The organism is Kordia algicida OT-1, assembly GCF_000154725.1.
Classification (GTDB): Bacteria; Bacteroidota; Bacteroidia; order Flavobacteriales; family Flavobacteriaceae; genus Kordia; species Kordia algicida.
This window is the reverse complement of the sequence record NZ_DS544873.1, coordinates 2,172,862-2,230,532: the sequence shown is the minus strand read 5'-3', so window position 1 is coordinate 2,230,532 and position 57,671 is coordinate 2,172,862. Positions and strand designations below refer to the sequence as shown.

At 34.0% G+C, this 57,671-nt stretch carries 60 protein-coding genes; 32 read left to right on the top strand and 28 right to left on the bottom strand.

Features of this window, described 5'->3' with window-relative positions; translation table 11 throughout:
* Positions 1-108 precede the first annotated feature (108 nt).
* Positions 109-1,182 carry a DUF3810 domain-containing protein gene (locus KAOT1_RS09555; RefSeq protein ID WP_007094584.1) on the bottom strand — a complete coding sequence of 358 codons (1,074 nt, stop codon included), beginning with the start codon at positions 1,180-1,182 and terminating at the stop codon, positions 109-111.
* A 195-nt stretch (positions 1,183-1,377) separates the two neighbouring features.
* Between KAOT1_RS09555 and KAOT1_RS09550 the strand changes: the two genes are divergently transcribed.
* Positions 1,378-2,841 carry an aminoacyl-histidine dipeptidase gene (locus KAOT1_RS09550; RefSeq protein ID WP_007094583.1) on the top strand — a complete coding sequence of 488 codons (1,464 nt, stop codon included), beginning with the start codon at positions 1,378-1,380 and terminating at the stop codon, positions 2,839-2,841.
* 181 nt (positions 2,842-3,022) lie between these two features.
* On the opposite strand, the gene KAOT1_RS09545 is transcribed toward KAOT1_RS09550, so the two are convergent.
* The 5 genes from KAOT1_RS09545 to KAOT1_RS09525 all read right to left on the bottom strand — a co-directional run bounded on the left by KAOT1_RS09545 (position 3,023) and on the right by KAOT1_RS09525 (position 6,692).
* The gene (locus KAOT1_RS09545; protein ID WP_007094582.1) at positions 3,023-3,235 is read right to left on the bottom strand and encodes a hypothetical protein; all 213 of its coding nucleotides are present in this window, start codon (positions 3,233-3,235) and stop codon (positions 3,023-3,025) included.
* 160 nt (positions 3,236-3,395) lie between these two features.
* On the bottom strand, positions 3,396-3,614 hold the full coding sequence (locus KAOT1_RS09540) for a hypothetical protein (protein WP_007094581.1): 219 nt from the start codon (positions 3,612-3,614) through the stop codon (positions 3,396-3,398).
* Positions 3,615-3,889: 275 nt separating this feature from the next.
* Complete coding sequence (locus tag KAOT1_RS09535) at positions 3,890-5,107, bottom strand: peptidylprolyl isomerase (RefSeq protein ID WP_007094580.1); 1,218 nt, start codon at positions 5,105-5,107, stop codon at positions 3,890-3,892.
* 1 nt (position 5,108) lies between these two features.
* Entirely contained in the window at positions 5,109-5,675 is a 567-nt protein-coding gene (gene gldI, locus KAOT1_RS09530; RefSeq protein WP_007094579.1) for a gliding motility-associated peptidyl-prolyl isomerase GldI, read from the bottom strand.
* A 3-nt stretch (positions 5,676-5,678) separates the two neighbouring features.
* Positions 5,679-6,692, bottom strand: a complete 1,014-nt coding sequence (locus tag KAOT1_RS09525) for a DHH family phosphoesterase (protein ID WP_007094578.1) — start codon at positions 6,690-6,692, stop codon at positions 5,679-5,681.
* Positions 6,693-6,876: 184 nt separating this feature from the next.
* On the opposite strand from KAOT1_RS09525, the gene KAOT1_RS09520 reads away from it, so the two are divergent.
* The gene (locus KAOT1_RS09520) at positions 6,877-7,296 is read left to right on the top strand and encodes a nucleoside-diphosphate kinase (protein ID WP_007094577.1); all 420 of its coding nucleotides are present in this window, start codon (positions 6,877-6,879) and stop codon (positions 7,294-7,296) included.
* A 165-nt stretch (positions 7,297-7,461) separates the two neighbouring features.
* On the opposite strand, the gene KAOT1_RS09515 is transcribed toward KAOT1_RS09520, so the two are convergent.
* From KAOT1_RS09515 to recF, 4 genes are all read right to left on the bottom strand, one after another.
* Positions 7,462-8,727, bottom strand: a complete 1,266-nt coding sequence (locus KAOT1_RS09515) for a S8 family serine peptidase (protein ID WP_007094576.1) — start codon at positions 8,725-8,727, stop codon at positions 7,462-7,464.
* Positions 8,728-9,067: 340 nt separating this feature from the next.
* Positions 9,068-10,165 carry a hypothetical protein gene (locus KAOT1_RS09505; RefSeq protein ID WP_007094575.1) on the bottom strand — a complete coding sequence of 366 codons (1,098 nt, stop codon included), beginning with the start codon at positions 10,163-10,165 and terminating at the stop codon, positions 9,068-9,070.
* Between the two features lie 31 nt (positions 10,166-10,196).
* On the bottom strand, positions 10,197-10,493 hold the full coding sequence (locus KAOT1_RS09500) for a DUF721 domain-containing protein (protein ID WP_007094574.1): 297 nt from the start codon (positions 10,491-10,493) through the stop codon (positions 10,197-10,199).
* A gap of 5 nt (positions 10,494-10,498) precedes the next feature.
* Complete coding sequence (recF, locus tag KAOT1_RS09495) at positions 10,499-11,578, bottom strand: DNA replication/repair protein RecF (RefSeq protein WP_040559451.1); 1,080 nt, start codon at positions 11,576-11,578, stop codon at positions 10,499-10,501.
* A gap of 111 nt (positions 11,579-11,689) precedes the next feature.
* Here recF and KAOT1_RS09490 point away from each other — a divergent pair, with 111 nt between their 5' ends.
* Positions 11,690-12,505, top strand: coding sequence for a tetratricopeptide repeat protein (locus KAOT1_RS09490; RefSeq protein WP_040559450.1), 816 nt, complete (start codon positions 11,690-11,692; stop codon positions 12,503-12,505).
* 3 nt (positions 12,506-12,508) lie between these two features.
* Complete coding sequence (ribH, locus tag KAOT1_RS09485) at positions 12,509-12,994, top strand: 6,7-dimethyl-8-ribityllumazine synthase (RefSeq protein WP_007094571.1); 486 nt, start codon at positions 12,509-12,511, stop codon at positions 12,992-12,994.
* Positions 12,995-13,025: 31 nt separating this feature from the next.
* Here ribH and KAOT1_RS09480 read toward each other — a convergent pair whose 3' ends face one another.
* The 3 genes from KAOT1_RS09480 to KAOT1_RS09470 are packed head-to-tail and all read right to left on the bottom strand — an operon-like array spanning position 13,026 to position 15,261.
* Positions 13,026-13,580: an RsmD family RNA methyltransferase gene (locus KAOT1_RS09480; protein WP_007094570.1), complete on the bottom strand. Its 555-nt coding sequence runs from the start codon at positions 13,578-13,580 to the stop codon at positions 13,026-13,028.
* Complete coding sequence (locus KAOT1_RS09475) at positions 13,581-14,417, bottom strand: DUF3822 family protein (protein ID WP_007094569.1); 837 nt, start codon at positions 14,415-14,417, stop codon at positions 13,581-13,583.
* Positions 14,395-15,261 (bottom strand): hypothetical protein, encoded by an 867-nt coding sequence (locus tag KAOT1_RS09470; protein WP_007094568.1) that lies wholly within the window; start codon positions 15,259-15,261, stop codon positions 14,395-14,397. Before KAOT1_RS09470 ends, KAOT1_RS09475 begins: the two co-directional genes overlap by 23 nt.
* 190 nt (positions 15,262-15,451) lie before the next feature.
* On the opposite strand from KAOT1_RS09470, the gene KAOT1_RS09465 reads away from it, so the two are divergent.
* The 6 genes from KAOT1_RS09465 to KAOT1_RS09440 all read left to right on the top strand — a co-directional run bounded on the left by KAOT1_RS09465 (position 15,452) and on the right by KAOT1_RS09440 (position 20,456).
* Positions 15,452-16,879 (top strand): ATP-dependent DNA helicase, encoded by a 1,428-nt coding sequence (locus KAOT1_RS09465; RefSeq protein ID WP_007094567.1) that lies wholly within the window; start codon positions 15,452-15,454, stop codon positions 16,877-16,879.
* A gap of 132 nt (positions 16,880-17,011) precedes the next feature.
* On the top strand, positions 17,012-17,224 hold the full coding sequence (locus KAOT1_RS09460; RefSeq protein WP_007094566.1) for a hypothetical protein: 213 nt from the start codon (positions 17,012-17,014) through the stop codon (positions 17,222-17,224).
* 73 nt (positions 17,225-17,297) lie between these two features.
* Complete coding sequence (kdsB, locus tag KAOT1_RS09455) at positions 17,298-18,011, top strand: 3-deoxy-manno-octulosonate cytidylyltransferase (RefSeq protein WP_007094565.1); 714 nt, start codon at positions 17,298-17,300, stop codon at positions 18,009-18,011.
* Positions 18,011-18,703: an HAD family hydrolase gene (locus KAOT1_RS09450; protein ID WP_007094564.1), complete on the top strand. Its 693-nt coding sequence runs from the start codon at positions 18,011-18,013 to the stop codon at positions 18,701-18,703. The genes kdsB and KAOT1_RS09450 overlap by 1 nt, the downstream gene beginning before the upstream one ends.
* Positions 18,703-19,326 carry a CatA-like O-acetyltransferase gene (locus KAOT1_RS09445; protein ID WP_007094563.1) on the top strand — a complete coding sequence of 208 codons (624 nt, stop codon included), beginning with the start codon at positions 18,703-18,705 and terminating at the stop codon, positions 19,324-19,326. Before KAOT1_RS09450 ends, KAOT1_RS09445 begins: the two co-directional genes overlap by 1 nt.
* A gap of 47 nt (positions 19,327-19,373) precedes the next feature.
* Entirely contained in the window at positions 19,374-20,456 is a 1,083-nt protein-coding gene (locus KAOT1_RS09440; protein WP_040559447.1) for an iron-containing alcohol dehydrogenase family protein, read from the top strand.
* 359 nt (positions 20,457-20,815) lie between these two features.
* Here KAOT1_RS09440 and KAOT1_RS09430 read toward each other — a convergent pair whose 3' ends face one another.
* The 3 genes from KAOT1_RS09430 to KAOT1_RS23680 form a co-directional block, all read right to left on the bottom strand.
* Positions 20,816-21,196: a VOC family protein gene (locus KAOT1_RS09430; RefSeq protein WP_007094560.1), complete on the bottom strand. Its 381-nt coding sequence runs from the start codon at positions 21,194-21,196 to the stop codon at positions 20,816-20,818.
* A gap of 1 nt (position 21,197) precedes the next feature.
* Positions 21,198-21,716, bottom strand: a complete 519-nt coding sequence (locus KAOT1_RS23685) for an MFS transporter (RefSeq protein ID WP_007094559.1) — start codon at positions 21,714-21,716, stop codon at positions 21,198-21,200.
* A gap of 79 nt (positions 21,717-21,795) precedes the next feature.
* A complete protein-coding gene (locus KAOT1_RS23680) occupies positions 21,796-22,410 on the bottom strand; it encodes an MFS transporter (protein ID WP_007094558.1) in 615 nt (204 codons plus the stop codon).
* A gap of 327 nt (positions 22,411-22,737) precedes the next feature.
* Here KAOT1_RS23680 and KAOT1_RS09420 point away from each other — a divergent pair, with 327 nt between their 5' ends.
* Positions 22,738-23,343 (top strand): DUF1684 domain-containing protein, encoded by a 606-nt coding sequence (locus KAOT1_RS09420; RefSeq protein ID WP_040559446.1) that lies wholly within the window; start codon positions 22,738-22,740, stop codon positions 23,341-23,343.
* Positions 23,344-23,365: 22 nt separating this feature from the next.
* On the opposite strand, the gene crcB is transcribed toward KAOT1_RS09420, so the two are convergent.
* Together crcB and KAOT1_RS21975 are read right to left on the bottom strand one after the other, a co-directional pair.
* Positions 23,366-23,737 carry a fluoride efflux transporter CrcB gene (crcB, locus tag KAOT1_RS09415; protein WP_007094556.1) on the bottom strand — a complete coding sequence of 124 codons (372 nt, stop codon included), beginning with the start codon at positions 23,735-23,737 and terminating at the stop codon, positions 23,366-23,368.
* A gap of 83 nt (positions 23,738-23,820) precedes the next feature.
* Positions 23,821-24,867 (bottom strand): SRPBCC family protein, encoded by a 1,047-nt coding sequence (locus KAOT1_RS21975; protein ID WP_007094555.1) that lies wholly within the window; start codon positions 24,865-24,867, stop codon positions 23,821-23,823.
* A gap of 235 nt (positions 24,868-25,102) precedes the next feature.
* Here KAOT1_RS21975 and KAOT1_RS09405 point away from each other — a divergent pair, with 235 nt between their 5' ends.
* Positions 25,103-27,163, top strand: coding sequence for a dipeptidyl-peptidase 3 family protein (locus KAOT1_RS09405; protein WP_007094554.1), 2,061 nt, complete (start codon positions 25,103-25,105; stop codon positions 27,161-27,163).
* A 115-nt stretch (positions 27,164-27,278) separates the two neighbouring features.
* On the opposite strand, the gene KAOT1_RS09400 is transcribed toward KAOT1_RS09405, so the two are convergent.
* Positions 27,279-27,515, bottom strand: coding sequence for a class I lanthipeptide (locus KAOT1_RS09400; protein ID WP_040559445.1), 237 nt, complete (start codon positions 27,513-27,515; stop codon positions 27,279-27,281).
* A 96-nt stretch (positions 27,516-27,611) separates the two neighbouring features.
* Here KAOT1_RS09400 and ade point away from each other — a divergent pair, with 96 nt between their 5' ends.
* Positions 27,612-29,231 (top strand): adenine deaminase, encoded by a 1,620-nt coding sequence (gene ade / locus KAOT1_RS09395; RefSeq protein WP_007094552.1) that lies wholly within the window; start codon positions 27,612-27,614, stop codon positions 29,229-29,231.
* Between the two features lie 42 nt (positions 29,232-29,273).
* On the opposite strand, the gene KAOT1_RS09390 is transcribed toward ade, so the two are convergent.
* The 5 genes from KAOT1_RS09390 to KAOT1_RS09370 all read right to left on the bottom strand — a co-directional run bounded on the left by KAOT1_RS09390 (position 29,274) and on the right by KAOT1_RS09370 (position 35,619).
* The gene (locus KAOT1_RS09390) at positions 29,274-31,592 is read right to left on the bottom strand and encodes a coiled-coil domain-containing protein (RefSeq protein ID WP_007094551.1); all 2,319 of its coding nucleotides are present in this window, start codon (positions 31,590-31,592) and stop codon (positions 29,274-29,276) included.
* A gap of 95 nt (positions 31,593-31,687) precedes the next feature.
* A complete protein-coding gene (locus tag KAOT1_RS09385) occupies positions 31,688-33,487 on the bottom strand; it encodes a tetratricopeptide repeat-containing sensor histidine kinase (RefSeq protein ID WP_007094550.1) in 1,800 nt (599 codons plus the stop codon).
* A 1-nt stretch (position 33,488) separates the two neighbouring features.
* Positions 33,489-33,911: a hypothetical protein gene (locus KAOT1_RS09380; protein WP_007094549.1), complete on the bottom strand. Its 423-nt coding sequence runs from the start codon at positions 33,909-33,911 to the stop codon at positions 33,489-33,491.
* A 3-nt stretch (positions 33,912-33,914) separates the two neighbouring features.
* The gene (locus KAOT1_RS09375) at positions 33,915-34,901 is read right to left on the bottom strand and encodes a trypsin-like serine protease (protein WP_007094548.1); all 987 of its coding nucleotides are present in this window, start codon (positions 34,899-34,901) and stop codon (positions 33,915-33,917) included.
* A 103-nt stretch (positions 34,902-35,004) separates the two neighbouring features.
* Positions 35,005-35,619 carry a response regulator gene (locus tag KAOT1_RS09370; RefSeq protein WP_007094547.1) on the bottom strand — a complete coding sequence of 205 codons (615 nt, stop codon included), beginning with the start codon at positions 35,617-35,619 and terminating at the stop codon, positions 35,005-35,007.
* A gap of 498 nt (positions 35,620-36,117) precedes the next feature.
* On the opposite strand from KAOT1_RS09370, the gene KAOT1_RS09360 reads away from it, so the two are divergent.
* The 6 genes from KAOT1_RS09360 (at position 36,118) to KAOT1_RS09335 (ending at position 42,576) form a co-directional block, all read left to right on the top strand.
* Positions 36,118-36,507, top strand: a complete 390-nt coding sequence (locus KAOT1_RS09360) for a pyrophosphohydrolase domain-containing protein (protein ID WP_007094545.1) — start codon at positions 36,118-36,120, stop codon at positions 36,505-36,507.
* Positions 36,508-36,656: 149 nt separating this feature from the next.
* Positions 36,657-37,670, top strand: a complete 1,014-nt coding sequence (locus KAOT1_RS09355; RefSeq protein ID WP_007094544.1) for a N(4)-(beta-N-acetylglucosaminyl)-L-asparaginase — start codon at positions 36,657-36,659, stop codon at positions 37,668-37,670.
* A 124-nt stretch (positions 37,671-37,794) separates the two neighbouring features.
* Entirely contained in the window at positions 37,795-39,117 is a 1,323-nt protein-coding gene (locus KAOT1_RS09350; RefSeq protein ID WP_007094542.1) for a sugar MFS transporter, read from the top strand.
* Between the two features lie 73 nt (positions 39,118-39,190).
* Positions 39,191-41,188, top strand: coding sequence for an NAD-dependent DNA ligase LigA (gene ligA / locus KAOT1_RS09345; protein WP_007094541.1), 1,998 nt, complete (start codon positions 39,191-39,193; stop codon positions 41,186-41,188).
* On the top strand, positions 41,189-41,890 hold the full coding sequence (locus tag KAOT1_RS09340) for a hypothetical protein (RefSeq protein ID WP_007094540.1): 702 nt from the start codon (positions 41,189-41,191) through the stop codon (positions 41,888-41,890). It abuts the gene before it with no gap.
* Positions 41,887-42,576, top strand: a complete 690-nt coding sequence (locus KAOT1_RS09335) for a hypothetical protein (protein ID WP_007094539.1) — start codon at positions 41,887-41,889, stop codon at positions 42,574-42,576. Before KAOT1_RS09340 ends, KAOT1_RS09335 begins: the two co-directional genes overlap by 4 nt.
* 9 nt (positions 42,577-42,585) lie before the next feature.
* Here the strand turns inward: KAOT1_RS09335 and KAOT1_RS09330 are convergent, their stop codons facing one another.
* A complete protein-coding gene (locus tag KAOT1_RS09330) occupies positions 42,586-42,984 on the bottom strand; it encodes a DoxX family membrane protein (protein ID WP_007094538.1) in 399 nt (132 codons plus the stop codon).
* Between the two features lie 117 nt (positions 42,985-43,101).
* Here KAOT1_RS09330 and KAOT1_RS09325 point away from each other — a divergent pair, with 117 nt between their 5' ends.
* Together KAOT1_RS09325 and KAOT1_RS09320 are read left to right on the top strand one after the other, a co-directional pair.
* On the top strand, positions 43,102-43,803 hold the full coding sequence (locus tag KAOT1_RS09325; protein WP_040559443.1) for a hypothetical protein: 702 nt from the start codon (positions 43,102-43,104) through the stop codon (positions 43,801-43,803).
* Between the two features lie 39 nt (positions 43,804-43,842).
* Positions 43,843-44,514, top strand: coding sequence for a hypothetical protein (locus KAOT1_RS09320; protein ID WP_007094536.1), 672 nt, complete (start codon positions 43,843-43,845; stop codon positions 44,512-44,514).
* A 53-nt stretch (positions 44,515-44,567) separates the two neighbouring features.
* Here the strand turns inward: KAOT1_RS09320 and KAOT1_RS09315 are convergent, their stop codons facing one another.
* Together KAOT1_RS09315 and KAOT1_RS09310 are read right to left on the bottom strand one after the other, a co-directional pair.
* Positions 44,568-45,485: a bifunctional metallophosphatase/5'-nucleotidase gene (locus KAOT1_RS09315; RefSeq protein WP_007094535.1), complete on the bottom strand. Its 918-nt coding sequence runs from the start codon at positions 45,483-45,485 to the stop codon at positions 44,568-44,570.
* An 86-nt stretch (positions 45,486-45,571) separates the two neighbouring features.
* A complete protein-coding gene (locus KAOT1_RS09310) occupies positions 45,572-46,321 on the bottom strand; it encodes a 5'-nucleotidase C-terminal domain-containing protein (RefSeq protein ID WP_007094534.1) in 750 nt (249 codons plus the stop codon).
* A 396-nt stretch (positions 46,322-46,717) separates the two neighbouring features.
* On the opposite strand from KAOT1_RS09310, the gene KAOT1_RS09305 reads away from it, so the two are divergent.
* The 3 genes from KAOT1_RS09305 to KAOT1_RS09295 are packed head-to-tail and all read left to right on the top strand — an operon-like array spanning position 46,718 to position 49,035.
* A complete protein-coding gene (locus KAOT1_RS09305) occupies positions 46,718-47,227 on the top strand; it encodes a DUF6913 domain-containing protein (RefSeq protein WP_007094533.1) in 510 nt (169 codons plus the stop codon).
* A gap of 2 nt (positions 47,228-47,229) precedes the next feature.
* Complete coding sequence (gene dapA, locus KAOT1_RS09300) at positions 47,230-48,111, top strand: 4-hydroxy-tetrahydrodipicolinate synthase (protein ID WP_007094532.1); 882 nt, start codon at positions 47,230-47,232, stop codon at positions 48,109-48,111.
* A gap of 6 nt (positions 48,112-48,117) precedes the next feature.
* Positions 48,118-49,035 carry an ion channel gene (locus KAOT1_RS09295; RefSeq protein ID WP_007094531.1) on the top strand — a complete coding sequence of 306 codons (918 nt, stop codon included), beginning with the start codon at positions 48,118-48,120 and terminating at the stop codon, positions 49,033-49,035.
* 27 nt (positions 49,036-49,062) lie between these two features.
* On the opposite strand, the gene KAOT1_RS09290 is transcribed toward KAOT1_RS09295, so the two are convergent.
* A complete protein-coding gene (locus tag KAOT1_RS09290) occupies positions 49,063-49,956 on the bottom strand; it encodes an IS982 family transposase (RefSeq protein ID WP_007093529.1) in 894 nt (297 codons plus the stop codon).
* A 410-nt stretch (positions 49,957-50,366) separates the two neighbouring features.
* On the opposite strand from KAOT1_RS09290, the gene KAOT1_RS09285 reads away from it, so the two are divergent.
* The 8 genes from KAOT1_RS09285 to KAOT1_RS23205 all read left to right on the top strand — a co-directional run.
* The gene (locus tag KAOT1_RS09285; RefSeq protein WP_007094530.1) at positions 50,367-51,161 is read left to right on the top strand and encodes an outer membrane protein assembly factor BamD; all 795 of its coding nucleotides are present in this window, start codon (positions 50,367-50,369) and stop codon (positions 51,159-51,161) included.
* 5 nt (positions 51,162-51,166) lie between these two features.
* A complete protein-coding gene (locus KAOT1_RS09280) occupies positions 51,167-51,493 on the top strand; it encodes a DNA-directed RNA polymerase subunit omega (protein ID WP_007094529.1) in 327 nt (108 codons plus the stop codon).
* 3 nt (positions 51,494-51,496) lie between these two features.
* Positions 51,497-52,708 (top strand): bifunctional phosphopantothenoylcysteine decarboxylase/phosphopantothenate--cysteine ligase CoaBC, encoded by a 1,212-nt coding sequence (gene coaBC, locus KAOT1_RS09275; RefSeq protein ID WP_007094528.1) that lies wholly within the window; start codon positions 51,497-51,499, stop codon positions 52,706-52,708.
* Positions 52,701-53,591 carry a type IX secretion system protein PorD gene (porD, locus tag KAOT1_RS09270; RefSeq protein ID WP_007094527.1) on the top strand — a complete coding sequence of 297 codons (891 nt, stop codon included), beginning with the start codon at positions 52,701-52,703 and terminating at the stop codon, positions 53,589-53,591. Before coaBC ends, porD begins: the two co-directional genes overlap by 8 nt.
* A gap of 69 nt (positions 53,592-53,660) precedes the next feature.
* Entirely contained in the window at positions 53,661-54,383 is a 723-nt protein-coding gene (locus KAOT1_RS23740; RefSeq protein WP_007094526.1) for an AAA family ATPase, read from the top strand.
* 63 nt (positions 54,384-54,446) lie between these two features.
* The gene (locus KAOT1_RS23735) at positions 54,447-55,313 is read left to right on the top strand and encodes a DNA repair protein RecN (protein ID WP_007094525.1); all 867 of its coding nucleotides are present in this window, start codon (positions 54,447-54,449) and stop codon (positions 55,311-55,313) included.
* A gap of 92 nt (positions 55,314-55,405) precedes the next feature.
* A complete protein-coding gene (locus KAOT1_RS09260; RefSeq protein ID WP_007094524.1) occupies positions 55,406-56,221 on the top strand; it encodes an enoyl-ACP reductase FabI in 816 nt (271 codons plus the stop codon).
* Between the two features lie 228 nt (positions 56,222-56,449).
* On the top strand, positions 56,450-57,671 hold a 1,222-nt coding region (locus tag KAOT1_RS23205; protein WP_007094523.1), incomplete at its 3' end, for an FG-GAP repeat domain-containing protein.

The following is a 57,671-nucleotide window of genomic DNA, read 5'->3' as shown; positions in this document are numbered from 1 at the left end:
TTTGTTTGCTGTTGAGACGAATCTGCGCAAGCGAAAACAACCAAACACAAAAGAAAAAGAAATACTTTATTCATAGTGTTTTAACGAAAAAAAGAAGGTTTTCGTGCGTTACGGAACAAGCGTATGTTTTTTGTCATAGTTTACCAGCAAGGAAACCACGTAACTGTAACTTAATATTCCACCAGATTGATTGTTTGCTTTTAAAAATTGATCGAATGTAAATTTGAACATCGGTTTTAGCGGATTTTTGTGTGATGTCCAAAATGCACGAACTTCATCGTAATTCTTCTGAATTCCTGAGTTTAAGGTGAGTTTTAAGCGTTCGTATTCGTCTTTGTCTCGGTTGTGTACTTCTTTTAAGCAATGCCACACCATAAAATTATAAGCGCCGTATTGAAAGTAAATGTCGTCGTTGTAAAACGCAGCCATACAACCGATGAAATTAGCTTCGTTTTCTGCTGAATATCCAATTTGATGTGCTTTTTCGTGACTTGCCGTAACAGGAAATTTATACACAGGAATTCTACCATTAATTTGTGCTTCGTTGGTAAAGGGATTGATATATCCACTAAAACCCATTGTGGTTAAAAATCCGCTATAAATAGAGGTTTTTAAGCTGCGATGTGAGAATTCAAATTGTGGTTGTTTTGCGCTAAAATTTTCATAACCATTCATGGTTTTTTCGAAAATCTCGCTGCTTTTATAAGGAACTTTTACTTTTATAGTATCGTTTTGTGTAATTTGATATTGAATGCTGTTTGCTTTCGCGATGGCTCTTTCGGTAAAATTGACCAATTCTTCGGTGGTGTATTTACGATCTAATTCAAGCGATTTATATAAAGGCAGTCGGTAATAATTCATTCCCCAAAGTAAGTGAAAAGCAAAATATGCAACTGTAATGGTAATGTATATATCAAGTAGAATTCGCTTGTATTCTTTACGAACCAAACGGTAATTTTTATAAATGTAACGAATGATTAAGATTCCTGCAATGGTATAAAAAATGTCTCCTATTGAAAACGGAATCCATCCAAAGACAATTCTAAAAAGTTTGGAAACATACGGATACAATCCGTTGCTGTAATACGTCTCAATAAATTCAGGGTAATTGCCAAGTATCTTGATAAGAATAAATTGTAAGGGAAAGGATAAGGCAATTAAAACTTTTGTTCTCTTGGTCATAAACAATACATTTGAACATCATTCGGGAAAATGATTTGTAGCTAATGTAAAAAAACTAAATCACTATTTCTAAAATGACGTCATATTTTTGTTAATTAGAAATAGATTGCAAGGTATTTCGCTAAAAAACAAGCAATTTTCAGAGCAAACATTTACCTTTGCAAAACAATTAATACAATCTACAAATAAAATAGCATGAGTCAAGAAATTAGAACTTTAGAACCTAAAAAACTTTGGAATAAATTCGCAGATCTAAATGCAGTACCAAGACCTTCAAAAAAAGAAGAACGCGTGATTGCTTTTATGAAGAAATTTGGAGAAGATTTAGGGTTGGAAACCTTCGTTGATGGAGTTGGAAACGTGATCGTGAAAAAACCTGCAACAGCTGGAATGGAAGACCGAAAAGCCATTGTGATGCAATCGCATTTAGATATGGTACACCAAAAGAATTCTGATACCGAATTTGACTTTGATACGCAAGGAATTGAAATGTTTGTAGATGGAGATTGGGTAAAAGCAAAAGGAACAACTTTAGGAGCCGATAACGGACTTGGGGTTGCGACAATTATGGCAGTGCTGGAAAGTGACGATATTGCACATCCAGCCATTGAAGCCTTATTTACTATTGATGAAGAAACCGGAATGACAGGCGCTATGGGATTGAAAGGCGGATTGTTGGAAGGTGAAATTTTGCTAAACCTTGATACGGAAGAAGATGATGAAATCGGAATTGGTTGTGCGGGAGGAATTGATGTTACTGCAACACGTTCGTATGTTGTGGAAGAAACTCCAGCAGCTAGTGTAGCGTACACAATTGAAATTAGCGGTTTGCAAGGCGGACACAGCGGAATGGATATTCACAAAGGATTTGGAAACGCAAATGTGTTGATGAATCGTTTGCTGTTTGATGGTTTTGAAAACTTCGGATTACGTATTGCTGAAATTAATGGTGGAAGTTTGCGTAACGCAATTCCTAGAGAAAGTGTCGCGACAGTTGTTGTTGATAAAGTACACCAAGAAGCGTTTGCGTTTGAAATGCAAACACAGATTGATACGATTAAAAAAGAATTTGCTACGATTGAAGCAGAATTGGAAATTGAAATTACAACTACAGAAACTCCAAAAGGCGTGATGGAATTGGGCGTGCAAGAAGGAATTACGCGTTCACTATACGCTGCGCACAACGGCGTATACCGAATGAGTCCAGACATTGAAGATTTGGTTGAAACGTCAAATAATATTGCACGTGTTATTGTAAAAGATGGCGAAATTAAAGTGGGTTGCTTAACTCGTTCTTCCGTAGAAAGTGGAAAAATGGATTTAGCAACAAAATTACGAGCTACGTTTGAACTTTCAGGTTGCGAAGTTGAATTTTCAGGATCATATCCTGGCTGGGAACCAAATATGAATGCTTCAATTTTGCCAGTAATGGTGAATTTGTATAAAGAATTGAACAACGGTGAAGAACCGCATGTAGCCGCTTGCCACGCAGGATTGGAATGTGGAATTTTAGGAACCAATTATCCAGACATGGAAATGATTAGTTTTGGTCCAAACATTCGTGGAGCACATTCGCCAGACGAGCGCGCAAGTATTTCTTCTGCTCAAAAATATTGGAAATATGTATTGGAAATTTTGAAGAATATTCCGAAGAAATAATATAAGTTTTTTTGTAATAGTAAAGAGACTGTCTAAAAAGTACAGACTTCGTCAAACCGAACTTGATTCGGTTTCTCATAACATTTGAAAGTCAATATGATGAGATTCTGGATCAGGTCCAGAATGACGCTTCAATACACTTTTTAGATAGCCTCTTTTTTTACAGCAATACTTTAATCTCTTAGCATAATCCGACTCTACTTGCCAAACATTCTGGTGTAATCGTGTCAAGATTACAAGTAAACTGACCGCAATCTGTATTTTTTGTAAATCGGCAGTCAACTCTGATGGTTTTAATAAAATCAGTGGTAAACATTCCGCCTTTTACATCTTGCGTGTCTAATGAAGAAATTTTTTGTTTACGTAATGAAAGTGAGATTTTTTGTTTTTTCATGATTATTGTTTTTTAATTATTACGATGCAAATATCATTCAGTACAAAAAATCATAAAACAGGAAAATAAAGGTATTAAAAACCGTGTTTACACTTGTGAAAAAGCCCCTTTTGTATATAAAGAGGCTTTTAATGTGTACTTGGAATTTATTTGATGTTTTTTAGCATCTCAACCAACTTTTTCCACAATTGTCACAGTTGGAATATGACGGATTTGTTCCCGGTTCAGGTTGTTGTGGAGGTAATGGTTCGCACACTAATTGACTTGCGCAATAATCCCACATAGTCATTGTAGTTGGCGCTCCACCCTTTAATAACCTAGCTTCTAATGAAGAAACTGTTTGCTTTTTTAATCCTAAAGTTTTGATTTGTTTTTTCATGTGATATTTATTTTTGTTTCGTTGCAAATATCATTCAGTCAATAGAATCTCAAAACAGGAAAATAGATAGAATCTTTACCGTGTTTTTCCCGGTGAAAAAGCCCCTTTTTTAATGAAACTTTCGTTCTTAGGATGTAATTTACTGAAAATTAGTTTTTTGTGATACTTTCCGCTAACTAATGTTTTAAAGCAAATGATAGAAGTTAACACTTGCGCATAAAAAAAAGACCCTTTTATGATAAAAAGAGTCTTTTATATATATGATTTTTTAAAATTTATTTATCTGCAATTTTTACAATTTCGATATCAAAAATTAAGTTTGAGTTTGCTGGAATTGGTCCGTTTGGTCTTGAACCATATCCTAAGTGAGAAGGAATGAAAACTTTTGCTTTTTCACCAACTTTCATACGTAATAATGCTTCTTTAAATCCAGGAACAAGTGTTGCACTTTGGTTGTAAACACTTGGGAAAGGTGCGTAAAATCCGCGTTCGTCAGCTACTTCGTTGTAAATACCTTCTTTTTGTGCTAGCTCTTTGTAAGTTGTGTAGAATAATTTACCGTTATCTAAATAACCTGCACAGTTTACCATTACTTTGTCTGCTGAGTTTGGTTGTACACCAGAACCTTTTTCGGTAGTAACCATTACGATTCCTGTTGGCGATTCGTAAAATTCACCTAAGTCTTTGTTAGCTTCTTTAAAGCTTTCTGCAGCTTTTTTAGCTCTTTCTTTTTGCTTTTCTAGTTGTTCTTCTTTTAGTTTTTCATGTCTTGCAGGAAGTCCAGCTTCTTTTTCATTGAAAACTTTTGCTGCATCAAATGCTTTTGCATCCGAACCTTTACGGATGATGTTGATTTCAGTGATTTTAATGTCTTCTAAAGGTTTGTTTAGTGTAGCACGATCTTTAGATACGGCAACGTTTGAAATACTGTCTTGAACTTCCAATCCTTTAACTAATTCACCAAATACTGCGTGACAGCTTACTCTTGGTTGATCGCAAGGTTTTAAGTTTCCGCTGGCATCAAAAGCATCTAAGCTTGGGTAAGGAACTTCTGTGATGAAAAACTGACTTCCATTAGTATTTAATCCTCCAGAATTTGCCATAGATAACATTCCTGGTTTGTCATGTTTTAAATTCGGGTCTAATTCGCTCATAAAGCGAAATCCTGGATTTCCTCGCCCAGTTCCTGTTTGGTCACCAGTTTGAATCATAAATTTATCCATAACTCTGTGAAAAATAATATCATTATAGTATGGCTTTCCTTGTAAAGAGTCTGCTAATTTTGGATGTGTTCCTTCTGCCAAACCAACAAAGTTTGCTACTGTTACAGGTACTTGCTTATAGAATAATTTTGCAAGCATGGTACCTTTTGTTGTTTTTATTTCTGCGTAAAGCCCATCTTCTAAATCTTGGTTGTTGGCGCTTTTACATGAAGTAAATCCTAAAGTAATAATCGCAAGAAATAGTGTGATTGTTGTTGTAAATAATTTCATTTTAATTTTCTGTTTCTAGGTTTTTGTTGTCTTTTTTAATGTCAAGTAGGGTTATTGTTGATTTGATTGGAATATTGGTTCCTATCTTTTTATTATCTCCGTGATATCCGTAAGCAATATGTGAAGGAAAAAGGAATGTAACTGTTTCTCCTTTTTTCATAAGTTGTAAGCCAAAACGCAATCCTGGAATGACTTGTTGTTTGTCTACGACATATTCTTGAATGCCAAATTCTTCTTTTTTATAAATGGTATTTCCTGCAATTTTAGCGGCATCAAATTCGTAAGTTAGTGTATCTCCTTTTTGTGGAAGATAAGTTTCTTCATCAGGCGCTTTGGTATTATAAAAATACCAGAATCCGTTTTTAGAAGCTAAGTATGTATTTGCGGAATCTCGTTGAATATACTTTTGAATCATTGCTTCTTCTTTTGCTACAAGTGCTTTATTTCGTTCTACAGATTCTTTTAAAAAAGTACCGGAACGAATGTTAACAGGTTTCCGAGCTTCTTTTTGAGCACAGGAAACAAGCGTTGCAATTATTATACCTAAGAACACAATTCTTTTCAACATAGTCTAACTTAATTCTTCTTTGTATGCAGTTAAAATTTTCGTAAAGCGATCTATTGTTGCTTCCATAGTATCGTCGCTTCTTCCTCCTGCTGCGTTTGTATGTCCGCCGCCATTAAAATGCGTACGAGCAAATTCATTCACAGAAAAATTACCTTTCGATCGCAATGACATTTTTACATACGGTTCTTGCATGTTTTCTATAAAAATTGCAGCAAATTTAATGCCTTTTAATGATAAACCATAATTTACAAAACCTTCTGTATCACCTTTTTTAAAATCGTAACGTGTCAATTCATCTTTGCTTATGGTAATATACACAGTATTGTATGTTTCTAAAACGACCAAATTTTTCAACGCACAACCTAATAATTGTAAACGACTCAAACTATTGGTATCGTATATAGCATTGTGAATTGCTGCATTTTCAGCACCTTTATCTATCAAATTGGCAATAATTCTGTGTGTGGTACTTGTGGTCGCTTTAAAGCGGAATGATCCCGTATCGGTCATAATTCCGGTGTACATGCACGAAGCCATTTCTGGAGTAATCCTATTTTCATCACCCAAAAAGGAAATAAAATTATAAATCATTTCACAAGTAGAACTCATGCTCGTATCCGAATACATAAACTTTGCATAATCAGAAGGTTGCTGATGATGGTCAATCATCACAAAAGTAGCTTTGCAAGCCGCGACAACTGTTTCCATATCGCCAATTCTGCTTAAATCATTAAAATCTAACGTAAAGATAACATTGGCAGCTTCTAATAATGTTGTGGCACGATCTTTTTCATAATCAAACTTTACAATATCACTTTCGCCAGGCATCCATTTTAAAAATTCTGGATAATCATTTGGCGCTATAATAACGGCGTCATGTTGTTGCTTTTTCAAGTAATGCCAAAGCGCAAGCGTAGCACCAATAGCATCGCCATCTGGATTTTTATGTGGAATGATGACAATTTTTTGTGGTGTTTGTAACAGCGTTTTTACGCCTTGTATCTCAACTTCGTTCATGCGTTTTTGTTCTGTAATTCAATTGTAAATGCTCAAAAAATAGGGAAGATTTTCAGACTTCTCATTTCATAGCTGGCTAATATACTAAATTAGCCTTGCAAATAAATTGTATTTGTGTACTTTTGCACCGAAAATCAACGATGATTTTACAAAAAAGAACTTATAACAAATTATACATACCGTAATGGCTGGAAAAAGAACTTTTACCATGATTAAGCCTGATGCTGTTGAAAATGGACACATCGGAGCTATTTTAGAAAAAATTACTGCTTCAGGATTTAAAATCGTTGCAATGAAGTTAACGCAATTAAGCAAGCGTGATGCAGAAGAATTTTATGCAGTTCACAACGAAAGACCTTTCTTTGGAGAATTGGTAGAATTTATGACAAGAGGACCAATTGTTGCCGCAATTTTAGAAAAAGAAAATGCAGTAAGCGATTTTAGAACGTTAATCGGAGCGACAAATCCAGCGGAAGCAGCAGAAGGAACTATTAGAAATTTATATGCAACTTCTATTGGAGAAAATGCAGTTCACGGATCTGATAGTGACGAGAATGCAGCTATTGAAGGTGCTTTTCACTTTGCAGGGAGAGAGATTTTTTAAGGAAATAAAACAATATTTTCATATTGAGAAGCTTCAATCGTTTGGTTGAGGCTTTTTTTTATTTGCTTCGCTCAATTCAAGGATTTAAAAAATCTCAGACAAGAAGATTACCTTGCCTGAGACTTTTTGGAATTTTATCAGATGAAATGATAAAAGTTTATCAACTTATTTTTTAGCATTTGGAGCTGTAAATCCGTTTTTAGTTGTATTTCCTTGTGTTCCAACAGAGTTGTTTCCTCGAACGGCAAGTATTCCAGCAACGTGTGGAGACGCCATAGAAGTTCCAGAAATTCTGTTGTAATTACCGTTTAACCAAGTTGACCATACATCAGTACCTGGCGCCCATCTGTCAACAGATGCACCATAACAAGAACTACCATTTGGTGTAATGCTTCTTGTAAGATTTCCAACCATCCAAGTACGGCTAGTTTGTAAACGTTGTGGAGAGTAATATAAAGTATTGTCATTACTATTTCCAGCGGCTAAAGCTCCGTAAATTTTATTATCTAATGTCGTAAACGCATTGTCAATAGCTGTGCTTGTACGTCTTGTTCTGTAACCAACTGAATAGTTAAATACGTCACCTGCAATAGAGTTGTTATACGTGTAATCAACACCTGCAAGAATTCCTGCGTCAGAACCAGTTCCTTGTGTTCCTCCTAAAACTTTTACAGCTACTAATGTAGATCCGTACGCTACACCGATAACACCAGATCCATTAGCTTTTGCACCAATAGTTCCTGCTACGTGTGTACCGTGACCGTTTCTGTCAACCCAGTCTTCTCCAGGATAGAAACTTTCTGATAAACCAGAATCGATCGTTAAATCTGAATGTGGCGCAATTCCTGTATCAATTACAAATACATATCTATTTGTACCCGCATTATTTCCTCTACCTGTGTAATCTACCCCCCATGGTAAGAAGTCTCCACTTGGTAGCACAGTATCTGATTTTCCAATAATATCATTACCTGTTGGTAATTTTACTCCTTGAGGATTTTTTGGTTGTGGCAAATCACTAAAAACAGTGCGATTTGGTTCAATGTAATCAATGCTTTCAATACTAGATAGGATTTTTACATCGTCACTAGATAAATCTTTTGCATGAAAACCCTGAATTGCACCAGTGTAGACATACCCTAAATTGCCTTCACCTTTTCCAATTAGTTTAAGAGCTTCCAATGCTTTTGTTTTGTAAAAGTTCTGAATTCTTGTTAATTCTGGAGTTTTGCCTCTTTTTGTTGCAAAATAACTCGTTTTAGAATCAGCACCTTTTTTGAATATTATAATGTATTCGCCAGAAATAACTTCTGTTTGGTCACCTTTCTTTTCAAGCAAAATTTCTTCATCAGAAGATGTAATACTGTCCGTAGAACAAGCAGTAACGAATACTAATAATAGTACGTAAATTAATTTGAGATTTTTTTTCATGGTATAAGATTTGTTTTGGTTATACCCCAATATTACCATGTTTTTTTATACATGAATTCAAACTTTCGCATACTTTTTTTAAGGTTTTTACTTTAATAAATGTTGTAAAAAGCTACATTTTTTTAATTAAAACACGTATTTATCACAATTCGTTATATTTAACACAAAAAAAGGAGCTGTTGTGTTTTTTAAAAAAAATGTTAAGTTGACTGATTTTAAATTATAGCAAATTTTATTTGCTTCTTTTCTCGGAAAAAAGACACTTGTTTTTTGAATTTTTGAATAGAACAAAGTGAATCTAATCATACAAGCTAGTCTACAAAAAAAGTAAAACATTTTATCACTGTTTCAATGGAATTGTATAAGGAATAGCTTTCATAGTATTTTGTTTAAATATTTGAAATTCTGTTTTCGTATTTTCAACAACTATTCGTAATTGTTTGGTTCTAACAATTTCATCTTTAACTTTTTTACCTTTATAATCAGCATTGTTGATGGTAATATCTGTGTAGTTTTTCCCGATAAAATCTATTATGAGTCGTTTATTCTTGAAATCTACCGCAATGTTGAGCGATTTTACTCGAAATAAATGATCGTTTCTGTCAATCAGTTGCAGCATATTTTTAGGAAAGCTCAGAAAACACTCTTTAGAAAACTCAATATTTATCTTAGGTTGAAGAATTTTTTGTTCAGTTTCTTCTAAAATATTTTGGTCATTGAATAGTTTAAAAATACGTTGCTTGGTTTTTTGCTCACTTTCCGTGTCAAGTATAAAATGATTGAAAAGTTGTGGTATGATATTTTCTGAATCAGCAGCATCAAGAATTTCGTCTAGCATCATTTCTTCTACTTCTTTCGAAGACATTTCTTCCAGATCTTCAGGACTTACTACTTCTTTAAAATTCGGAATTTCTTCAAGTTGAACGGCTTTTGCGGCTTCTTCAAAGAATAAGATTCGTCTTGTGTTATAATCCAATCCAGGGTTAAAATTTGCTAACATTTCATGCACCAATTGATATTCGTCAAAATTGGAATATCTCGTTGCAAGATCAAACAGTGAACTTAAAGAAAAGGTATCTTCATTCAATTCGAATTTATCAAAATACTCTAAATAATTAAAAGTATATATGATGTAAATAGCTACTTCATTATAGGCTTCTTTTGATTTTGGATTGAAGAAGTGAAGCGAAAAATCATCTTGTAAAGGCAACTTAAAAACAACAGCTTCTTTGGCTTTTTTATTGAATTGATAATTGCCGTTGCTCGCAATAAAATCGTACATCAAAATTCCATCTGTAGCTTCTTTAATGAAATTTTTACTTTTGTCCATTTCAGCAGGAAACTGTTCTAAACTGTACAAACTTTGTAGTAGATTTTGACTGTTTAGTGTTGTAACGTAGATTAAAATACTAAAGAATAAAAGTGTTATTTTCTTCATGTTTTTAATTTTGAAATGGATTGTTAGCGTTTTAGCGTAATACCAAATTTTGAATCAATTCTTTTCCAAGACTTTCATTAAGCAAGCGAATGATTTTTTCTTTTCCATAACTCAATTCTTCACGCAATACCGCAGAAGATAAGGAAACATAAAGTGTATCATTTTTTAAGATAACATTTGTTGTATACGTGTTTACGCCACTTCCCATAATTTTAATCCAAGCATCACGTGCGTCAATTTTGTCCAAACCATCTTCCAGTCGATGTTCGGAAACAAAATCTTTCAAAACTTCGCTAATGGTTCTATGTTCGGTGTGTCTTTTTTTCAAAATAATTATAATTTAAAAATTTCGTACGATTGATGAATTTCTTTTACAATACTTTCTGTGCGTTCTACATGCGTATCGCTGATAAAAATTTGTCCGAAATCTTCATTGTTGACTAACGCCATGATTTGCGCTACACGATCTTCATCCAATTTATCAAAAATATCATCCAAGAGTAGGATAGGAGTCACATTTGCTAATTGTTTGATAAAATCAAATTGTGCTAGTTTTAACGCAATTAAAAATGATTTTTGTTGTCCCTGACTCCCAAATTTTTTAATTGGATAGGTTTCAATAGTAAACAATAAATCATCTTTATGAGTTCCTACGCTTGTGTATTGCAATACTTTGTCTTTTGCCAGACTTTCTTCCAGCAAAGATCGAAAATCTTTTTCATGTAACTGACTTTTGTAACTGATATTAACAATTTCTTTTTCGTTAGAAATGGCATTGTATCGCGTCATAAAAATTGGCAAGAAAGCATCTAAAAACGCGCTGCGCTCCGCGTAAATTTGTGAACCAAACTCGTGTAATTGATCGTTGTAAATACTCAACGTATCGCCATCAAACGTACTGTTTAAAGCAAAATACTTTAGCAATGAATTTCGCTGCGAAAGTACTTTGTTATAGTTGATGAGGTTGTGCAAATACTTTTTGTTGGATTGTGAAATGACACTGTCCATAAACTTTCTACGCGTGTCGCTTCCTTCAATAATCAAATCGCGATCGGCAGGTGAAATAATCACCAAAGGCAAAAAACCTATATGTTCTGATAGTTTATCATACGGTTTTCCATTGCGTTTCACCATTTTTTTCTGTCCTTTCTTCAAAGAACAAATAATATTTTCGTCACGATCGGCTTTTTCATACAAACCATCAATCACAAAAAAATCTTCTCCATGTCTTATGTTTTGGGAAGCTACAGGATTAAAATAGCTCTTTCCAAACGATAAGTGATAAATAGCATCGAGCACGTTGGTTTTTCCAACGCCGTTATTTCCGACAAGACAATTTATTTTTTGGTTAAAATCAAAAGAATTCGTTTCAAAATTCTTGTAATTTATCAGTGATAATTTCTTTAGAAACATGAAAATAGGAGCATCATTACAATAAAAATGCAAATTATTGAAAAATATCAAATAAATAAGCTTTTAATTCTACTTAAAAATTTTATTTTTGCGCACATTAATATACAATTTATGGCAACTTACAAGAAAAGAGGATATAAAGTAAAGACCAAAGTAGAGAAAGAGAAGGAAGTTCCTGCTGAAGAAATTGAAAGTACAACAGCAGAAGTTTTTAATACTTTAGACGAAACTGCGTCCAAAACGGAGGAGTGGGTAGCAGGAAATCAAAAGTATATCTTTATCGGAATTGGTGCAATTGCAATTATTCTTATCGGATACTTAATTTATAGTAAAGCATTTACTGCTCCAAAAGAAGCAGAAGCTGCAAACGAAGTTTTTCAAGCAAACTCATATTTTAATCAAGCAGTTAATATCAACTTGAGTCAAGATATGGTAAACGGACTTGCAACAAGAGATTCTTTGTTCACTTTAGCCTTAAATGGAGGAGAAGGAAAGTTTGGGTATTTAAATATTATTGCAAATTATCCAGGAACGAATGCAGCAAACTTGGCTAATTACAGTGCTGGAATTGCATATTTAAATTTAAACGAATACGAATTAGCCGTAGAACATTTACAAGAATTTGAATCTGATGATATTATCATTGGAGCAAAAGCTAAAGGAGCTATTGGTGATGCCTTTGTTCAATTAGAGCAGCCAAAAGTAGCTTTAGAATATTATGAAAAAGCATTTCAACATAGTGCAAACGAAGCGACAACTCCAATTTACTTATTGAAAGCAGGAATTACAGCTTTAGATTTAGGAGAAGCAGGAAAAGCATTGCAATACTTTAAAAGAATTGAAAATGAATATGCTTCTTTTAAAAATACTGCAGATGGAAAGAATTTAGATATTTACATCGGAAAAGCAGAAGCCTTGAATAAATAATATATGGCGACAGTAAATAAAAACTTATCAACATATGATAAAGCTACAATCCCAAATGCGAAAGATTTTCGATTTGGGATTGTTGTTTCTGAGTGGAATGAGAACATTACAGAAGGACTTTGTGAAGGTGCCATTGCTACACTACTAGAGAATGGAGTTGTAGAAGATAATATTGTTCGTTGGAATGTTCCAGGAAGCTACGAATTGGTCTACGGAGCAAAACACATGCAAAAAACGCAAAAAGTAGATGCAATTATTGCTATTGGAAGTGTGATTCAAGGAGAAACGAAACATTTTGATTTTGTTTGTTCCGCTACAGCACAAGGAATTAAAGATTTAAATGTGCAATCGGATATTCCTGTAATTTTTTGTGTGTTGACAGATAATACTTTACAGCAAGCAATTGATCGTTCTGGTGGAAAACATGGAAATAAAGGAACAGAAGCCGCAGTAGCCGCAATTAAAATGGCTGCTTTGCGAAAATTCTAATTCATAATTATGAATTCAGAATTCAGAATTATTATTCTGAGTTTGTTTCAGGAAGTTCAAAAAAGCTAAACACAGAACCACCATAACTTTTTGAAAAGCTAAAATTAGCAACATGTTCAAGTGATGTTTCTTTGGCGTGTTCTATAATTAAAAAACCATCTTCCAAAAGTAAATCTCTCTCAAAAACGGTAGTGGCAATTTGTGTAAATTGAGCTTCCGTAAACGCATACGGCGGATCTGCAAAAATAATATCCGATTGGATGTTGGTACGATCTAGAAATTTATACACATCACTTTTTATCGCGGTAATGTCAAGTTCCAATAGTGCGGCAGTTTGTTTGATAAAACGCACACAACCATAATCGCCATCTACAGCAGTGATATTTTCCGTGCCGCGTGACGCAAATTCATAACTTATATTTCCAGTTCCTGCAAAAAGATCAAGCACAGAAATTTCATGAAAGTAATAATGATTGTTTAAAATATTGAACAACGATTCTTTAGCTAAATCGGTTGTTGGACGAACTGGCAATTTTTTAGGAGCTGTCAATCGTCTTCCTTTATGTTTTCCTGAAATAATACGCATCTAAAAATTGGTTAACAAGGTGAAATTATGATGACTTTCTACAGTTTCTATTTCAGTACTAAATTCAAATGGATACTTTTTATCTAAAAAGTCAACATGACGTACATACGTATACGTTACGGTGTACAGAATGTCTGCTTTATCAATTGCTCCTAGAAAATATAATTGAATGGTATCTGTGTTCAATTGTAATTGCTCAAGCGTGAATAATAAATAATAAATGAAATCTTCGGAACTTGAATACTCAAACGAATTGTATAACAACAGTTTCTTATGTTGAATCACTACAATTTCAAACTGTTCCTTTTGTACGTGTACGTAAACGGTAGCTTCTTCAGATGTTTTTGGCAAGTGAAAAATATTTTCGAGTAGTACAGTTGCAAAATGTTTAAAATGAAATGCGCCGTATTTCTCAAAAAATAAGTTGTTGATATTTACATACGGAATATACACATTTACCATATCATTATTCGCAACAACATCAAACGTAATATAATCGTTTGCTAAAATCTTGTTGTTATATTTCAGATAATCGGCAAGGTTTTTGTCGGAAAATAAAGGTTTTGGAACAAAAGTAGATAAGGTGTTGATGTGACTCACTGTAACTGCCTCAAACGACTGATCTAGCAACGATGCTTCCTGTTCAAAAATTGCAATGACTTCCTTTTCCAATTGCAACGGATTGGTCACATGTTCAAAATGAAAATGCTTCAGTGCCGTAATTTCGTTGTGAATTGTATTTAGGATACAAAAAGAAAGTCCATTCAGTGAGATCTGAATGGACAACTTTTGCAAATCTAATTGATCTGTATCTTTATTTTTTCTTGTTTTTGTCATTAATCTCGTAACTTGTTGGCCAGTTTCCGCTATCACTTACTTTCTCTAGTGATCCAACAAAAATTTCTTTTCCGTCTACTTCATCAACAGAAACCACTCGTTTCTCTTGCATTAATAAATCTTTGTTCTGATCGTGTAAAATAACGTCTTTATCTACAGAAACTTTAAATACAGGAGCAGTATATCCGTTTACAATGATAGAATCAACTTTCATTTTAAAAGTTTCTTTTTCATTTTTCGCATACGGTACATATCTCATTTTCTTGTAGCGATCTGAACCTTTAAATAACGAATCCTTTACAGCTCTAAAGCTTAATGTATCAATGATAACAACTTCTTTCAGTTTGTCAATCTTATATACTTTGTCAAACTCTGTGTAACTAGAATCTCTCTTTTCTACAATGGCAAACTCTGCATTTTCAATAAAGCTTTCAAGCGCGTTGAAATCTTTTGCATAATCTCCTCTAATCGTTTTGTGCGCTAATTGTGCGTCTCTAATATCTTTTAAATTGTTAATTACGGCAGTATAACGTTTTACTTTTACCTGTCTGAACTCAACAGGTGCCATAATTGAATTGTAAATTTTATATCCGAAAAATACAGATGCTAATAAAAAGATCACTGAAAATAAAGGTCTCACCTTTCGTGGAACCACTTTTTCAATCAAAAATAAAAGTCCAATAGCTACAATTAAGGCTACCACTAAAATGATTGGAGTTTTTAGTGCTTGGAATGAACCCTTCTCAACAACATCAGCGTTTTGCGCTAGTGATAAAGCTGGAAGAAGTAAGAAAGCGGTTACTAATGATAAGACTAAATTGAATTTTTGTTTTAAGTGTTTCATCTCTATTAAGAATAGTTTTGTTTTAAGAACATCAATATACGCAAATCTACAATTTTTTTTTAATCGTAAAAGTATTTCCGTAAAAAAAGCATGTTATATTTATAAAAAATCAAATGATACCAATTCATTCAATTTACTTTTCTATTTTCGCTCGTAAATATCGCGTAAAAAGACGACAATAGCTAGACTTATGGATGCAACTACATTTTACAAACTATTAAAAAGTAAATTCCCACATGAAGTTACTTTTAAACAAGATGTAGTTTTACACAAACTTTGCGAATTTATTTTTGGTAACGATCCAGATGCTTTATTCCTTTTAAAAGGATATGCAGGAACAGGAAAAACCACAACTATTGGTACGTTGGTTACACATTTGTGGCACACCAAAAAGAAATCTGTTTTACTAGCGCCAACAGGTCGTGCGGCAAAAGTAATTAGTAACTATTCCAAGCGGCAAGCACATACAATACACCGAAAAATATACTTTCCTAAAAAAGACAAAGGCGGTGGTGTAAACTTTGTATTGCAGCCAAACAAGCATCGCGACACTATTTTTATTGTGGATGAAGCATCTATGATTCCTGATTCGCCTACTGATTCTAAATTATTTGAAAATGGTTCTTTATTAGACGATTTAATGCAATATGTATATGCAGGACACAAATGCAAACTCATTTTAATTGGAGATACTGCGCAGTTGCCACCTGTAAAACTTGATATCAGTCCAGCATTGGATGAACGTACGTTAGAATTGAATTACAATAAAAACGTAACACTCATTGAATTAGATGAAGTTGTACGACAAGATGCTGATTCTGGAATTTTAGTCAATGCCACAAATTTACGAGAACAATTGCACGACGAATTTTACGCGGAATATAAATTTCAACTCTCCAATTTTCCAGATATTATCCGTTTGATTGATGGTTACGAAATTCAAGATGCTATCAGTGATTCATATTCCGATAGCGGAAAAGAAGAAATGGCAATCATTGTTCGATCTAACAAAAGAGCTAATATATACAATCAGCAAATACGAAGTCGTATCTTGTTTAATGAGAACGAATTAGCTTCAGGCGATTACCTTATGGTTGTAAAAAACAATTACTTTTGGTTGCCTCCAACTTCCGAAGCAGGATTTATTGCCAATGGTGACATTATTGAAGTATTGGAAATTTTTGCGATCAAAGAATTGTATGGTTTTCGCTTTGCGGAAGTCAAGATAAGAATGGTCGATTATCCAAATCAAAAACCACTAGAAACGGTGTTGCTTCTCGATACCATTCATGCGGAAACTCCAGCATTATCTTATGAAGATGGAAATCGCTTGTATCAAGAAGTGATGAACGATTACGCAGAAGAAACTTCCAAATACAAGAAATTTTTAAAAGTAAAAGGGAATAAATATTTCAATGCATTGCAGGTAAAATTTAGTTATGCAATTACCTGTCACAAATCGCAAGGTGGACAATGGAAAACGGTTTTTATTGAGCAACCATACTTGCCAAATGGCGTTGGAAAAGAATACATGCGTTGGTTATATACTGCTATAACGCGTGCACAAGAAAAGCTATATCTCATCGGTTTTTCGGATGAATTCTTCTTGGAATCCTAAGGAATATCCTAGTCAAAACTCATACTTCATCACAAAAAAGAATCTAATTGTGATAAAACGACTTCAACATGCGCTAAGAATATTTTTCCTATTTTTAAAAAATTAACCAACCAAAACTATTGTATTGCATGAATGATTTATATTACAAGCTTTTGGGTAAAAAAGGCGCAAGCTAAAGAATTCTATCTTACCATAAACAATATGATGGAAAGTTATGACAAAGAAGGAAAGCTCAGTTTTGATGAAAAACCGCAAATCAGTTTTATAAAAATAAGTAAAGAAGCTGGACAACAACTCTTTGTAAAGAAAAACGAACTTGGTACTGTGACTGCCGAAGAAGATTAATTGAGAATCTTACATTAAAATTGTACTTTTGAAACTATAAAACTACAAACTACAGCCTTTGAAAATTATAGCAATGATTCCCGCACGATATGCAGCTTCCCGATTTCCCGGAAAGCTCATGCAAGATTTGCACGGAAAAACCGTGATTACGAGAACGTATGAAGCCACCGTTGCTACAGGTTTGTTTGAAGAAGTCTTTGTAGTAACAGATAGTGATATTATCCGTGAAGAAGTGAGTCGTCATGGCGGAAACGTAATTATGAGCAAAAAGGAACACGAATCTGGAAGTGATCGTATTGCAGAAGCGGTACAAGACGTGGAAGCGGATATTGTAATCAATGTGCAAGGTGACGAACCGTTTACAGAAAAGGCAAGTTTAGAAAAAGTCATCAATGTATTTCATGACGATCCCAACAAAGAAATCGATTTGGCTTCATTGATGGTAGAAATCAAGGATTGGGACGAAATCAACAATCCAAATACCGTAAAAGTGATTGTAGACCAACGTAGTTTTGCGTTGTACTTTTCTCGTTCTCCAATTCCCTTTCCAAGAGATAAAAATGCAGGTGCCAAATATTACAAACACAAAGGAATCTATGCGTTTCGCAAACAAGCATTACTCGATTTTGCCGAATTGCCAATGAAAATGCTAGAAGCCACTGAAAAAATAGAATGTATTCGTTATTTAGAATTCGGCAAAAAAATAAAAATGGTAGAAACTACGGTTGAAGGTGTTGAAATAGATACGCCAGAAGATCTAGAACGTGCAAAAAAACAGTGGAAGTAATGAAATATAAAAACATAAAAGTCATTGCTTTTGATGCTGATGATACACTTTGGGTAAACGAAACCTACTTTAGAGACGTGGAGCATAAGTTTGCCAAATTGTTATCTGCTTACGAAACCGAAAATACGATCGATCAGGAATTATTTAAAATGGAAATGAAAAACCTTCCAATCTACGGATACGGTATTAAAGGTTTTATGCTTTCTATGGTAGAAAGTGCAATTGAACTCTCTAACGGGAAAATTTCAAACAAAGTACTTTCTGAAATCATCGATTTAGGCAAAGAAATGATTTCTATGCCAGTAGAATTGCTCGATGGCATTGAAGAAGTTTTAGAAAATTTAAACAAAAAATACAGATTATTAGTCTTAACGAAAGGCGATTTGCTGGATCAAGAACGCAAATTAGAAAAATCTGGCTTGACCAAATACTTTCATCATGTAGAAGTGATGAGCGACAAAAAAGAGAAAAATTATCAAGACTTACTCGATCATTTAGAAATAAATGTGAACGAATTTTTGATGATTGGCAATTCGCTAAAATCAGACGTTTTGCCAATTATAAACATAGGAGGAAAGGCAATTCATGTTCCATTTCACACAACTTGGCAACATGAAACCGTTTCGCCAAACGAAGAATCTGATGCGTATGATGTCGTAAAAAACATTGTTGAAGTGTTAAACTATTTGTAATGAAGAAACTAAATGTAGCCACGTGGAATCGAAGAAAGCATTTTGAATTTTTCAATACATTTCAAGATCCGTTTTTTGCAGTTGCAGCGCCAATGGATGTCACAAAAGCGTATGAATTTGCAAAAGCTTCTGGAAATAGCTTTTTTGCGGTTTATTTGCACGATTGTATGCAAGCTGTTAATTCGGTAGAAGCATTTAAATATCGCATTGAGAATGAAGATGAAGTTGTAATACACGAAGCCATTCACGCTTCATCAACGATTATGCGACCAAACAAGACTTTTGGTTTTTCGTTTATAGATTACGATGCCAATTTTGAAATATTTAAGCAAAATCTAGAAAAAGAAAAAGAGCGTATTTTCAATTCAGACGAATTATTTCCGCCTAAAAATACAGAGGATTGTGTGTTTTGTTCAGCGCTTCCTTGGACGAGTTTTACAGGACATAAAGAACCTTTTCATGGAAAAAAAGAATCGGTTCCAAGAATCGCTTTCAGTAAAATGGAAGTTAAAAATGATAAAAAAATAATGACGGTTTCAGTTTCCGTAAATCACGCATTGATGGATGGCTATCATGTAGGACAGTTTACCGAAAAGTTTCAAGAATATTTGTTGAAACACTAAATAACCTAACGTAATATTTATATTTACACTATTAAACCTAACTAACTATGCAGTATAAAAACTTTCCAATGGTTCCCAGAGTCATCTTCGGCAGAGGAAGTTTTAACCAGATACAAGAAATTCTTGCGCCAAAACGTGTCAATACAAAAGCGCCATTTATCTTTTTGGTAGATGATGTTTTTGAGCACAATCCTTGGTTGATTGATAGAATTCCACTTCGTTTTTTAGATCAAATTATTTTTGTTTCTGCGGAAGAAGAACCAAAAACGTCTCAAGTTGATGCATTGGTCGCTGAACTAAAATCTCGTTTCACGGAAAATCCATCAGGAATTATTGGAATTGGTGGCGGAACCTTGCTCGATATGGCAAAAGCAGTCGCAATTATGTTGACCAATGAAGGAAGTGCCGCCGATTATCAAGGTTGGGATTTGGTAAGTACAGAAGCTGTATATCATGTTGGAATTCCGACAATTTCAGGAACTGGCGCCGAAGTTTCACGAACAACGGTATTAACTGGACCTGAAAAAAAACTTGGAATTAACTCAGATTATACGCCGTTTGACCAAGTAGTTTTAGACCCTGAATTAACGCGTGGCGTGCCACAAAATCAGTGGTTTTACACCGGAATGGACTGTTATATTCATTGTATAGAATCATTGACAGGAACGTATCTCAATGCGTTTAGTCAAAGTTACGGGGAAAAAGCACTAGAATTATGTCGTAATGTATTCCTAGAAAAAAATGTGCGTGATGAAGATTCGGAAGATAAATTGATGATGGCTTCTTGGCACGGTGGTATGAGTATTGCCTATTCGCAAGTTGGAGTTGCACATGCCATGAGTTACGGACTTTCGTATTTACTCGGTACAAAACACGGAATTGGAAATTGTATAGTGTTCAATCATTTGGAAGAATTTTATCCGCAAGGCGTTTCAGAATTCAAAAAAATGGTACGCAAACACGATATCGATATTCCTACAGGAATTTGTGCAAATTTGACCGACAAAGAGTTTGATAAAATGATTGATATTGCATTGATGTTAGTACCACTTTGGGAAAATGCATTGGGCAAAAACTGGCAAGAAATCATTACGCGAGAGAAACTGAAGGCGATGTATAAAAAGATGTAGCTTCGACAAGCTCAGCTATCTTTTTCATTTTTGGATCGCTTCTTTTCGACTTCGTTCAAGGTGAACGCTTTTGAATCACATTGCTTGTTTAATTATATGCTTGTCATTCTTGCGAAGGTAGCAATTTACTTTAAATTGCATATGCGTAAAGTATCTACGAATTACTTAATCTTTACAGCGTTAACACGTAGAGAAAACAATAAAATTTGTTTAACAATTCTAACAGCAAAGTTTCCAAAGTTGAACTTTATAATTGAAGATGTAAAAGCAATAAGTTAATTCACAAAAGAACATGCTTCTTTATATATCACAACTTAAAATCGAAACAACCTTGAATCCTTGAATTGAGCGAAGCGAAACTAACCATCAACTCGCCACGGCGGATTCTTTCTGTCTTTACCAGCTTTAAACAGAATCAATTTGTTTCCATCTAAATCATGTAAATGTGCTTCTCGCCAATTCCATGATTTATCTTCTGGTAAACTGATAAAGTTAATGCCTTTTGCTTGTAATTCAATAACTTTTTCATCTAAAGTAGCATTCTCAAAATACAAAGTAATATTATGGCTTTCAGACATTTTTTCAACATGATGAATTGAAAAAGTTGCCTCGCCGTCGGGACATTCAAAACGAACATATCTAGGAAGTGCGTCTACAATAAGACGCAATCCTAGTTTTTTATAAAATTTTGTTGCTTTGGCAACATCTGTTGACGAAATAGTTACTTGATTTAAATTCATATTACAATCCTTTTTGTGTTCGTTTACTCAACCAAATAGCTAGTATAATTCCAATAACTCCATACAATCCACTAACCAACCAGTTTGCTTGATATCCAAACTTTTCAACAATATCAAATCCTATTTTCGGGCTGAAAATGTGTGCTATAGAAAAGGACATCGCATACATCGCCATATAACTACCTTCAAGACCATCTTTAGCTCTATTTAAGGCATATCTGTTTGTGTACGGAAAGCCTAGCATTTCACTGAGTGTCATAAGAATAATACTTATAATCAAAATTCCAATCCAGAAATTTTGGTACATTACTAAAAAGCTAACTGTAAGTAATATACAAGACATTATGATATATTTTACAATAGGAATTCGTTGTTTCTCTAAATAATTAAGAAGTGGCATTTCAAACACTACAATAATTGCTACATTCAGAAATAAAAGGATTCCAATTTTAAATTCATTAAGGTGAAATACCTCATCATAATATAATGGTATGGTTGTGAATAACTGAAAAAAAGCCATCCCAAAAAGAAAACAAATAAAAGAATGAATCCAAAAAGAAATGTCTTTATATACGATGTTTTTGTCTAAATTGTTATGCTTACCACGGTATGTCTGATGGTTTTACTTTAGGATCTTTTACTAAATAGCCAAATAACAAAAGGGCTATAATACGGGTAATGCCATCAATCCAAAATAATAAATTGTATCCTTGAGTGACTATGATTAACCCAGCTAACGTAGGTCCAATTCCCATACCTGCATTAATAGCAAGTCGTATCAAACCAACAGATCTTGTTTGATTTTCGGGTTTGCTATAAGCTTTTATCGCTACAAAAATAGCAGGTCTGAAAGTGTCTGCAATAGACATTGTGATTAAGATAGCAATACAAAATCCCCAAAAAGAATCTATGTATTGTAGTGCAATAAAACACATTCCTGTTAAGAAAAGGCTGGTAATCATTATTTTATAAAAACCGAAAATATCTGTCAGTTTTCCTCCAAGCCATGAGCCAATCACAGAGCCAATTCCGAAGAAAGCAAAAATAGAACCGATATCCGTTTCTGTGAGTCCCATATCTTTTTTTAAATACAATGACAAAAACGGAATAACCATTGTTCCAGCTCTGTTTACAAGCGAAATAAGCGAAAGAAACCATATTTCTTTTGATAATCCTTTAAATGAAGCCATGTAATTGATATACATTTTTTTCATGATTCGTATTTTTGGTTGGTTAATATTGGTAGTTTTTTGATTTTGAAATATTGTTAAAATAAAAAAGTCCGACGGTGAAGTCGGACTTTTACAATTGTATTATGTGATATCTATATCAGCACAATATATAAGCATCCGAACTCCTTATCCAAGAAGATCTTTGTACATACTTATTTACTGTGGTAATTGTCATTATTTCTATGATTTGATTCAAAACTACATAAAAAAAGGATACAAATAATAAAAATCTTCAATTATTTAATGACAAATTGTATTTTTGGAATTATTCTGTCTCAGAAATTGTTTAATTAAATTGAATCGTAAACGATGAAAAATATTTGCTTGATTTTGTGTGTTTTAATGTTGACTGTGAGTTGTGCGCAAGAAAAAAGAATGCTTGTTGGAGAAACTGATTTTCAGCGAGAATTAAATTCAGAATTTAAAGATGCTACCAAATCACCATTGACACCTAAAGATTTAAAAACATTTAAAGCATTAGAATTTTTTCCTGTAGATGAAGCATATAAAGTTACGGCAAGTTTTAAGTTGACGCCAGATGCAAAATCATTCAAAATGAAAACATCTACCTCGCGAACGCCAATTTATAAATGCTACGGAATTGCAACTTTTAAACTGAACGGAAAAGAGTTCTCATTAGAAGTATATCAAAGTCAAGATCCGAATAAAGATCCGAAATATAAAGACGATTTATTTTTGCCATTTACAGATGAAACCAACGGATTTGAAAGTTATGGCGGCGGACGTTATATTGATGTTAAAATTCCATCAGGGAATACATTAGAAATTGATTTTAACAAAGCATACAATCCATACTGTGCATACAGTGATCGTTATTCATGTCCTGTGCCACCAAGAGTCAATTTTATGAAAACGGAAGTAAAAGCTGGCGTGAAAGCTTACAAGAAACATTAATTTTCAGGCTTGTCTTTTTCGGTTAAAAATATTTAACCACAAACATTCCTAAGAAAACTGCCGCAAAACCAATTACAAAACTTGCAATTGTATACAGAAAGAAGGTCATGAAATCTCCAGATTTTAAGAAGACATGATTTTCATACGCAAACGTTGAAAACGTGGTAAAGCCACCACAAAAACCCGTAGCAAGTAATAAGGTATGTTGCTGATTGATCGCTTGATTTTTAGCAGCCATTCCTAAAATAATTCCAATCAATAGACTTCCCAAAATGTTTGCGGCAAACGTTCCGTAGGGAATTCCTGTTGCAGAACTATTCAAATATTTTCCTAATAGAAAACGCAAGGTGCTTCCAAATCCTCCGCCAAGGAAAACCAATAAAAGTGCTTTCATATGTTGCTAAAAATAAAAAGATTGTCTAAAAGTAATCATTTTGAATACAGTTTAGACAATCTTCATAAAGGTTTTAAAATTTTTTACTCAGCAGTTTTTACCAAATAGTAGATATCAGTTTGTACATCCTCAGGCTTTACCGTTGTAGGATCGTTTACATACAATTCCCAGACAGGTCCTGCAGGTACTAATTTATTTTCGTTCATGTAAGTGGCAATCTTCATGTGCGCTTCCATATCGCCAATTCCATACGGACCAAATTTTGAAATTTTTATAACTTTTCCAGCAGGAATAATACTTTTTGTCATTCCGTCCGCATCAGGAATTGCTGTATCGTTATCTAAGAGAAGTCCAATATAAAATTCAGCTTCTTTGGTTTCTTCATCCCATTTTATGTATAATGCTCCTGGCGTGTAATTTTCTAATTTATTTGCAGCAGCATATTGTCCAGCTTTTGGCATGAATTGCATAAATAATTTTGTCATTTCTTCAGGACTTGTCTCTGTTGAGGTTTTCTGGTAATATCCTGTAAATTGCTTAGCAGAACCTTCATGTTGTGAAATTTCGCCTAATCGGAATGTTGGTATTGGGTTGTTTTTCATATATTCTGTCATAACGTTATTTAAATTTTCGAGTCCTTTTTCGTAGTCAGGACCAATCATATTATCCATTCCGCCATATAATGCGGCAAACATTTTAAACATAAAAGGGGAATTTTCTCCACTCATCGTCCAAGTGACTTTAGTTCCTTCTTCAACTTCTTCGAGTTTCCAAGTTACTTTATTTGGATCATAATCAGCAAATTGTAACTCTTGTTCAAGTGATTTGTTGGCTACCATTGATAAGTTTTTCATTCTTCCAGGTCCATCTTTACTCGTCCAACTATAAGAACCGCCAATACCAGCAGTTTGCTCAGGATATGATGCTACTATGGTAGAATCTTTTTCCATCCAAGGATTCCAAGCTTCCCAATTTTTAAAATCGCTAATATTATTAAAAATGGCGGCAGGTGGCGCGTTGATGACTTTACTTCGGGAGATTTTAAAGTCGCTAGGTCTCGTTTCTACATAAATTGCTCCAGCTACAACGAGTACAAGTAGTAACAGCAATAGGTACTTTAGGATTTTCATATTATTTCGGGTGTATTAGTTCGTATTGCTAATGTACAAATTTTTAATGTTTTAGTGAATTGATTACATTTGTGGCAAAATGATGAGGATTTTTTGAGAATTTTGCAATTCTTTGAGTTTTTCTAAAAATATATTACGAAACGTGTAAAACACTCGTAGCCAAATTATTTCATTATTTAATGAAGCTATTTGATATAGTACATTCGACCAAAACAAAAACAATAAAAACAAACAAATGAAATTAAAATCGATTGCAGGATTAGCACTGGCAGCAGGAATGCTATTTTCTTGTGCAGAAAAAAAAGAAGAAGTTAGTAAGACAGATCCGTACGAAGCACAATTTATAGAAGTTGCGGAGAATGGAAAAATGGAATTTAAAGTAGAAGAATTTGGTGATGTTGATATTTTAAGATATGAAATTCCAGGATTTGATGAATTGACTTTAAAAGAAAAAAAGCTAGTGTATTATTTAACACAAGCTGGACTTTCTGGGCGAGATATTATGTGGGATCAAAACTATCGTCATAATTTAACGATTAGAAAAGCATTGGAAAATGTGTATGTAAATTATGAAGGTGATAAAACGTCTGATGATTGGAAGGCTTTTGAAGAATACTTAAAAATGGTTTGGGTTTCAAATGGTATTCATCATCATAATTCAAATGATAAATTAAAGCCAGCATTTTCTAAAGCATATTTAGAAAGTTTGTTGACAGATACAAATACAACATTACAAGGAGAAGCTTTAGAAGTCATCTTTAACGATAAAGATAATAAGAAGGTAAATAAAAAAGATGGTGTAGATAACGTATTGGTTTCTGCGGTTAATTTTTATGGTCCAGACATTACCAATGCAGATGTTGAAGAATTTTATAAAACAGCTTACAAAGGTCCAGAAGGAAGACCAATTGAAGCAGGGTTAAACTCGAAATTAGTTCGTGAAAACGGAAAATTAGTAGAGAAAGTATGGAAATCTGGCGGAATGTATGGTGAGGCAATTGATAAAATTATTTATTGGTTGGAAAAAGCAAAAGGAGTTGCTGAAAATGAAAAGCAAGCTAAAACATTAGGTTTACTAATTGAATATTACAAAACGGGAAGCTTAGATACTTGGGATCAATACTGTATTTCCTGGGCAACTTCTACTGAAGGAAATATTGATTGGATTAACGGATTTATTGAAGTATACAACGATCCAAAAGGATACAGAGGTTCGTACGAAACAATTGTACAAGTTAAAGACGTTGATATGTCTAAGAAAATGGCAGTTTTGTCTGAAAATGCACAATGGTTTGAAGATAATTCTCCATTAATTGATAGTCACAAAAAGAAAAATGTAGTTGGTGTTTCTTATAAATCCATTAATGTAGCAGGAGAAGCAGGAGATGCTTCACCAAAAACTCCAATTGGTGTTAACTTACCAAACAACAACTGGATTCGTCAAGAACACGGTTCTAAGTCAGTATCATTAGCAAACATCATTAATGCTTATGGACAAAATGGTGGGTCTGGAAGATTAAAAGAGTTTGTACATGATGACGAAGAATTACAACTAGAATTGAAATATGGAAAATTAGCTGATAAATTACATACGTCATTGCACGAAGTAATTGGTCATGCTTCTGGTCAAATAAATCCAGGTATCGGTCAGCCAAAAGAAACCTTAAAAAACTATGCTTCAACTTTAGAAGAAGGTAGAGCAGATTTGGTTGGATTGTATTATTTAATGGATCCAAAATTAAAAGAACTTGGATTGGTAGAAGATACTGAAGGTGTTGGAAAAGCGGCGTATGATGGATATATCAGAAATGGTTTGATGACGCAATTAGTTCGTTTAAAACTTGGTGATGATGTTGAAGAAGATCACATGGTAAACAGACAATGGGTTTCTGCTTGGGTTTTTGAAAAAGGACAAAAAGATAACGTAATTGAAAAAGTTACTCGTGACGGGAAAACATATTATGACATCAAAGATTATGTAAAACTTCGTGAATTATTTGGTGAGTTATTACGTGAAACACAACGTATCAAATCTGAAGGAGATTTTGAAGCAGCACGCGCTTTGGTAGAAGGTTATGGAATAAAAGTAGATCAAAAAATTCATGCTGAGGTTTTAAAACGTAATGAACAGTTTAAAGCAAACCCTAATGGTGGATTTGTAAATCCTGTATTAGTTCCAGATATGGATGCAACTGCAAACGAAATTACTGATATCAAAATAAAACAACCAGCAGCATTTGACAACCAAATGTTGTATTACAGTAAGAATTATAGCTTCTTGTCTGATAGGAAATAAAACTTGAAATACATTATTTTGAGAGCCGTTTCAAAACTTATTGAAACGGCTTCTTCTTTTTTATAAAATTTTTGTTAAGCACTCAATTTTATAATAGAAAATCAAGTACTTATCTTTAAACAAGTATATAACAAGTTACATTAAGAGAACAAAATATTCCTTCTGTAGGTTCAGGGCAGCCATCACTAGGACAATTGGCACATGTGTTGGCACAAGTTCCTGTTTGAGGACATAGTTCACAATTAGTTCTTCTTTCAGATTTTTCTCCTCCTCCAATGATTTTCCTTGAATTATTCAACTCAGAAACAGTGCTCTTTTTTAAGCTTAATTTACTTAAATTCTTTTTTTTCATAATTTAATCGTTTAAAAATTTTACATTCGTTAATGTATTTTATGTAACGTAAGTAAAAGTTTATTGTTGTAAGTTTTTACGTTAATTTAGTATTAAATGATTAAGCAAGGAAACATCGTAGACATTTTTAATAAGAGAATTTATAAAGGAGAAATTCACGCGGAAGCTGGGAAAATTGTCAATATTTTGGAGAAAGATCATGACAATGAAACCTATATTATTCCTGGTTTTGTGGATGCACACATTCATATTGAAAGTTCGATGTTGGTTCCTTCGGAATTTGCGCGTTTGGCAGTTTTACATGGAACTGTTGCTACGGTTTCCGATCCGCATGAGATTGCCAATGTGTTGGGAAAAGCAGGTGTGGAGTTTATGATTGAAAATGGAAAGAAAGTTCCGTTTAAGTTCAACTTTGGTGCGCCTTCTTGCGTTCCTGCGACAAGTTTTGAATCGGCTGGCGCTGTGATTGATTCAGATGATATTAAAGAATTGTTGGCAAAACCTGAGATTAAGTATTTGGCAGAAATGATGAATTATCCCGGAGTGTTGTTTGATGATGCAGAAGTGTTAAAAAAAATTGCTTGGGCAAAACATTTTGACAAACCTGTGGATGGACATGCGCCAGGATTACGCGGTGATGACGTTAGTAAATATATTGCCGCAGGAATTTCTACCGATCATGAATGTTTTACCTATGATGAAGCGTTAGAAAAGCTACAAAAAGGCATGAAAGTGATTATTCGTGAAGGAAGCGCCGCAAAGAATTTTGAAGCATTGATTCCGTTGCTAGATGAACATTATGCAGAAATGATGTTTTGCTCAGACGATAAACATCCTGATGATTTGTTATTGGGACATATCAACCAATTGTGCGCACGAGCAGTTGCGAAAGGAAATGATATTTTTAAGGTGTTGCAAGTTGCTTGTGTAAATCCTGTAGAACATTATAAGTTGGACGTCGGACAGTTGCAAAAAGGCGATGCAGCCGATTTCGTTGTGCTGGAAGATTTAACCAATTTTAAGGTATTGGAAACCTACATTAACGGCATCCGAGTTGCTTCTGGGGAAACTTCACATATAGACAGCGTGCCGTTTGAAATACTCAATAACTTCAATACTTCTGCAAAGAATGTGGTTGATTTTCAGGTCAAAGCCACGAAAAGTAAAATCCGCGTGATAGAAGCTTTAGATGGTGAATTGGTAACCAACGAATTAATTTTGGATAATTTGGTCGAAGATGGAAATTTGGTCTCAAATACCGCAGAAGATATTTTGAAAATGACCGTTGTAAATCGTTATCAAGATGAAGTGCCAGCGATGGCTTTTATAAAGAATTTTGGATTGAAAGAAGGCGCAATAGCTTCCTCTGTTGGGCACGATTCACATAATATTATTGCCGTTGGTGTTTCGGATGAAGCTATTTGCAAAGCGGTAAATTTACTCATTGAGAATAAAGGCGGCATTTGTGCCGTTTCTGAAAAAGATGAAAAGGTTGTTTCCTTACCTGTTGCTGGAATTATGAGTGATAAAACTGGTTGGGAAATAGGCGAGGAGTACGCCGAGTTGGACAAACTTGCCAAAGAAATGGGAAGCACTTTACGAGCGCCATATATGAGTTTGTCGTTTATGGCATTGTTAGTAATCCCGTCGTTAAAACTTAGTGATAAAGGATTGTTCAACGGGACTACTTTTGAGTTTACTTCATTGGAAGTATAACATAACTATTGATTTTTGCCTTCGCAGGAATGACAAATTAAATCATTTAGCTTTGATGGCGCCAACACCAAGCGTGAATCGGTAGCCGACTTGGAGTTGGAAGAAAGAATCGTCTCCTGAAGAACTAATGTCTCTGATACTTTTCATACGCAAGAATATAGAGTTTGATTTGTCTTCTCCTGGATAGTAAAATACTTCTGCTTTTACGGCTTGCGTTTTTAAGTAACTTGGTTCAGATAAATTGTTTCGGGCATAATCTCCAATAAATGAATATCCTTTTAATTCGTATCCTACATTAAGTCCAAAATTATTGAGTCGACGAATTTCAATATTTGCTCCTGCACCATACCCAAGTGTTTTAAAATTGATGTCGTTGATGATTTCAGTGCCGCTATCTGTTCCTGTAGTTTGTACTTTGGTTACATTATAACTAAAAGGAAGATACACGGACATCCAAAAAGGAAGTTCTTTGGCAAATCTGAAATGCATAAGATTAATGTCTAATCCCATTTCTAAGTTTGAACGCTCTAGGAGACCTAATTTGTTTTCGTTGAAGAAAAAGTAATCTGCTGGATCGCCCGTATTGGGATTTAGCACGTTTGTTGCTACATCTGGAGTTGTCGCAGCGATAAAATCATTGTCTTCATCAAATCGTGAATAGCGTACGTAAGGCGAAACTTTTTTGAAGTAATAAAAGGCCGTTCCGTTATGATTGAAAGGATGAATGAAGAAATCTGCTTTTCCTTCTATTTGGAATAATCCGTTAGCTTCATCGCCAAATAATCCTAGTAAATCTGTATACGTTCTTAGGTCTAAAACGTGTTGTAAATGGCTGTCGTTTATAACTTGATACGAGCGTCTGCCTGTTTCTTTGGCTTCTTTATCTTTGTCTGATGGAAATTTGTATGCTACGTCATCAGGAACATAGTTGCTACCTGCATTTGGATGATAATCAAGCACTTCTGTATATTTTACTAATAAATGACGTAATGCATTTTCATTGTAAACGCCTTTACCATCAAGACTGACATAGTGCGAATATTTGAGAAAGCTTTTTTTCACTCTACGCGTATAGTTTAGAATACTTACGGGTGTTGTTCCTTCAAAGTAAAATTCAAATTTTCCATCGATAGAATGTAATACCAAACGCGTATCGACAATGCCGCCTTCGCGTAATTCTATTTGAATGGATTTGAACAATGCGCCTTCAGGAACTTCGCCAATAAAGTTCAATATACTGTCTGAACTAATAGGCGTAATAAGATTTTTCTTTTTGATTTGTTTGATGCTCAGCGCATAGCTTTCTTCATCTTTTGTCTGGTTTTCAATATTAAGTGCATTTTTGATTTCATCAGAGTTGTTTTCTGCATAGAAGTTTACAAAAGCTCTATCACCTGGCACTTCAAATGTTCCTAAGTTTGTTTTGCTGTCAATACTGAAAACACTTGCCAATACTTGCCTTGCGCTATTATTACTGAATAAACTATCTACTTTTACAGGATCGTTGTCTCCAACAATGATATATTTTTCAGGATCGAGTTCGTCTTTTTCTACAAACAATCGACAGTTTCGGGCTTTGTATAAATCAAGAATGGAATCTTTTACATTCTCATGTTTTTTTAGGAATTTCTTGTATTCAGTAAATTTCGAGCAAGAATCCATGATTTGTTTTTTAAGTTCTGCATCAAGTTTTAATACAGAATCTCTACTTTTTTCTTTTTCTTTTAGGTCTTCTTTAAAATTTTCCAATTCTTGGCTGTTGGCAGGAGCATCTTTTATGTCTGCTTCTACCATTTTGATATTTTTATTCATTTCAGCAATTGTTTCATCAAAGTCATCTTTCTTGTCTACTAACTTATCAATTGCGTTTTGGCGTGTTTCTAGTGCATTTTTTACCTTATCTTCGTTACTTTCAGCAGTTATTTCTGGTGTGGTTTCTACGACAGTTTCTTTTTTTTCTTTGTATAACTCACAAGCTCTAACATCATATTTATCTAGTGTTTTTTGAGCTACGTTTTGATATTTTGCTAAGAATGTTTGAAATTCGCTATATTCAATACATTTTGTAGTGATTTTATTTTCAATGCTTTGAAGATCTGATTGTAATCCTTTTTTATCGTCTTCTGCTTTTTGTAAAGCCTTTTCATCTTCTTTGGTTTTTTCTTTTTTTGCAGAAAGTTCTTTGATATTTTTTTCGTGGATTAAAACCTCAATATTTAATTGATTTTTTTCATTTAGTAATTCCGTAAGTTCTTTTTGTTTTTTTTCTAATTGCGGAATGAATTTACTTTCAGGGATTTCTTGTGCACAAATCGTAAAAACGCTGAAAAATCCTAAAATAGTTAGTAAAAATGATTTCATATGTAACATGGTTGTAGTTAGTTAGTATAAAAGTAGTATTTTTTATGTAATAGAAAAGTACTTATATGTAGGTATTTTTGAATTGATTGCTAAGTTTATACTGTAAGTGGAATGTCAATTAAAATGGTCGTTCCTTTCCCGATGGTGCTATCAATAGCGAATGTACCTTCTAGGTGTATGATGCGTTTTTTGATGTTTTCCAATCCGATTCCTGTTTCCTTAACTTCTTTTATGATTGTAGTGTCAAAGCCTTTTCCATTGTCTTCTACGATGATGTTGAGGTTTTTTTCGTATTGCGTTAATTGAATGGTTGCTTTGGTGGCTTCTGCATGTTTGATAATGTTGGCAATAAGTTCCTGAATCATTCGGAATAGGGATAATTCTAATGAATTTTCAAGTCGGTTTTCAAGTCCGTGTGCGATGACTTCAATATCGAGTTTGTTGGCACTTTTTATCTTTGAAGTCATGTTGTTAATCGCAACCAATAATCCTTGATTGGCAATAACACCTGCATTTTTGATGTGCGAAATGTTTCGTATTTTTTCATAAGCCTCGCCAAGTAATGTTTTTGTTTTATTGAGCGCATTTGGACTGTTTTTTGAACCAATATTTTCCAAATGTAGATTAATGGTTGCCATCAATGCGCCAAGATCATCGTGTAAATCTTCTGCGATACGTTTTCGTTCTTTTTCCTGACCTTCAATCATTGCGTCAATACTAGCTAGTTCTTGCTCTTGCAATAAGTTTTCTACTTTCTGTGCTTCTAGGTCTTTGGCTTGTTCGGCTAGGAGTTGTTTTTTTCGGGTGTTTTTTTGGAGTAGATATGCGGAGATGATGACGAGGGTTAGGATTGACAGAGATATAATTAACAGACTATTTGTTTGTTTGTTTTCTGCTTCAATGATAATATTAAGCTTTTCTAAGCGATCCCTTTCATCTGTCAATTCTTCAGTTTTATATTTATTATTTGTTTCGTTGATCGCAATATTTTGGGCGATATCATTGATACTATCTTTTAGTTCAATAGACTTGTTTAAATACAAAGCTGCATTTTCATAATCTTTAAGATTATTGTATGCTTCTGCCATATTATCGTAGAAGATTACTTTTGTTTTTGCATTATATTTTTTTAATGTAATGGAGTCTGCTTTTTTATAAAAGTCAATTGCTTTTTTATAATCTTTTTTTAATTCATAAGATTTGGCCTGATTATTATAATTGTATGAAATGTAATCAGTGTTCGAATGTCTTACAAAAGTTGGTAATGATTTTTTAAAATAATATAGAGATGAATCAGCATTATTTTTAACTGAGTAATAAAGTGTCCCAATATTCATTTCAATAGCTGCTATTCTGAAAGTATCTTTTATTAGTTTTAACTGCTCAAGAGTTTTGTCAAAATACAATTTAGAATTACTAAAATCTTTCTTACCCATATAATCTACAGCAATTCTTGAATAAGCCTTTGCAAGCATTAATGTATCTTTCTTAGATTTCGCATAGTTAAAATATTTATCTAAATAAGGTTTCGAATCAATATCCAAATTATTTTGATGACTCAATAGAATATGTATTTCATAATTGGTATCAGCAGCATTATTAATACTATCTAATTCTTGAAATAATTCTTCTGCTCTCAGTAAATTTTGAAAACCTTTATCATGATTATCATCTGACCTATGATTTAAGCCATTATAAAAATACCAAAGTCCTCTATCATATTTATCCAAAACAGTAGTGTCAATACTTTTTAGATAACTCTTTGATTCATCTAAATCTAATTTTGAGATTGAATTTCGAAGTATGTCTAAAGATGTATTCTGAGAAACGCAAAAACCAACAATTAGAAAAATTGCTGGTAAAATAAGTTTTTTTGTATGCAAGAGTAGTTTCATATCATATACTCACTATTATTGCTCCGTCTTTTGTTTCGGGTTGACCATCAAAAATACTATAATGACATTTTTTAAAGTTTGCTATATTAGTGTAAAATATAGCGGTAACGAAAATAAAAGAACCTTTATCTAAAATATATTCTTTATCAATTTTTACCGAATTGGAATGTGTATGAGGCAATTTTTTTTGTTCAAAGTGTAATTCTAACACATGAGCTTTTATACCTGATTCGATATGCTCATAACATGTATTAGCATGTTTTAATTCATACCATTGATCATTCGGATTATCTACGTTTAAATCAATTTTGGTTAATTTACTAGCATTATCTAATTCAACATTACCCGTAACTAAAAACTTTTTTTCTCCTTCAAAAAGAGTAACTCTATTTGTTGTATTTGATTTAATTCTTTCAATTTTCATAATTTAAGATCTTATGATTAGACTTTTATTTGTATAAATAGCTTTAAACTTTATCTCTGGCATTTTAATAATTTTCTTTTTCCCTTTGTCTCCGTATTCATATTTAGGCAGTATATTACTTGATAATAAACTATGTAAATGATTACAAATTGAAAATTTTTTATTATCACCGGCACAGACAATACCTATAATTTCATTTTTCTTATTAAGAACTATTGATCCTGAATCCCCTGATACAGATAACTTACCTGTCATTATTTGATTCTTAAAAATTCTTTCCTCGTTACCAACCTTAACATATGCATTTTTAGAGTAAATTGTATTCTTATCAAATCCACTTTTAAACCCTTCAATTTTAACAGAATCACCTATTCTTATATCTTTATACTTTTTTACAGTATCAATTTTTCTCTCCTTTATTATTTGCTTTTTAGAAATAATCTTCGATAGAGCAATGTCATAATATTCATTATTAAGTCCCCAAAAAAGTTCAGCAATCTTTTCATCACTTTTATTATCTATACCTGCTCCAAGATCTCCACTACTCTGCATCATTACGTGCCAATTAGAGAGTATGAAATCTCCTTTATGATTTTCTAATTCTACAATAGCTCCAATTGTACCTTTAGCTTGACTAGCATTTGTCATCGAAATCTCTTGACCTGAAGCTATTTCATTTTGAAAATAAAATGGTAATGACCGCACAAAATTTATACCCTTAAAAGAATTAATATCTTTTCTTAAGAATCTAGATTTTTTTCTTTTAATAGGTAATTTAAGCTCGAAAGGAATCTTCTCCAAAATTGATTTTCTTTGCTTAAGTATTAAATTAACATCTTTTTCAAATTTTTTATCAACTCCAATTTCCATTGAGTAATCATTAGCAACATTATTGTCATCTTTAACTACAGCTACATAATGTACACCTGGCATCTCAATAAAAAAATCGCCATATTGTTCTAATTGTATGTTGGCCAAATCTTCAGTCATAAATATCATTTTAATTAATTACAATACAAACATCCCAAATTCCCAACCACCAAAACATCCCCACATATAGGTATTTTCAAATTATTCGAATCCAAAACCAACCCTAAAAAGCATACTTCTGCTCAATAGCATAACCCAACAACTCATTAGCGCCTTGCAATTGTAACTTCTGAATCATGTTTTTGCGGTGTGTGTCTATGGTAGATTTCGAAATAAAAAGTAACTCCGCAATTTCTTTAGAAGTCTTTCGCTGTGCAATGAGTGCCAAAATTTCCTTTTCGCGTCGCGATAAAATAGATTCAGAACTATTTTTAGAAATCTGCCCAATATTCAATTTGGCATCATAGTACGTTTTGTGCTCCGAAAGTGCGTAAATGGCTTCCAAGACGACTTTTAAAGGCGAATTTTTCAAAATATAACCCGTCGCGCCTGCATCCAACATTTGCTGTACAGCTCTATCTTGATCGTACATCGTAAACGCCAATATATTAATATGTGGAAACTCTTTTTTTATGTGATTCGTAGCTACAATCCCATCCATTTTGGGCATTCGGATATCGCAAATCACGACTTTGGGTTGTTTTCGGCGAACAATTTTTAAAAGCGATTCGCCATCATTGGCATGTCCGACAATTTGAATATCTTCTTCGTACTCCAAATACGAAAGCATGCCATCAATCAATGCCTGATGGTCTTCTGCAATAGCGACTGTAATCATATCTTAGGGTTCTAAAAATTACAAACAAACTATATGCACTCCAAATATAAATGACGATTTGGGAATCCTATTGCAGCAAAAAACTGCAATAAATGTGTTTATATTATGGTAATGGTTAGTAAGTTTTCCTACAATTTACAAAAAATGCAGCATAGAAAACAAACTAAATTTAAGATACAATGAATTTTTTAATCACAACGATGGTGATAATAAAGAGGATGAAAACCAGAAGAATACGCAAACTTCCCTTATAATAACGCTTGTGTAGTTGTAAGTCTTTGCGATACGCATAAATCATAATTGCAACAAAAATAATTACAAAAAAAGCAGCAAAAATTATTTGACCTGAACTGAACATAACACATATTTTATTTTAACAAAATTACGAATTAAACAGCAAAGGTTGTTAATAAAAGTTTCAAAATAAAATAGTAAACATTCTAAAATGCGCTAAATAATCAAGTATATTTCGACTATAATTTTAAAAATAAGTACGATTTGAAAAGAAGAATAGAAGCCGTTACAGAATTCCATGAAGCATTTGGTTTGGGAATAAAAAATACACCAACCGCCAATATTGGAGAAGCAAGAAACCTACTTCGTTTTAATCTTATGAAAGAAGAAAATGAAGAATACTTTGAAGCAGCTCAAAATAATGATTTGGTAGAAGTTGCCGATGCTCTGGGTGATATGTTATACATTCTCTGCGGAACGATCATAGAACACGGAATGCAAGAGAAAATCATTGAAGTCTTCGAAGAAATTCAGCGCAGCAATATGAGCAAATTAGGGGAAGATGGGAAACCTATTTATCGAGAAGATGGAAAAGTACTCAAAGGACCTAACTATTTCAAACCAAACATTGCAGCAATTCTAGCTGAAAAATAAAATCATAAGTTTGTAAACGACTTCTAAAAAAAGCGCCCAAAAAACATACATTCTATAGTATCAAAAGAAGTCAAAATACGATTGACTGTTTTTCATTTTAATCATTTAATTTGAAACTTGTGAAAAGCAGCAAATAAAATCACTCACAGATGAAAAGAAGAAAATTTATTCAAAACGCTGCTTTAACAGGATTAGGACTCACCGTTGGAACGGCTTTGACTGCTTGCGCGGATGATGGCAAATCTAAAGAAAAAGCTGTAGCAACAACGACCAATTCAGATGCAAAACCAATCATTCCGATGGTAATTGCTACGTGGAATGTACCAAACGCAACCAAAAAAGCTTGGGACGTTTTGCAAGAAGGAAAATCTTCATTAGATGCCGTAGAACAAGGTGTAATGGTTGAAGAAGCAGACGTAAACAATCAATCTGTGGGAAAAGGTGGTTTGCCAGACAGAGATGGAAATGTAACACTCGATGCGTGCATAATGAACAAAGAAGGAGATTACGGTGCGGTTGTTTGTATTGAAAATATAAAACATCCAATATCTGTAGCAAGAAAAGTCATGGAAGATACGCCACATGTACTTTTAGCTGGAAATGGCGCGAAGCAATTTGCAATAAAAAGTGGTTTCAAACCAGAAAACTTACTCACAGAAGCTTCCAAAAAAGCTTGGGAGAAGTGGAAAGTTGAAGCCAAATACAAGCCGATCATCAATGTAGAAAACCATGATACGATTGGAATGTTGGCAATAGACAAAAACGGAGACATTTCGGGCGCATGTACCACAAGCGGATTGTCTTACAAAATGCAAGGGCGCGTGGGCGATTCGGCAATCATAGGTTCAGGATTATTCATAGACAATGAAATTGGAGGTGCAACCGCAACAGGAATGGGTGAAGAAGTTTTAAAAACCGTAGGAAGTTTTCTCATTGTAGAACTCATGCGACAAGGAAAATCGCCACAAGAAGCCTGTGAAGAAGCTGTAAAACGTGTCATCAAAAAAAGTCCGAATTACAAAGACTTTCAAGTGGGTTATATTGCAGTCAATAAAAAAGGAGAAACGGGCGCGTATTGTATCCACGAATGGTTCAATTACACTATTTATCAAAATGACGAAAACAAAAATCACAAGTCTAATTATTACAATAAAACCAAATAGTATTCATCTTAAAATTGGTAATGAGTTTATGAGTATATAAGTTGAAAAGTTTATAAGTTTAAACACCAAACACCAAACACCAAACACCAAACACCAAACACCAAACACCAAACACCAACAAAACATGTCAACCAACAAATCCTATAAAAGCGCCTTTATATTTCTAACTACGTTATTCTTCCTTTGGGGATTTATCACGGTTTTAGTCGATAGCTTAGTGCCAAGATTAAAAGATGTATTTGAAATGTCCTATGCCAAAACAGTATTGGTACAATTTGCCTTTTTTACAGCGTTCTTTTTCGTTTCTGTACCCGCAGGTTTCATCCTGTCAAAAATTGGTTACAAAAAAGGAATCATCTTAGGTTTGGTCATTATGTCAATTGGTTGTTTGCTATTCTATACAGCCGCAGAATACAGAACATTTTCAGTCTTCCTAATTGGGTATTTTACGCTCGCAGGCGGAATCACCGTATTGCAAGTTGCCGCCAATCCATATGTAGCTTTGTTAGGAAGTGAAGAAGGCGCCAGTAGCCGATTAAACCTATCGCAAGCATTCAACTCATTAGGAACCACAATTGCACCTGTAGTTGGAGCTTTATACTTATTGAGTGATTCTGTGAAAAATTCAAAAGAAATAGAATTACTAAGTGAAGCAGATAAAAAAGCATACTACATTGCAGAAGCATCAACGGTACAAACGCCATTCTTACTAATCGCAGGATTTATTGCGTTGTTGGCAGTAGTTTTCTTCTTTATTAAATTACCAACCATCATGGAAACCAGTCCAAAAGGCGGTTATTTGAAACTTCTAAAAAACAAAATGATGCTTCTCGGTGCGTTGGGGATTTTCGTATATGTTGGAGCCGAGGTTTCCATAGGAAGTTTTATGGTAAATTATTTTGATAACATGAATTTGGGAGCTGTCGTAGCAGGAAACGAAACGATGATGAGTATTGCCAATACGATTGCAGATGTATTCGGGAAAGATTTTGACGGAAAAGACCCAAAATCACTACTTGGAGTATTTATTATTTTCTATTGGGGCGGCGCAATGATTGGTCGTTTTGTAGGTGCATATCTCACTAAAATTATGTCGCCAGCAAAAGTATTAAGCATCTTTGCGATACTTGCTATTTCTATGATTGCAATATCAATTACGACAACAGGATTAATTTCGATGTGGTCCATTTTGGCAGTCGGATTGTTCAATTCAATCATGTTTCCAACCATATTTACACTAAGTTTAGAAGGTTTGGGCGAGTTAAAAGCACAAGCTTCTGGCTTATTATGTATGGCAATCGTCGGTGGAGCAATCATTCCATTTATCATTGGAGCTTTAATTGATAATGTAGGTTTCAAACTCGCTTTTGTACTTGCAATGGTTTGTTACGCATACATCATGTTTTATGGCTTTTCGAAGCGAAAAGGTGCTGTAGTTGCAGGATAATCTGGCGTAAAATTATGGTTGTCAACCTGTAGTTTGTTATATTTGTTTAGATACTTCACAATATTTAGACTACATGAGAAACATTCAAGAAAAGTTGACCGCTTTGCGCGATGAATTACGCGAACACAATTACAATTATTACGTATTAGATAATGCTACGATTTCTGACTATGAGTTTGATATGAAACTCAAAGAATTGCAGGAATTAGAAGCGAAACATCCCGAATTTCACGATCCGAATTCGCCAACGTTACGCGTAGGCGGACAAATCACGAAGAATTTCAATACCATTGCACACGAATATCGTATGTATTCGTTGGACAATTCGTATTCGAAAGAAGATTTATTGGATTGGGAAAAGCGTATTGAAAAGATTCTCGGTGTTTCAACGGTAGAATATACGTGCGAACTCAAGTACGATGGCGCTTCTATGAATTTAACATACGAAAATGGAAAACTCATCAAAGCAGTCACACGTGGCGATGGTTTTCAAGGAGATGAAGTGACCAACAATATCAAAACGATCAAAACGGTTCCGTTGCAACTAAAAGGTGATTATCCTCCAAAATTTGACATTCGTGGTGAGATCATTCTTCCGCTTGACGGATTTAAAAAAATGAACGAGGAACGTGTCGCAAATGGCGAAGATCCGTACATGAATCCACGAAATACAGCTTCAGGAAGTTTAAAATTACAAGATAGTAGTGAAGTTGCCAAACGTCCGTTAGAATGTTTACTATACAATATAAAAGGCGAACGATTGCCAATTGCTACACAGTTTGAAAGTTTGGAAAAAGCGCGTGAATGGGGTTTTAAAGTGCCAACTGTAGCCAAAGTAGCTAAAAATGTTGATGAAATCTTACAGTTTGTAAATTATTGGGAAGCCAATCGTCACGAATTAAAATATGAAATTGATGGTGTAGTTATTAAAGTAAATAATTTGCAATATCAGGAAGAACTAGGCTATACTTCAAAAGCGCCGCGTTGGGCAATGGCATATAAATTTAAAGCGGAACAAGTTGCTACGGTTTTAAATGAAATTACTTACCAAGTTGGTAGAACTGGAGCTATTACTCCTGTGGCAAATTTACAGCCTGTTTTATTGGCAGGAACAACTGTAAAGCGCGCATCCTTGCATAATGCAGATCAAATTGCTAAATTAGACATAAGAGAACGCGATACGGTGTTTGTAGAAAAAGGTGGAGAAATTATCCCTAAAATCGTTGGAGTCAACTTTGATTTGCGTCCAGAAGATTCTACAGAAACGGTATACGCAACCGAATGCCCCGAATGCCATACACCATTAGAACGTAAAGAAGGAGAAGCACAACATTACTGTCCGAATGTTGCAGGTTGTACACCACAAATTGTGGGTAGAATTCAACATTATATTTCGCGAAAAGCAATGGATATTGAAGGCTTAGGCGGCGAAACAGTCGCTTTGTTAGTGCAAGAAGGATTGATTACCAATTATGCTGATTTATACGAATTGACCACAGCACAGGTAATTCCGCTAGAGCGAATGGCAGAAAAAAGTGCTGAAAACTTAATCAACGGAATTGAAGCTTCAAAAAAGATTCCATTTGAGCGTGTTTTGTACGCTTTAGGAATTAGGTATGTAGGAGAAACAGTTGCTAAAAAATTGGCAAAACATTACAAATCTATCGATGCACTTATGAACGCTTCGTCGAATGATTTAGTTAACGTCGACGAAATAGGAGTGAAGATCGCCGAAAGTGTAGCGCAGTTTTTTGCGGAAGATGTTAATTTGCAAATGATTGAACGATTAAAGAAGTTTGGTGTGCAATTGGAATTTTCAGCAGAACAACTGGAAGGACTCACGGAAACATTACTCGGAAAGTCGTTTGTAGTCTCTGGAGTATTTGAAAAAGTATCGAGAAACGAATTAAAAAAACTCATAGAAAATAATGGAGGAAAAGTATCTTCTTCCATATCCTCTAAAACATCGTTTGTAGTTGCAGGTGACAAAATGGGACCTAGCAAACGTGAAAAAGCGGAGAAATTAAACATACCAATAATAACCGAAGATGAGTTTTTGAATATGATATAGATGAATTTAACGAAACCAACACATATAGCTTTTATCATTGCTGGAATTGTCACGATACTCGTAGCTATATTTTTGGAAAAGTTTTATTTAATATATGCGCAACCTTTTACGGTAGTAACAATCTTAATTATTTATTTTACGGAAAAGAAAGATCCGACAAGTGTATTGTACATTCTTTCGCAATGCATTGGTTTGGCTGGCGGCGTATTGCTTATACTTGGCATGCGCGATCATCTAAAAGCCGTTTCAGTGCTATTTTCATTATTCTACATCATTTATTTACGATTGATGTATGTGCGAAACAAGATGAAAAAAGCAGAACTAAAAACATACCTTTATGTAGCTCTGATGTCTATTCCTTTATTGTACATGTATTACAACCTTATTGATACAGTTTCTGAAGAACTAAAAAATGTCGTTATTTACTTTAGTTTTCTTATGTTTTTCATGCTGAGTTATATTATCACAGCTTTGTATTACTACGTTAAAGACAAAACGCCGTCAAATCTTTGGATGCTTATCGCAGCTGTAAACCTAGGGTTTATGAACATTATAATTGGTTTGAATGAACTCTACATGTATCAAACCATTTTTACAGTTATTGTAGTATTTTGTAGCTTATGTATACAAGTTTTTGTATTAAAGTTTATGCTGAATAAAGATGAAGAAGATACTGATTTATTTAATTCAATAAACGAATGAAATATACAAAGCCAACATATCTAGCATTTTTTATCACGGCTTTTGTTGCGCTCATCATTGCTTTGTTTTTTGATAAACTAGACTTGCTGTATATATATCCTTTTTGTTTCATTACAATAGCTATCATTTACATACAAGAAAAAAAAGAATCATTAAACTTTCTATTTCCACTAGCGTTAATTGTCGGACTTGCAGGTGGCGTCTTAATCATTATAGGGCTTGGGCAATGTGTCCCAGAAGTTTCTGTCTGTATTTCATTATTTTATCTTTTGTATATCCGATTGATGTATATCAAAAACGAAAAACAAAAAACAACGGTACGAACTTACATCATCTTGCTATTTATTCTGTTACCTATTTTATATGTGTATGATCGTGTGATGTGTTTGGTATATGATGAAATTCGGGAAGACTTTATCTACTTTGCTGTAATGGTTGTGTTAATGTTAACATATATAATGTTTGCACTTTATTATTACATTCGCAACAAAAATCAGGCTAATTTGTGGATGCTGATCGCTGCTGTGAATTTAGCTATTATGAATATCATTATAACAATTAATGAATTGTATGTTTACGAAAGAATGTTTACAGTATTGGCTGTTTTTTGTAGCAACCTGATGTTGTTTTTCTCGCTAAAATTTATGTTGGAAGATGAAAAAAACACCTTAAACGATTTCTCTTGATTGATTCCGTTATTGAAACTTCTTTCCTATAATTGGAATATTTTTTCGTTGCAACCAAAGTGTGATTGCGCTCAATATAAAAACTACAATTGCAGTAACAAACAATACACCACCATCACTTTTTCCTCCGTGAACAACCTCAATTCCTAATTGCGTCAAATGCATCATAATGGCACCACCAATAATTCCTAAAGTCAAAATTGCGCCAATCCAAGCTGTTCTTGGAATCAAAATTAGAATTCCTGCAATTAGCTCTGCAATGCCAATTCCGATGCGCCCGACAGGTTCGAGACCGACTTTTTCAAAAATATAGACACTTTCTTCTGCTCCTGTAAGCTTAAATCGTAAGGTTTGAATTAAAATAATAGCAATTGCAAGGCGAATAATAAATGGAATATATTTTTTCATGTTGTTGGTTTTTAGTTGCATAGGTAGTCGGAAGAAAAAAATATAGCTTACAAAACACTTTTAAAGGGAGTTTTTAATAAATATTTTGTAACTTAAATAAGACTAATTGCTTAACGAATGTCTAAACGTAAACTCCTAACATATCTTTATTTTTTCCTGACACTCATTGATGCTTTAGGAGTTATTTATCCGCTTATAATTCAAAGAAAATACACTACATTTTTACCAATACCAACATTGTTAATACTATATTTTTATTCGGTAAAAAAGGTAAACACATTATATGTTTTTTCAATGTTGGCTACATTTTTAGGAATCATTTTTCTCAATATCAAAGGATACTTTAATATCGCATTAATTTTCTATGCAATTGGCGTTTTTCTGTATGTTGTTATTAGTTTAAAGACAGCAGAAGTCATTCCTATAAAAACCATCATCATTGCTACAATTCCTTTTCTCATTGTATATCTCGTTCCGCTTATTTTATATTCAGATGCAGTACAAATAGAAGTATTTAATTTCATCATGATTTATGTATTTTGTGTCGGATTGTTCTTTTTTATTACAACACTTGTTTACATCAACAAACCAAATAAAATAAATTTGTGGTTACTTAGTTCAGGAGTTGTTTTCTTAATCTCTACGATCATTCACGGATACAATCTCTTTTTTAAATTCTTAATAACCATCAGAGTTGGCGTGGTTATTACCTTCTTGTTTATGCATTACGCGATGTATAAATATATTGTACTAAAAGCAATAGAAAATGATAGGGAGATTCCTTCTCAAAAGCAGCAGACAAGTAGGCTTGTAAAATGATAGGATTTCTTTTTAGAAATAATTTACTTTGTGACGTTAATGAAAAAAAATCTACGACTCCTTACCATTTTATTGATCTGCGTTGCAGGCGTTGACATACTATGGCTATTTTTTCCAGATTACATATTTAGAAAATACACCATCATTCTCACAATTCCTATTCTAATACTTTTTTACTTCTTGTATGTTGAGGTGAAAAATATTTTATACCTATTAGCATTAGTTGTTTTTATGCTTGCCGATTATTTCTTTTTTATACAAGGAAAACTCGCTAACGGAATTGCGAGTAGTGGAGTAGCGTTGGCAATTTATGGTATTATTGTACTCAAGCAGTCGCATTACATATCAACAAGAAGATTGCTTGTCAATACTGTTCCTTTTTTAGCGATTTACACGCTACCATTTATATTTTTTGTGGATAAAATAGATGATGCCATTTTCGGCGAAGTAATCTTCTATTCGTTTGCTATCGGATATTTTTCATTCATGTCGATCATGACGTATTTCAGCAGAAAAAACAAAGTAACACAAAAACTAATCTTAGCAGGACTTTCTACGGCTTTTATGGGAATTGTATTTGGAATGTATCTCTTTGTGGATAGAAAACCAGTATACACAGTTGTATCAAACTTACTGTTTATTTATTCTCACTATAAAATGTGGCAATACATCATCATCAAAGATTCCATTGATGAAACTGTGAAAATTTAAAAAGGTAAATAGTTCAAATTTCTACCAAAAACCCAACACCCAACACCTAAAATCTACACAATAATCGATTTCCCATTGGCAATGACATTCTTTTCGCTATCAAAGTAAAAATCAACTCTACCAACGTAAATTCCGTAGGCACCAACTTGATTCACCATGACAGATTCTCCAACAATATTCTTTTCAATCGTAGGTTTCTGTAAAAACGTATGTGTATGTCCACCAATAATCAAATCAATATTCTTGGTTTTTCGTGCTAAAATCAAATCGGAAGGTCGCTCAGGATTTTTTCTATAATTATACCCAATATGTGACAGGCAAATGACCAAATCGCACTTTTCTTCTTCTTTCAAAATACGACTCATATCTTGTGCAGATTCAATAGGATCATTATAAACCGTTTCTTTGTACATGCGTTTATCTACCAAACCTTCAAGTTTTACACCAAGTCCAAAAATTCCAATTTTAATTCCATCTTTCACAAAAATCTTATACGGTTTTACATGTGTATCTAAAACGGTATTCTTAAAATCATAATTAGCAGACACAAAATCAAAATTAGCATTTGGTAACTGTGCGTACAATCCGTTAATTCCATTGTCAAAATCGTGGTTTCCAATGGTTGCCAAATCATACTTCATCATGCTCATAATTTTAAACTCCAATTCGCCACCATAATAATTAAAATACGGCGTTCCTTGAAAAATATCACCTGCATCTAGCAATAATGTATTTGGATTTTCCTTTCGAATCTTTGCTACCAAACTCGCTCTACGTGCTGCGCCACCTTGATTTGGATTTCGCGGATGATTCGCATCAAAAGGATCAATATGACTGTGTACATCATTGGTGTGTAAAATGGTAATATGTTTCTTAGCAGTATTTGCCGTAAAACTCTGTAAAGACAAACCTCCCAAAGTTACAAAGGCACTTGTTGCTAACGACTGTTGTATAAAATCTTTTCTTTTCATCTCTTTGTTTGTGTTTTCTGAATTAAGTCAGATAGAATTTGCCAATAAAAGTTGAATCAGTTATGGCTCATTTTATAATAATAGGTTTATTGCTTTACAAATCTGCCATCAAGTTTTGCAGGAATGGTGTCTGTACTTTTAAAATAATCAATCATGGCATTTCGAATCTTATAATCCAAAATCTCTAATGATTCCGGATCTTTCAAAAAGTCCATTCGGTCGCCACCATTTTGTAAATAATCAGAAGTCACTACGGTGTACGTTTTGCCATCTTCAATAGGTTTTCCGTTGACCAATGCTTCTTTCACATTAAAATCGTCATCTACTTTTATGGTCAAGCCAGAAATAGGATGCGCACGTTTGGCTTCCGCTAAATAAGCAACCATATTACGTATATTAGCTGCGGTAAGTTCGGCAACTACAATTGAATTTTCAAAAGGCATCACATTAAAAGCGGTTTGTGTTTTTATTGGTCCTTTTGGTATGGGCGCACGAATTCCGCCATGATTCAACAAGCAAATATCAATACTTTTTCCAGTTCGTTTCTTATAAATAGGTTCACTTTGTGACTTTATCAAATCAGACATTAAGTTGCCAATTGTAGTTTCCAGTTCGCCATCATTTTTGTGCATATCTTTTGGTGCGTAGCTCAACACTTTATTCATATCTTCTTCAATGCGCTCACGAAATGGTTTTACATATGCTTCAATTTCCTGATCTGCGGTTAAAGAATCATTAATATTGATGCGTTTTCCTTCAATTCGAGAAACGCTTTGTTTTTCTTCCGCACAAGCGAACATTAAAAAAATAGCCAATAAAGCAACAATTTTTTTCATCTGTTTGTTTTTAATTTATTAGGTGAGTCAGATGGAATTCGCATAGCAATTAGATCGGTTTGTATTGAAATTTTTGAATATGCTTATTTCACTTAAACTAAATATCTGGCAAATTATGAAAAATCACAGATACAATAAGAGCGAATTGCACTAAAAAATTGTAAACACACACACTTTTTTTGTGAATAGCGGTGTGAAATTGACGTTCGTTGTTAAAATTTGACGCTTACGAAATATATTTTTTGTTTTCCAAGAAGGCACGTAACTTGCCGTATAACTAACGTTTATGAGGGTAAAAGTTAGCTGTAGTTTTAAAATTTAAGAGATGTGTGTCTAAATGTACATCTCTTTTTTTTATGGAAAAAGAGTACTTTTGTAAAGAATCAAATTGCATGCATGTTTTTAAAAGGATTACAATACAAATCGGCAAAGAAAGCACTGAACAAAAAACTCAATAATATTACAGCAAAAAAAGTTAGTAATGCACCTATACAAACTGTTGGAATTATTGTAAATGCTGATGAAATGCCTGATTTTAATTCGATAATTAAAGAATTGCAATTGGGAGCAACAGTACAAGTATTATGCTATCATAAAAACTTTAAAAAAGCGCGTACAATTGATTATCCAGTTTTTTATGAAAAAGACTTTGGATGGAAAGGAAACCCCAAAGGAAAAGACTTGAAGCAATTTTTTGACGCACCTTTTGATGTATTAATCAGTTATTACAACAACAATATAGTGCCGTTGCAATTAGTTTCAGGCTTGCACAAAGCAGATTTTAAAATTGGAATTGCAGGTTGCGATCAAGAAATACACGATCTCATTATTCAAACAAAAGAAAAAGAGATACAAACATTTGCAGAAGAATTACACAAATATTTACACATACTTAATAAATTATAATAATGAAGAAATTCATCGGAACTGGAGTTGCCCTTGTTACCCCTTTTAACAAAGACACTTCGGTAGATACAAGCGCATTAGCAAACATTGTGTCGCACGTGATTGAAGGAGGAATTGAATATTTAGTCGTTTTAGGGACAACGGCTGAAAGTGCTGTGCTTACTACAGAAGAAAAACAGCTGGTGATTGAAACTGTTGTCAAAGCCAACAACAAACGTTTGCCAATCATCTTAGGAATTGGCGGAAACAATACTGCTGCTGTTGTAGCTGAAATAAAAGCAACAAATTTTGATGATATTGATGCAATTCTATCTGTTTCTCCATATTATAACAAACCTACTCAAGAAGGAATTTACCAACACTTTAAAGCCATTGCAGAAGCAAGTCCGAAACCAATCGTTTTATACAATGTTCCAGGAAGAACCGCAAGCAATATGTTGCCTGAAACGGTGATTAGATTGGCAAATGACTTTGAAAATATCATTGCTGTCAAAGAAGCTGCGGGCGACATAGTACAAGCTATGCGATTGCTAAAAGATGCACCCAAAGACTTTTTGGTAATTTCTGGAGATGATATGATTGCGTTGCCAATGACACTCGCAGGTGGCGCAGGAGTAATCTCTGTAATAGGACAAGGATATGCTAAAGAATTCTCTGAAATGATTCGTTTTGGATTGGTTGGAAACGTTGCAGAAGCCACAAAACTTCACTACAAACTTATGCCAGCAATTGATTATATATTTGAAGAAGGAAACCCAGCGGGAATCAAGGCTGTTTTTGAAAAACTGAATCTTTCTACGGCAACAGTACGTTTACCACTAATAGAAGCTTCTGATTCGCTCAAACAAAAGCTCAACGACTTTACCGATTCATTGAATTCATAACATTGAATGGCAAAAAAAGTACAAGATCCAGGATTAGGAGAAGATGCGATCACTACGGCAAAACGAATCGTCAACAAAGACGGTTCGTTTAACATTAAGCATTTGCATGGAAAAACAGGAATCTCTGCATTATATGCGTATTTGGTTGATATCAGTTGGACGCGTTTCTTTTGTTTTGTATTTCTTGCGTACTTTATTTTAAACCTATTCTTTGCCACCATATATGTTTTTATTGGTGTAGAATACATTTCTGTAGAACCACAAACATTTATTGTAGATTTTGTCAATGCGTTTTTCTTTTCGTCGCAAACCATTACAACTTTAGGATATGGCGCAATGGCTCCAACAAGCTTGATTGCTGGCGTTGTGTCAAGTTTTCAAGCATTGGTAGGATTGCTAAGTTTTTCATTCGTAACAGGATTACTATACGGACGATTTTCAAAACCAAAAGCACTCATTCAATTCAGTGAAAACATCATTTGGCGTGATTTTAACGATGGAAAAGCGTTAATGTTTCGGCTGATGAATAGCAAAACAGACGTCATGATAAATCCGCGAGTAACGGTAACGTTGGCAATTACAGAAATGGACAATAATGAAGGCTATCAGCGTAACTTCTATCAATTAAAACTAGAAAGAGATCACATTACCTATTTGCCAACAACATGGACATTGGTACATGAAATCACAGAAGATTCACCATTGCATAAATTTACCGAAGAACAACTCAAAACACTCAATGGCGAATTCTTAATCATGGTTTCTTACTATGACGAAGCTTTCAACGAAGAAGTATACCGATTACATTCGTATACTTTTGAAGAATTACTGATGAATGTCGCCTTCGAAAAAGCCTTCTATTTTGATGAAGACGGTTACACGGTATTAGATCATCGTAAAATAAGTCATACGGAGAAAATGTAGTTTAGCTTATTAACCTGAGTTCGATTATTAAAACAAGTAAATTTGATTACTATTATTTGACTGAAATCTAATTTGTGGTTTTTTAGGTAAAAAGCTGTAAGCTATCAATCCTGCAATTAGATTGCTAAGAAAGTTTTCAAAACTTCTATGTCTTGAATGCTCTACTTGACAAATATTTTTAAGTTCATCGTTGACCGTTTCTATTACGGATCTTTTTCTAAGCAGTATTTTATCTGATATTGTCAACAGCGCGTTTTTCATATTATTTTTAATATTGGTGATCAGTTGTACGCCATCAATGAATAGTAATTTGGCTAGTTCTTTGCCTATATATCCTTTGTCAGCAAATAGTTTTCCAAATATTTTGTCTAAAAATCGTTCTTGTTTTAGTGGTGTTCTATCATCTTCACTGGCTTGTGTAATTGTAAAGGTTAGGATTTCGCCTTTATCATTTATGACGATGTGAAGTTTAAATCCATAAAACCATCCCATAGTAGACTTTCCAGTGTTGGCTATTCCTTTAAATACCTTATTGCGTTTGATACGCTTGTTTTTACAGACTCTAATAGGTGTGGAATCCACAAAAGAAATCCCAGTACAATCACCAAGACAACAAGTCTTCAAAAATAAAGTCATAGCCATTAAATTACTTTGCATTTGTTCGACAAATCTGTTGTAAGATATAGTTTTAGGGAATTCTTCCTGCATGTGCTTCTGAATATAAAATATATAGAAGTGCTTAAAAGTTCTAAAACCACTTAAATGAAAAAGTATTGTAATGGTAATAATTTCACTTTTTGACATTATTGGAGGTCGTTTGGGAGCATTACCAAGTAGCGATTTATCAACTATTTGATCATATTCTTTGCAGAATTCATCAACAATACAAAATATTTCCGTAATTTTAGAAAAAGAAACCATAGATAGATTTTTAGATTAATAAATTGAATTTCAACACTTTAATTTACTAAAAATCTATCTTTTTTTGGTAGTAAAACTATCCTGAATATTAATCGAACTCAGGTTATTAGACTTACTTAGATGGTTAGATTAGTTAGAGAGTTAGCTCTAAAAGCAAAGCAGTCTAAAAGCGTCAGCAATTCCAACAAGTCTAAAAGCGTTAGCGTTTCTAACAGCAAAGCAGTCTAAAAGGCGAAGCCGATCTAAGAGCAAAGCGCTCCAAAAGCGGCAGCGATCTAAAAGCAAAGCGCTCCAAAAAGTTAAAACTATGATAAAGAATACTAAAATCAGATTTCTAAAGTTAATTTAGCGACTTAAAAATGTTTTCATAATACATAATAAATACCTATTTTTGCCAGATGTTTAAAAAGATGCCTAAATTTCTATACCTAGTTTTAATAGCTATTACATTCGCTTCTTGTAGCGAATACCAAAAAGCACTTAAGTCGGAAGATACGAAAGTAAAATACGAACTAGCGGAAAGATTATATAAAGAAGGAAAGTTTAAAAAATCAAGTAGACTTTTTGAGCAAATTGTACCACGATACAGAGGGAAACCGCAAGGAGAGCGCGTAACGTTCTTATATGCAAGATCACTATTTGAAATAGAACAATTCATCGTTTCAGGATATCAATTTGAGCGTTTTGTACGTTCATATCCAAAAAGTGACAGTATCCAATCTGCAGCATTCTATGAAGCAAAAAGCTATTACATGGAATCGCCTCGTTACAGTATAGATCAAAGAGAAACAATCAAGGCAATTAATAAACTTCAATCATTCATCAACAACTATCCAGATTCAAAATATCTAGATAATGCCAATGTAATGGTAGATGAATTGACAACAAAAATTGAAAAGAAAGCATACGAAATTGCAAAACAATACAATACGATTTCTGATTACAAATCGTCAATAAAAGCAGTTGAGAACTTTCTTTCAGATTATCCAGGGACAAGCTTCAGAGAAGATGCCATGTTCTTAAAACTAGATGCCATGTATAACTTAGCAACAAAAAGTTTTGCATCTTTAATGGAAGGACGTTATAATGAAGCCGCATCAGCGTACAAAACGTTGGTAAAGTTTTATCCTGAATCAAAATATAGAGAAGAAGCCGACAAAATTATGGCTTCAATAACAGAAGAATTAGCAAAATTTTCAAAATAACAATTATGGTTGATATTAAAAACTTAGACGCTCCAATCAGCACAACAACAGTTGAAAGAAATCAATTTGATGCGCCAACGGACAATATTTATGAAGCAATTTCTGTTGTAGCTAAAAGAGCAATTCAAATCAACTCTGAAATCAAAAAAGAATTGATTGAGAAGTTAGACGAATTTGCTACACACAACGACAGTTTAGAAGAAATCTTTGAAAACAAAGAGCAAATCGAAGTATCTAAATTCTACGAAAAACTTCCAAAACCACACGCTATTGCTGTACAAGAATGGTTGGAAGAAAAAATATATTACCGTAACACAAAAGAAGAAGCTTAGTCTATGTCAATTTTAAGGGGCAAAAAAGTATTACTAGGCGTTACCGCTGGAATTGCCGCTTATAAAACAGCTTCTCTAGTACGGTTATTCATCAAAGCAGGCGCCGAAGTCAAAGTGATTATGACGCCTGCTGCCAAAGACTTCATAACGCCGTTAACCTTATCTACATTATCTAAAAATCCCGTGCATTCATCTTTTACTAATGAAGAAGATGAAAACGACATGTGGACAAATCATGTAGAACTTGGTTTGTGGGCAGACTTTATGTTGATTGCACCTGCAACAGCAAATACCATGTCCAAAATGGCAACAGGAAATAGCAATAATTTATTGCTTGCTACTTACTTATCAGCAAAATGTCCAGTTTATTTTGCACCAGCAATGGACTTGGATATGTACAAACATCTATCGACCAAAAACTCTTTTGAAAAACTAGCTAGTTTTGGAAACATCATGATTCCTGCAACTAGCGGAGAATTGGCAAGTGGTTTGGTTGGAGAAGGACGTATGGCAGAACCAGAAGACATCGTTTCCTTTATAGAAAAAGATATTTTGGCTGCGCTTCCGCTGAAAGGAAAAAAAGTAGTCATTACAGCAGGTCCAACTTATGAGGCTATTGATCCTGTGCGTTTCATCGGAAATCATTCTTCTGGAAAAATGGGCTATGAACTCGCGCGAGCCGCAGCAAACTTAGGTGCTGAGGTTATTTTAATTGCAGGTCCAAACAATCAAAGCATTTCACATTCGTCAGTAAACGTGGTAAATGTCATCAGTGCAGAAGACATGTATAATGCGGCGCATGCAGATTTCCCTTCAGCAGATATTGCCATACTTTCGGCAGCAGTTGCAGATTACAAACCAAAAGATGTAGCTACTCAGAAAATAAAAAAGAACGATTCAACGTTACAGATAGAGTTGGTCAAAACAAAAGACATTCTTGCTTCGCTTGGAGACATCAAAAAAGAACAATTTTTAGTCGGTTTTGCTTTAGAAACGAACAATGAATTGGAAAATGCTAAAGGAAAACTTACGCGTAAAAACTTGGATATGATTGTGCTCAACTCGTTAAACGATAAAGGAGCAGGATTTGGAAAACCAACAAACAAAGTAACAATTATTGATAAAAAAATGAATACCTTAGCTTTTGGATTAAAATCGAAAGCTGAAGTAGCCAACGATATATTTAGTGAAATTTTAAAACGAATCCATGCGTAATCTTGTTTTAAGTATCTTATTTTTCAGTGTAGCATCATTCATGACGGCACAAGAATTAAACTGTCAAATCACAATTGATGCACAACAAGTGAATCAGACAAATCAGCAAATTTTCAAAACCTTAGAACGTTCGCTGAATGATTTTGTCAACAAAACTCAATGGACTAATAAGAAATTTGCACCACAAGAACGCATCAACTGTAGTATGGTGATAAATGTATCGCAATACCAATCGGATGAATTCGTAGCGACCATTCAAGTGCAATCATCACGACCAATCTACAATTCGTCATTTGAGTCGCCTGTATTTAACTTCAATGACAGACAATTTCGATTCATCTATCAAGAATTTCAACCAATTGTATACAATCCCAACGCATTCACCTCAAACTTAGTTGCGGTTGTTGCTTACTATGTGCACATTATTTTAGGGATTGACGCAGACACATTTTCGCTCAGAGGCGGATCAGATTACTATGCGCAAGCACAACAAATTGTGAACCTCTCGCAGACAAGTCCATTTCTAGGATGGAAAGAAGCAGATGGAAATCGTACACGTTGGAGATTGTTAGACAACATGCTCAACAATACGTATAAAGAATACAGAACGGTAATGTATAACTACCACAGAGTAGGAATGGATAAAATGGCAGATGATCCGCGTTCGGCAAAACAAGCCATCAGTGGAAGCTTAGAACTTTTCAAAGCATTGAACAACCGAAGACCCAATTCCTTCTTATTACAAACCTTTTTTGATGCCAAAGCGGAAGAAATTCAAAATGTTTTCTCTGGCGGACCAAAAGTAAGTGTCACACAATTGGTAGAAACCCTCAATAGAGTCGCGCCATTTCACGCTTCAAAATGGGAAAAAATTAAATTCTGATTTTTGCGAAAATTTAGAGCAATACGCTATTTTTGTATGTTGAAACTATTGTAACAAAACTTTACGGCATTGCTCACACAACTTTCTATAAAAAACTTTGCGTTAATCGATTCTTTACAAGTCGAATTTGACAAAGGACTAACGATTATCACTGGAGAAACTGGTGCTGGAAAATCAATTCTTCTAGGCGGTTTGGCATTAATCTTAGGAAAACGTGCGGATTTATCTTCGCTAAAAGATAAAGATCGCAAATGTGTGATTGAAGCGGAATTTTCCATAAAAAAGTACAAGCTCAAACAATTTTTTGAAGAAAATGATCTCGATTACGATCATGATACAATTGTACGACGTGAAATATTGCCTTCTGGAAAATCGAGAGCCTTTGTAAACGATGTTCCTGTGCGTTTAGGCGTATTACAAGCTTTGGGCGATCAATTAATTGATATTCATTCGCAACATCAAACATTACAATTGACTGACAATCAATTTCAATTTCAAGTCATTGATACGCTGGCAAACGTTTCTGACGAAGTAACTTCGTATCAAGAAGTACTCAAAACTTATCAAGCCACTCAAAAAGAATTACGAAACATTCGTGACGAACAAGCGGCTTTAGAAAAAGAACATGATTACAATATGTTTCTTTTAAAAGAATTGGAAGAAGCAAAACTAGAAGGCTTGATACTTGCTGATTTAGAAGCGCAATACGAGCGTTTAAATAATGCGGAAGACATAAAAACGAATCTAAGTACATCGGAACAAATCCTTTCTGATGAGCAAGTTGGAGTATAAATTTACTTCAGAATTGCAAGTAGTTCAGGAAAACTCTCGGGAATTGCACCAGAATTTAACAGCTTGGCAGAACGCATTAAAAGTTCATACATAGAATTAGATGACATTTATAACGAAATCATCAATCTGCAAGGAGAAGTTTCATTCAATCCTGAGCAATTAGAAGAAATTTCATCGAAGCTTCAAAAGATATTCGATTTACAAAAAAAACACAATGTGCTTTCAGTTGAAGAATTAGTGGAAATTCAAACGGAACTCTCTGAAAAAGCGGCCGTTTCGGAAAACATAGATGAAGTCATTCAAGCAAAAGAAAAAGAACTGACAACATTAAGCAATCAATTAAAGCAACTTGCAAAGACAATTCATCAAAAACGTACGGAAGGCATTCCAAAATTAGTTGAACAACTAGAGCGTTTATTAGCAAACTTGGGCATGCCAAATGCACGTTTTGATATCAAAGTTCAATTGGCAAAACAATTTTACGCTAATGGAATGGACGATTTACAATTTCTATTTGCGGCAAACAAAGGCGGAAACTTTAACGAGCTCAAAAAAGCGGCTTCTGGAGGAGAATTGTCGCGCGTTATGTTGTGTATCAAGGCAATTTTGTCAAAATACATGCAATTACCAACTATTATGTTTGACGAAATTGACACAGGAGTTTCTGGTGAAGTGGCGAACAAAATGGCGCGAATCATGCAGCACATGGGGAAAAGTATGCAGGTATTTTCTATCACACATTTACCGCAAATTGCTGCCAAAGGAAAACAACACTTCAAAGTCTACAAACAAGATATTAACGAAGTGACAACCACACATTTAAAAGAATTGCGCGAAGAAGAACGCATAGAGGAAATTGCACAAATGTTAAGTGGTGCAAAAATCTCCGATTCGGCATTGGCAAATGCGAAAGAACTATTAAAATCATAAAAGATAATTTCGATACTTAGAAATCGATCAATTCAATCTTTTACCATATATTTGAACTACCAAACAGCTAAAAACGACTAAAATCAACAAGCATGTCATATAACTTATTAAAAGGAAAAAAAGGAATCATATTTGGTGCTTTAGACGAAAACTCTATTGCATGGAAAACTGCCGAACGTGTGCATGAAGAAGGCGGAACATTTGTATTGACAAATGCGCCAATTGCAATGCGTATGGGAAAAATAAAAGACTTGGCGGAAAAAACAGGTTCAGAAATCATTCCTGCTGATGCTACCAGCGAAGAAGACCTTCAAAACCTTATAGAAAAATCTATGGAAATCCTTGGTGGGAAAATTGACTTTGTATTACACTCTATCGGAATGTCTGTAAATGTTCGTAAAGGAAGACATTACACAGACTTAAAATACGATTGGATGACCAAAGGTTGGGACGTTTCTGCGGTATCATTTCACAAAGTAATGCAAACACTTTACAAACAAGATGCAATGAACGAGTGGGGAAGTATTGTGGCACTAACGTATATGGCGGCACAACGTACATTCCCAGATTATAATGACATGGCAGACAACAAAGCATACTTAGAATCTATTGCACGTAGCTTTGGATATTTCTTTGGGAAAGAAAAGAAAGTTCGTGTCAACACAATTTCCCAATCGCCAACGCCAACAACGGCAGGTCAAGGTGTCAAAGGATTTGATGGATTCATCTCATATGCAGAAAAAATGTCTCCACTAGGAAACGCAACTGCAATGGATTGCGCAAATTACACGGTAACGCTATTCTCAGACTTAACAAAGAGAGTAACCATGCAAAACCTTTACAATGATGGCGGATTCTCAAACACAGGAGTTAGCCAAGAAGTAATCGAAAGATTTACAGAAGAATAAAACAAAATTCATATATACTAAAAAATGCCTCTAAGCTGCTTAGAGGTATTTTTTTTGATTTTTTTAAAAAATAGAAATCTTAAAAACTGCTAGCAAATACATAGAATAACACACAAACAAAAAGAAATCATTACATATTTCAAATATAATATGTTAAATATTTGTGAAATTTGAGTTGTTTTAATAGTTTAGAAGTCTCGAACTCAATAAACTATTTACCGACTGCTTATGAAAAGACGATTACCAGTATTCTTTTCGTGTACCCTTTATATTCTCTGTTTTCAACTAAATGCACAAATATATTTTGAAAATCAAGCAACCGCACTAGGAGTTGATGATTACAGTGGAACCATTTATCTTGGCGGAGGAATTTCCTTTTGCGACTTCAACAATGATGGTTGGGACGACATAACCATTGGAACGCAAAGTGGCGATCCTTTAAAAATCTATAAAAATAACGGTGATGGAACGTTTTCTCTTGAAACAACAATGGTTCCTAGCAACAACGCACAGCAAAAACAAGTTATTTGGGTCGATTTTGACAATGATGGCGACAAAGACTTATACGTGTCTAGTGATGTTGATGGAAGTCGTTTATACAGAAACAGTGGTAACACACTTACAGACGTTACAATTTCAGCAGGCTTGCCTACTGCTGCACAAGATAACTTTGGCGCTTCTTGGGGCGATTATAATAACGATGGATACTTAGATGTATTTCTTTGCAACAGAGGATTAAGTACACCACAACCAAACTATCTCTATAAAAATAACGGTGACGGAACTTTTACAAATGTAAGCGCTTCCGCAGGAATTGACACAGGAAGTCATTTATCATTTTGTTCAGCATTCTTTGACTACAACAATGATGGTTGGCAAGACATTTACATGGCAAATGACAAAACAAATACCACAAATATTCTCTACAAAAATAACGGTGATGGATCCTTTACAGACGTAAGTGAAGAATCTGGAACAAACCTAGCAATTGATGCAATGTCTGTTACCATTTCGGACTTTGATAGAGATGGATGGTTTGATATCTACGTAACTAACGGAATTCCTGGAAACTACTTATTAAGAAACAATGGCGATGGAACTTTTAGCAATGTTGCTGCGGGAACAGGAACCATGTTTGAAAGTATTGCGTGGGGAGCAGTATTCTTAGATGCAAACAACAATGGAGACCTAGACTTATATGTTAGTGGTTCGTTAGATGGTGGTGTGCCAAGTTTAATGTCAGCAGCATTCTACACCAACAACGGGAATGGAACTTTCAGTATAGAATCTAGCTCAGGCTTTGAAAACGACACTAGCGAAAGCTACTCAAATGCTATTGGCGATACAGATAATGATGGTTTTCCAGAAATCATAGTAAGCAACTCTGGCGGTGATGACATCTTTTTATGGAAAAATGAAACAACTTCTACCAACAATTGGTTAAAAGTAG

Bases quoted from the DNA above. Each gene is read 5' to 3' on its own strand.
- KAOT1_RS09555 (WP_007094584.1), bottom strand. From the start codon at position 1,182: ATGACCAAGAGAACAAAAGTTTTAATTGCCTTATCCTTTCCCTTACAA.
- KAOT1_RS09550 (WP_007094583.1), top strand. From the start codon at position 1,378: ATGAGTCAAGAAATTAGAACTTTAGAACCTAAAAAACTTTGGAATAAA.
- KAOT1_RS09545 (WP_007094582.1), bottom strand. From the start codon at position 3,235: ATGAAAAAACAAAAAATCTCACTTTCATTACGTAAACAAAAAATTTCT.
- KAOT1_RS09540 (WP_007094581.1), bottom strand. From the start codon at position 3,614: ATGAAAAAACAAATCAAAACTTTAGGATTAAAAAAGCAAACAGTTTCT.
- KAOT1_RS09535 (WP_007094580.1), bottom strand. From the start codon at position 5,107: ATGAAATTATTTACAACAACAATCACACTATTTCTTGCGATTATTACT.
- gldI (WP_007094579.1), bottom strand. From the start codon at position 5,675: ATGTTGAAAAGAATTGTGTTCTTAGGTATAATAATTGCAACGCTTGTT.
- KAOT1_RS09525 (WP_007094578.1), bottom strand. From the start codon at position 6,692: ATGAACGAAGTTGAGATACAAGGCGTAAAAACGCTGTTACAAACACCA.
- KAOT1_RS09520 (WP_007094577.1), top strand. From the start codon at position 6,877: ATGGCTGGAAAAAGAACTTTTACCATGATTAAGCCTGATGCTGTTGAA.
- KAOT1_RS09515 (WP_007094576.1), bottom strand. From the start codon at position 8,727: ATGAAAAAAAATCTCAAATTAATTTACGTACTATTATTAGTATTCGTT.
- KAOT1_RS09505 (WP_007094575.1), bottom strand. From the start codon at position 10,165: ATGAAGAAAATAACACTTTTATTCTTTAGTATTTTAATCTACGTTACA.
- recF (WP_040559451.1), bottom strand. From the start codon at position 11,578: ATGTTTCTAAAGAAATTATCACTGATAAATTACAAGAATTTTGAAACG.
- KAOT1_RS09490 (WP_040559450.1), top strand. From the start codon at position 11,690: ATGGCAACTTACAAGAAAAGAGGATATAAAGTAAAGACCAAAGTAGAG.
- ribH (WP_007094571.1), top strand. From the start codon at position 12,509: ATGGCGACAGTAAATAAAAACTTATCAACATATGATAAAGCTACAATC.
- KAOT1_RS09480 (WP_007094570.1), bottom strand. From the start codon at position 13,580: ATGCGTATTATTTCAGGAAAACATAAAGGAAGACGATTGACAGCTCCT.
- KAOT1_RS09475 (WP_007094569.1), bottom strand. From the start codon at position 14,417: ATGACAAAAACAAGAAAAAATAAAGATACAGATCAATTAGATTTGCAA.
- KAOT1_RS09470 (WP_007094568.1), bottom strand. From the start codon at position 15,261: ATGAAACACTTAAAACAAAAATTCAATTTAGTCTTATCATTAGTAACC.
- KAOT1_RS09465 (WP_007094567.1), top strand. From the start codon at position 15,452: ATGGATGCAACTACATTTTACAAACTATTAAAAAGTAAATTCCCACAT.
- KAOT1_RS09460 (WP_007094566.1), top strand. From the start codon at position 17,012: ATGATTTATATTACAAGCTTTTGGGTAAAAAAGGCGCAAGCTAAAGAA.
- kdsB (WP_007094565.1), top strand. From the start codon at position 17,298: ATGATTCCCGCACGATATGCAGCTTCCCGATTTCCCGGAAAGCTCATG.
- KAOT1_RS09450 (WP_007094564.1), top strand. From the start codon at position 18,011: ATGAAATATAAAAACATAAAAGTCATTGCTTTTGATGCTGATGATACA.
- KAOT1_RS09445 (WP_007094563.1), top strand. From the start codon at position 18,703: ATGAAGAAACTAAATGTAGCCACGTGGAATCGAAGAAAGCATTTTGAA.
- KAOT1_RS09440 (WP_040559447.1), top strand. From the start codon at position 19,374: ATGCAGTATAAAAACTTTCCAATGGTTCCCAGAGTCATCTTCGGCAGA.
- KAOT1_RS09430 (WP_007094560.1), bottom strand. From the start codon at position 21,196: ATGAATTTAAATCAAGTAACTATTTCGTCAACAGATGTTGCCAAAGCA.
- KAOT1_RS23685 (WP_007094559.1), bottom strand. From the start codon at position 21,716: ATGGCTTTTTTTCAGTTATTCACAACCATACCATTATATTATGATGAG.
- KAOT1_RS23680 (WP_007094558.1), bottom strand. From the start codon at position 22,410: ATGAAAAAAATGTATATCAATTACATGGCTTCATTTAAAGGATTATCA.
- KAOT1_RS09420 (WP_040559446.1), top strand. From the start codon at position 22,738: ATGAAAAATATTTGCTTGATTTTGTGTGTTTTAATGTTGACTGTGAGT.
- crcB (WP_007094556.1), bottom strand. From the start codon at position 23,737: ATGAAAGCACTTTTATTGGTTTTCCTTGGCGGAGGATTTGGAAGCACC.
- KAOT1_RS21975 (WP_007094555.1), bottom strand. From the start codon at position 24,867: ATGAAAATCCTAAAGTACCTATTGCTGTTACTACTTGTACTCGTTGTA.
- KAOT1_RS09405 (WP_007094554.1), top strand. From the start codon at position 25,103: ATGAAATTAAAATCGATTGCAGGATTAGCACTGGCAGCAGGAATGCTA.
- KAOT1_RS09400 (WP_040559445.1), bottom strand. From the start codon at position 27,515: ATGAAAAAAAAGAATTTAAGTAAATTAAGCTTAAAAAAGAGCACTGTT.
- ade (WP_007094552.1), top strand. From the start codon at position 27,612: ATGATTAAGCAAGGAAACATCGTAGACATTTTTAATAAGAGAATTTAT.
- KAOT1_RS09390 (WP_007094551.1), bottom strand. From the start codon at position 31,592: ATGAAATCATTTTTACTAACTATTTTAGGATTTTTCAGCGTTTTTACG.
- KAOT1_RS09385 (WP_007094550.1), bottom strand. From the start codon at position 33,487: ATGAAACTACTCTTGCATACAAAAAAACTTATTTTACCAGCAATTTTT.
- KAOT1_RS09380 (WP_007094549.1), bottom strand. From the start codon at position 33,911: ATGAAAATTGAAAGAATTAAATCAAATACAACAAATAGAGTTACTCTT.
- KAOT1_RS09375 (WP_007094548.1), bottom strand. From the start codon at position 34,901: ATGACTGAAGATTTGGCCAACATACAATTAGAACAATATGGCGATTTT.
- KAOT1_RS09370 (WP_007094547.1), bottom strand. From the start codon at position 35,619: ATGATTACAGTCGCTATTGCAGAAGACCATCAGGCATTGATTGATGGC.
- KAOT1_RS09355 (WP_007094544.1), top strand. From the start codon at position 36,657: ATGAAAAGAAGAAAATTTATTCAAAACGCTGCTTTAACAGGATTAGGA.
- KAOT1_RS09350 (WP_007094542.1), top strand. From the start codon at position 37,795: ATGTCAACCAACAAATCCTATAAAAGCGCCTTTATATTTCTAACTACG.
- ligA (WP_007094541.1), top strand. From the start codon at position 39,191: ATGAGAAACATTCAAGAAAAGTTGACCGCTTTGCGCGATGAATTACGC.
- KAOT1_RS09340 (WP_007094540.1), top strand. From the start codon at position 41,189: ATGAATTTAACGAAACCAACACATATAGCTTTTATCATTGCTGGAATT.
- KAOT1_RS09335 (WP_007094539.1), top strand. From the start codon at position 41,887: ATGAAATATACAAAGCCAACATATCTAGCATTTTTTATCACGGCTTTT.
- KAOT1_RS09330 (WP_007094538.1), bottom strand. From the start codon at position 42,984: ATGAAAAAATATATTCCATTTATTATTCGCCTTGCAATTGCTATTATT.
- KAOT1_RS09325 (WP_040559443.1), top strand. From the start codon at position 43,102: ATGTCTAAACGTAAACTCCTAACATATCTTTATTTTTTCCTGACACTC.
- KAOT1_RS09320 (WP_007094536.1), top strand. From the start codon at position 43,843: ATGAAAAAAAATCTACGACTCCTTACCATTTTATTGATCTGCGTTGCA.
- KAOT1_RS09315 (WP_007094535.1), bottom strand. From the start codon at position 45,485: ATGAAAAGAAAAGATTTTATACAACAGTCGTTAGCAACAAGTGCCTTT.
- KAOT1_RS09310 (WP_007094534.1), bottom strand. From the start codon at position 46,321: ATGAAAAAAATTGTTGCTTTATTGGCTATTTTTTTAATGTTCGCTTGT.
- KAOT1_RS09305 (WP_007094533.1), top strand. From the start codon at position 46,718: ATGTTTTTAAAAGGATTACAATACAAATCGGCAAAGAAAGCACTGAAC.
- dapA (WP_007094532.1), top strand. From the start codon at position 47,230: ATGAAGAAATTCATCGGAACTGGAGTTGCCCTTGTTACCCCTTTTAAC.
- KAOT1_RS09295 (WP_007094531.1), top strand. From the start codon at position 48,118: ATGGCAAAAAAAGTACAAGATCCAGGATTAGGAGAAGATGCGATCACT.
- KAOT1_RS09290 (WP_007093529.1), bottom strand. From the start codon at position 49,956: ATGGTTTCTTTTTCTAAAATTACGGAAATATTTTGTATTGTTGATGAA.
- KAOT1_RS09285 (WP_007094530.1), top strand. From the start codon at position 50,367: ATGCCTAAATTTCTATACCTAGTTTTAATAGCTATTACATTCGCTTCT.
- KAOT1_RS09280 (WP_007094529.1), top strand. From the start codon at position 51,167: ATGGTTGATATTAAAAACTTAGACGCTCCAATCAGCACAACAACAGTT.
- coaBC (WP_007094528.1), top strand. From the start codon at position 51,497: ATGTCAATTTTAAGGGGCAAAAAAGTATTACTAGGCGTTACCGCTGGA.
- porD (WP_007094527.1), top strand. From the start codon at position 52,701: ATGCGTAATCTTGTTTTAAGTATCTTATTTTTCAGTGTAGCATCATTC.
- KAOT1_RS09260 (WP_007094524.1), top strand. From the start codon at position 55,406: ATGTCATATAACTTATTAAAAGGAAAAAAAGGAATCATATTTGGTGCT.